This window comes from Streptomyces hygroscopicus subsp. hygroscopicus (genome assembly GCF_001553455.1).
In the GTDB taxonomy this organism is placed as follows: Bacteria; Actinomycetota; Actinomycetes; order Streptomycetales; family Streptomycetaceae; genus Streptomyces; species Streptomyces hygroscopicus.
In genome coordinates, this window is the sequence record NZ_BBOX01000125.1 from 1 (window position 1) to 44,942 (window position 44,942).

35 protein-coding genes and 1 pseudogene are annotated in these 44,942 nt (G+C 71.9%); 18 read left to right on the plus strand and 18 right to left on the minus strand.

Annotated elements, in window-relative coordinates:
- Positions 1–91: 91 nt before the first annotated feature.
- Positions 92–1,576 (minus strand): MFS transporter, encoded by a 1,485-nt coding sequence (locus AXW62_RS14385; RefSeq protein ID WP_060944880.1) that lies wholly within the window; start codon positions 1,574–1,576, stop codon positions 92–94.
- 269 nt (positions 1,577–1,845) lie between these two features.
- On the opposite strand from AXW62_RS14385, the gene AXW62_RS14390 reads away from it, so the two are divergent.
- Positions 1,846–2,511: a TetR/AcrR family transcriptional regulator gene (locus tag AXW62_RS14390; RefSeq protein WP_060944881.1), complete on the plus strand. Its 666-nt coding sequence runs from the start codon at positions 1,846–1,848 to the stop codon at positions 2,509–2,511.
- 226 nt (positions 2,512–2,737) lie between these two features.
- Here the strand turns inward: AXW62_RS14390 and AXW62_RS14395 are convergent, their stop codons facing one another.
- Positions 2,738–5,311 carry a glycoside hydrolase family 2 gene (locus AXW62_RS14395; protein WP_060944882.1) on the minus strand — a complete coding sequence of 858 codons (2,574 nt, stop codon included), beginning with the start codon at positions 5,309–5,311 and terminating at the stop codon, positions 2,738–2,740.
- A 487-nt stretch (positions 5,312–5,798) separates the two neighbouring features.
- Here AXW62_RS14395 and AXW62_RS14400 point away from each other — a divergent pair, with 487 nt between their 5' ends.
- From AXW62_RS14400 to AXW62_RS14410, 3 genes are all read left to right on the plus strand, one after another.
- Positions 5,799–6,263, plus strand: coding sequence for a lamin tail domain-containing protein (locus AXW62_RS14400; RefSeq protein ID WP_060944883.1), 465 nt, complete (start codon positions 5,799–5,801; stop codon positions 6,261–6,263).
- Positions 6,264–6,356: 93 nt separating this feature from the next.
- Entirely contained in the window at positions 6,357–8,771 is a 2,415-nt protein-coding gene (locus tag AXW62_RS14405; protein ID WP_060944884.1) for a glycoside hydrolase family 65 protein, read from the plus strand.
- Positions 8,772–9,013: 242 nt separating this feature from the next.
- A complete protein-coding gene (locus AXW62_RS14410) occupies positions 9,014–10,207 on the plus strand; it encodes a S1 family peptidase (protein WP_060944885.1) in 1,194 nt (397 codons plus the stop codon).
- A 72-nt stretch (positions 10,208–10,279) separates the two neighbouring features.
- On the opposite strand, the gene AXW62_RS14415 is transcribed toward AXW62_RS14410, so the two are convergent.
- On the minus strand, positions 10,280–11,293 hold the full coding sequence (locus AXW62_RS14415; RefSeq protein ID WP_060944886.1) for a multicopper oxidase domain-containing protein: 1,014 nt from the start codon (positions 11,291–11,293) through the stop codon (positions 10,280–10,282).
- A 224-nt stretch (positions 11,294–11,517) separates the two neighbouring features.
- Between AXW62_RS14415 and AXW62_RS14420 the strand changes: the two genes are divergently transcribed.
- Together AXW62_RS14420 and AXW62_RS14425 are read left to right on the plus strand one after the other, a co-directional pair.
- Complete coding sequence (locus tag AXW62_RS14420) at positions 11,518–13,995, plus strand: ThuA domain-containing protein (RefSeq protein ID WP_169808134.1); 2,478 nt, start codon at positions 11,518–11,520, stop codon at positions 13,993–13,995.
- Positions 13,996–14,057: 62 nt separating this feature from the next.
- On the plus strand, positions 14,058–16,211 hold the full coding sequence (locus AXW62_RS14425; protein ID WP_252368609.1) for an OmpL47-type beta-barrel domain-containing protein: 2,154 nt from the start codon (positions 14,058–14,060) through the stop codon (positions 16,209–16,211).
- Positions 16,212–16,270: 59 nt separating this feature from the next.
- On the opposite strand, the gene recQ is transcribed toward AXW62_RS14425, so the two are convergent.
- Entirely contained in the window at positions 16,271–18,307 is a 2,037-nt protein-coding gene (gene recQ, locus AXW62_RS14430) for a DNA helicase RecQ (RefSeq protein ID WP_252368606.1), read from the minus strand.
- A gap of 158 nt (positions 18,308–18,465) precedes the next feature.
- Here recQ and AXW62_RS14435 point away from each other — a divergent pair, with 158 nt between their 5' ends.
- Positions 18,466–19,023 (plus strand): snapalysin family zinc-dependent metalloprotease, encoded by a 558-nt coding sequence (locus AXW62_RS14435; RefSeq protein ID WP_060944889.1) that lies wholly within the window; start codon positions 18,466–18,468, stop codon positions 19,021–19,023.
- A gap of 206 nt (positions 19,024–19,229) precedes the next feature.
- Here AXW62_RS14435 and AXW62_RS14440 read toward each other — a convergent pair whose 3' ends face one another.
- The gene (locus tag AXW62_RS14440) at positions 19,230–20,027 is read right to left on the minus strand and encodes a DeoR/GlpR family DNA-binding transcription regulator (RefSeq protein ID WP_051886071.1); all 798 of its coding nucleotides are present in this window, start codon (positions 20,025–20,027) and stop codon (positions 19,230–19,232) included.
- A gap of 181 nt (positions 20,028–20,208) precedes the next feature.
- On the opposite strand from AXW62_RS14440, the gene AXW62_RS43920 reads away from it, so the two are divergent.
- Positions 20,209–20,370 (plus strand): hypothetical protein, encoded by a 162-nt coding sequence (locus AXW62_RS43920; RefSeq protein ID WP_159060877.1) that lies wholly within the window; start codon positions 20,209–20,211, stop codon positions 20,368–20,370.
- Between the two features lie 102 nt (positions 20,371–20,472).
- Positions 20,473–21,240: an HpcH/HpaI aldolase family protein gene (locus AXW62_RS14445; RefSeq protein ID WP_060944890.1), complete on the plus strand. Its 768-nt coding sequence runs from the start codon at positions 20,473–20,475 to the stop codon at positions 21,238–21,240.
- A 677-nt stretch (positions 21,241–21,917) separates the two neighbouring features.
- Here the strand turns inward: AXW62_RS14445 and AXW62_RS14450 are convergent.
- The 8 genes from AXW62_RS14450 to AXW62_RS14485 form a co-directional block, all read right to left on the minus strand.
- Positions 21,918–23,288, minus strand: a complete 1,371-nt coding sequence (locus AXW62_RS14450) for an NAD(P)/FAD-dependent oxidoreductase (RefSeq protein WP_060944891.1) — start codon at positions 23,286–23,288, stop codon at positions 21,918–21,920.
- A gap of 81 nt (positions 23,289–23,369) precedes the next feature.
- Entirely contained in the window at positions 23,370–24,359 is a 990-nt protein-coding gene (locus AXW62_RS14455; RefSeq protein ID WP_060944892.1) for a zinc-dependent alcohol dehydrogenase family protein, read from the minus strand.
- Positions 24,356–25,234 (minus strand): carbohydrate ABC transporter permease, encoded by an 879-nt coding sequence (locus AXW62_RS14460; RefSeq protein WP_030829191.1) that lies wholly within the window; start codon positions 25,232–25,234, stop codon positions 24,356–24,358. Before AXW62_RS14460 ends, AXW62_RS14455 begins: the two co-directional genes overlap by 4 nt.
- Positions 25,231–26,196, minus strand: a complete 966-nt coding sequence (locus AXW62_RS14465; RefSeq protein ID WP_030829195.1) for a carbohydrate ABC transporter permease — start codon at positions 26,194–26,196, stop codon at positions 25,231–25,233. Before AXW62_RS14465 ends, AXW62_RS14460 begins: the two co-directional genes overlap by 4 nt.
- Positions 26,193–27,542 carry an ABC transporter substrate-binding protein gene (locus AXW62_RS14470; protein ID WP_060944893.1) on the minus strand — a complete coding sequence of 450 codons (1,350 nt, stop codon included), beginning with the start codon at positions 27,540–27,542 and terminating at the stop codon, positions 26,193–26,195. The genes AXW62_RS14465 and AXW62_RS14470 overlap by 4 nt, the downstream gene beginning before the upstream one ends.
- A gap of 51 nt (positions 27,543–27,593) precedes the next feature.
- A complete protein-coding gene (locus tag AXW62_RS14475) occupies positions 27,594–28,355 on the minus strand; it encodes a DeoR/GlpR family DNA-binding transcription regulator (protein WP_060944894.1) in 762 nt (253 codons plus the stop codon).
- Between the two features lie 279 nt (positions 28,356–28,634).
- On the minus strand, positions 28,635–29,984 hold the full coding sequence (locus AXW62_RS14480; protein ID WP_060944895.1) for a 6-phospho-beta-glucosidase: 1,350 nt from the start codon (positions 29,982–29,984) through the stop codon (positions 28,635–28,637).
- Positions 29,981–30,742 (minus strand): DeoR/GlpR family DNA-binding transcription regulator, encoded by a 762-nt coding sequence (locus AXW62_RS14485; RefSeq protein WP_060944896.1) that lies wholly within the window; start codon positions 30,740–30,742, stop codon positions 29,981–29,983. The genes AXW62_RS14480 and AXW62_RS14485 overlap by 4 nt, the downstream gene beginning before the upstream one ends.
- A gap of 151 nt (positions 30,743–30,893) precedes the next feature.
- Here AXW62_RS14485 and AXW62_RS14490 point away from each other — a divergent pair, with 151 nt between their 5' ends.
- The 4 genes from AXW62_RS14490 to AXW62_RS14505 are packed head-to-tail and all read left to right on the plus strand — an operon-like array spanning position 30,894 to position 35,197.
- On the plus strand, positions 30,894–32,021 hold the full coding sequence (locus AXW62_RS14490) for a carbohydrate kinase family protein (RefSeq protein ID WP_060944897.1): 1,128 nt from the start codon (positions 30,894–30,896) through the stop codon (positions 32,019–32,021).
- A 31-nt stretch (positions 32,022–32,052) separates the two neighbouring features.
- A complete protein-coding gene (locus AXW62_RS14495) occupies positions 32,053–33,471 on the plus strand; it encodes an extracellular solute-binding protein (RefSeq protein WP_060944898.1) in 1,419 nt (472 codons plus the stop codon).
- Positions 33,468–34,376: a carbohydrate ABC transporter permease gene (locus AXW62_RS14500; RefSeq protein WP_174556390.1), complete on the plus strand. Its 909-nt coding sequence runs from the start codon at positions 33,468–33,470 to the stop codon at positions 34,374–34,376. Before AXW62_RS14495 ends, AXW62_RS14500 begins: the two co-directional genes overlap by 4 nt.
- On the plus strand, positions 34,373–35,197 hold the full coding sequence (locus tag AXW62_RS14505) for a carbohydrate ABC transporter permease (protein WP_060944899.1): 825 nt from the start codon (positions 34,373–34,375) through the stop codon (positions 35,195–35,197). The genes AXW62_RS14500 and AXW62_RS14505 overlap by 4 nt, the downstream gene beginning before the upstream one ends.
- Before the next feature lie 43 nt (positions 35,198–35,240).
- On the opposite strand, the gene AXW62_RS14510 is transcribed toward AXW62_RS14505, so the two are convergent.
- Entirely contained in the window at positions 35,241–35,999 is a 759-nt protein-coding gene (locus tag AXW62_RS14510; protein WP_060944906.1) for a DUF72 domain-containing protein, read from the minus strand.
- Entirely contained in the window at positions 35,996–36,235 is a 240-nt protein-coding gene (locus AXW62_RS14515) for a hypothetical protein (RefSeq protein ID WP_030825256.1), read from the minus strand. Before AXW62_RS14515 ends, AXW62_RS14510 begins: the two co-directional genes overlap by 4 nt.
- A 124-nt stretch (positions 36,236–36,359) precedes the next feature.
- Here AXW62_RS14515 and AXW62_RS14520 point away from each other — a divergent pair.
- A pseudogene (locus tag AXW62_RS14520) lies at positions 36,360–37,001 on the plus strand (phosphoribosyltransferase); the annotation flags it as partial.
- A gap of 38 nt (positions 37,002–37,039) precedes the next feature.
- Complete coding sequence (locus tag AXW62_RS14525) at positions 37,040–37,309, plus strand: DUF1876 domain-containing protein (RefSeq protein ID WP_030825263.1); 270 nt, start codon at positions 37,040–37,042, stop codon at positions 37,307–37,309.
- Positions 37,310–37,537: 228 nt separating this feature from the next.
- On the opposite strand, the gene AXW62_RS43925 is transcribed toward AXW62_RS14525, so the two are convergent.
- Together AXW62_RS43925 and AXW62_RS45775 are read right to left on the minus strand one after the other, a co-directional pair.
- Complete coding sequence (locus AXW62_RS43925; RefSeq protein ID WP_159060878.1) at positions 37,538–37,690, minus strand: hypothetical protein; 153 nt, start codon at positions 37,688–37,690, stop codon at positions 37,538–37,540.
- 119 nt (positions 37,691–37,809) lie between these two features.
- Positions 37,810–38,205, minus strand: a complete 396-nt coding sequence (locus tag AXW62_RS45775) for a hypothetical protein (protein WP_252368607.1) — start codon at positions 38,203–38,205, stop codon at positions 37,810–37,812.
- On the opposite strand from AXW62_RS45775, the gene AXW62_RS45780 reads away from it, so the two are divergent.
- From AXW62_RS45780 to AXW62_RS14535, 3 genes are all read left to right on the plus strand, one after another.
- Positions 38,198–38,563 (plus strand): DUF4232 domain-containing protein, encoded by a 366-nt coding sequence (locus AXW62_RS45780; protein WP_244502783.1) that lies wholly within the window; start codon positions 38,198–38,200, stop codon positions 38,561–38,563. The genes AXW62_RS45775 and AXW62_RS45780 overlap by 8 nt on opposite strands.
- Positions 38,564–38,725: 162 nt before the next feature.
- Positions 38,726–38,902: a hypothetical protein gene (locus AXW62_RS44465; RefSeq protein ID WP_164502437.1), complete on the plus strand. Its 177-nt coding sequence runs from the start codon at positions 38,726–38,728 to the stop codon at positions 38,900–38,902.
- 66 nt (positions 38,903–38,968) lie between these two features.
- Positions 38,969–40,819: an HEXXH motif domain-containing protein gene (locus AXW62_RS14535; protein ID WP_252368608.1), complete on the plus strand. Its 1,851-nt coding sequence runs from the start codon at positions 38,969–38,971 to the stop codon at positions 40,817–40,819.
- Between the two features lie 151 nt (positions 40,820–40,970).
- Here AXW62_RS14535 and fxsT read toward each other — a convergent pair.
- On the minus strand, positions 40,971–44,942 hold a 3,972-nt coding region (fxsT, locus tag AXW62_RS14540), incomplete at its 5' end, for an FxSxx-COOH system tetratricopeptide repeat protein (RefSeq protein ID WP_060944903.1).

The following is a 44,942-nucleotide window of genomic DNA, read 5'->3' on the forward strand; positions in this document are numbered from 1 at the left end:
GCCACGACAAAGCCGCCCGTGTCCTCCCGTTCGCCGAGGCGGCGGGGGGACACGGACGGCTGGGCGGTCGCTCCGGCCGCCGGCGGGGCGGTCAGCCTCGCGCCACCGCCCGCGGTGTGCCGGGCCGCTGGGGCGCGGCGGTGAGCCGGGCGGGCCCGCGGCCCGGCAGCAGCGCGGCGACCGCGAGCGCCACCAGCGCGGCGCCGCCGCCGATCACGAAGGCGGTGCGGAAGCCGTTCAGGGACGGCACCTGGTACGGGCCGAACGCGGTGGTCATATGGGCCAGGACGACCCCCACCACCGCGCTGGCGGTCGAGGTGCCGATGGACCGCATCAGGGTGTTGAGGCCGTTGGCCGCGCCCGTCTCGGACACCGGCACCGCCGACATGATCAGCGCGGGCATGGCGGAGTACGCGAGGCCGATCCCGGCGCCGATCACACACGAGATGATCACGATCTGCCACACGGCGTCCATCAGGAAGACCCCCATGCCGTAGCCGACGGCGATCACCCCCGCGCCGAGCATCAGCGACACCTTGGGGCCCCAGGTGCCGGTGATCCGCGCCGACAGCGGCGAGATGGCCATCATCACCAGCCCGGAGGGGCCCAGACACAGACCGGCGGTCATCATCGACCGGCCCAGCCCGTACCCCGTCGCCTCGGGCATCTGCAGCAGCTGAGGCAGCACCAGCGACATGCCGAACATCGCGAAGCCGATGACGATGGACGCCAGGTTGGTCAGCAGCACCTGACGGCGGGCGGTGGTGCGCAGATCCACCAGCGGTCCGCTCACCCGCAGCTCCCACCGGCCCCACAGCAGCAGGACGACCACGGCCGCGCCGAAGAGCCCCAGGGTGACACCGTCGGTCCAGCCCCAGTCGGCGCCCTTGGAGACGGCCAGCAGCAGACAGAGCAGTCCGATCGACAGCCCGACGGCGCCCACCAGGTCGAACTGCCCGCCACCGCGCACCGACGACTCCGGGACGAGCGCCAGCACCAGCGCGATCACCACCGCGCCCAGGCCCGCCGACACCCAGAACAGCACATGCCAGTCGGCGTGTTCGGCCAGCGCCGCGGCCCCGGGCAGGCCGAGCGCGCCGCCGACCCCCAGCGAGGAGCTCATCAGGGCCATCGCCGAGCCGAGCCGCTCGGCGGGCAGCTCGTCCCGCATGATGCTGATGCCCAGCGGGATCACCCCCGCCGAGAAGCCCTGGAGCGCACGGCCGACGATCATGGGTGCCAGCGCGTCGGAGAGCGCGCACACCACCGAACCGACCACCAGCATCGCCAGGCTGAGCAGCAGCGTCCGCCGTTTGCCGTACATGTCGCCGAGCCGTCCCAGTACCGGGGTGGCCACGGCGCCCGCGAGCAGGGTCGCGGTGATCGCCCAGGAGGCGTCCGAGGCCGAGGTGTGCAGTAGCGCCGGGAGATCCGGGACCAGCGGCACCACCAGGGTCTGCATCAGGGAGACGACGATCCCCCCGAAGGCCAGGACGGCGACGACCGGGCCGGAGCGCTGCGGCCGGGCGGCCACGGCCGCGTCAGGGGCGTCGGGGGTCGGAGGTGAGGAAGTCACGGTCGTCCTTCGTCGGGGCGTGGCCGAATCCACGTCAGGTGCGGCAGTAGTGTCGCATAAATTTGTGTAACCGGTACGTCAAATAGCCCCGCCCGGCGGCCCACCGCTCAACTCGCCCTGGTGCCAAGGGAGTTCGGGTACGGACGGGCCTGGCGGGCCGACCCGACGCGGGGCGGCATACCGGGCGGCGGACGGCATGAGCGGCACCCGCGCGGACATGCGTAGCCTTGGGACCCGGCACGGCGGGGGGGCGAGCGAAAGGACACCGGATGGCCAAGGCCGCGGAGGAGACCGTCCGCAGGGGGCGGGGCCGCCCGCCCCGCCTGTCGCGCGAGCAGATCGTCCGCTCCGCCGCGGAGCTGGCGGTCCGTGAGCCCCAGGTCGCGCTGACCGTCAAAAGGGTCGCCGAGGCGGTCGGATCCGCCCCCATGGCGCTCTACCGTTACTTCCCCGACCGCGACGACCTCCTCCAGGCCGTGGCCGACCGCGTCATGGTCGAGGCCCAGCACAAGGAGCCGCCGGGCGAGACCTGGCAGGAGCGGGTGCGCGCCTGGATGCACAGCAGCCGTGCATACCTGCTGCCCCACCGTCAGCTGCTTCCCTACATGGCCGCCACCCAGCAGCCCGCCCGGGTCTCCTCCCTGGTGACCCTGACCCGGCTGCTGCGCCCCCTGCGGCTGACCGAGGACGATCTCGCGCTGGCCGTGACCCTCATCGGCTCCACCGTCATCGGCCACGCGGTCTACGAGACCCACCGCGGCTCGGTCTCCGCCCGCACACTGGACGACCTGAGCGAGGCGCTGGCCCTCCACCCCCAGGAGGACCGGGACGTGGTGGCCCCGCTGCTGCCGAGGCTGTCGGGGGCGCAGAACAGGCTGTACGACGTGGTGGTGGACCGCACGATCGCCGCGATCGAGGCGCTGGCCGCGGGGTGACCTCCGGCGCCAACCGTTGCCCGGGCCCGTAGGGACACCGCCGCCCAGGACCCGTACGGCTACCGCCGTCCTGGGCCCGTACGAATACCCCGGCCGGGTATGCCGTCCGGCCGGGGCGTCCGTACGGGCCCGGACGTCGCCGAGGCCGCTGCCCCGATGGGCGGGGCGCCGTGCCGACGGCGCCCCGCCCGGGGACCCGCTCCCCGCCCGGGAGCGGTAGTACGGCCTACCCGGTGCACTCCATGGACGCCGGGTGCTCCGCGTCGCGGATCAGCGCCTGGTGCGCCTGGCGCAGCCGCTTCACATCGGGCTTGATCTCCTTGCGGTCATAGGTGAGAAGCCCGTTGAGCTCGCCCTCCACATCCGTGATCTGGGTGTAGACGGCCCCGCTGCTGCCGTTGCACGCGACCAGCCCGCGCACCTTGTCCAGCAGCTTCAGATACTCGTCGGTGTACTCGTCCTTGTCCACGCCGACGTAGGTGTGCTGCACGGGCCAGGCGTGGCCCGGTACGGCGAGGCCCAGGCCGCCGTACTCGCCGGTGACGCCCGCCCGTGACGCGTCGGGGCGCGGATCGCCCGGTCCGGGGTAGGCATGGACGTCGGCGAGGTCGCCGTTGCCGGTGTCGTTCCACCCGCTGGCGCCGTTGATGAGCCGGCTGGGGTCCCAGCCCTTGGCGAGCGCCGGCACCTTGGAGCCGCCGTACTGGCCCCAGCCCTCGTTGAAGGTCACCCAGATGACGATCGACGGACTGCTGATGTGCTGGTCGATCATCCGCTTCAGCTCGTGTTCGTACTGCGCCTGCGCCTTCTCCGACGGGGCGACCGTGTTCATGGAGGGCATGTCCTGCCACACCAGCAGCCCCAGCCGGTCGGCCCAGTAGTACCAGCGGTCGGGCTCGACCTTGATGTGCTTGCGCACGGAGTTGAAGCCCAGCCGCTTGTGCATCTTCAGGTCGTACGCCAGGGCCTCGTCGGTCGGCGCGGTGTGCAGTCCGTCGGGCCAGAACCCCTGGTCGAGCGTGGCCATGGAGAAGACGGGCTTCCCGTTGAGCACGGTGCGCCGCTTGCCGTCCACCTCCTTGACGGCGATGCTCCGCATGCCGAAGTAGCTCTCCACCCGGTCCGCCGAGGCGCCTCGCCCGACCGTGACCTTCAGCCGGTACAGATGCGGGTCGTCGGGGGACCACAGGTGCGGGGAGGGCACGGGGACGGTCAGCGCCGCCCCGGTGCGTCCGCTGGCGGTGCCGACCACGCGCTTGCCGTCATAGGCGGTCGCGGTGACCGGGACGCCGTCCCGTACCCCGCGGACCTCGGCGGTGAGGGACGTGCCGGGGACGTCCGGGGTCAGCTTGAGGGTGTCCACGTGGTCGGTGGCGACCGGCTCCATCCAGACGGTCTGCCAGATCCCGGAGGAGGGGGTGTACCAGATGCCGCTGGGGTCCAGGCGCTGCTTGCCCAGCGGCTGGTCCTCGCCGTCCGCCGCGTCGGTCGGGTCGTAGACGCCGACGATCAGCTCCTGGGTGCGGCCCGGCCGCAGGGCGTCGGTGACGTCGGCGCTGAACCGGTCGTAGCCGCCGCGGTGGTCGGCCACCTGCTTGCCGTTGACGTACACCTGGGCCTGCCAGTCCACGGCGTCGAAGTTCAGCCGCAGCCGCTTGTCCTGGCCGATCTTCCAGCCGGCCGGAACGGTGAAGGTCCGCCGGTACCACATGCGGTCCTCGTGGCGCTCCACACCGGAGAGCTTGGACTCCACCGGGTACGGGACCAGGATCCGCTCCTTGAGCTTCTGCCCGACGGGCGGCTTCTGCCCCTTCGCGGCGGCGGCGAACTGCCAGCTGCCGTTGAGGTTGCGCCACTGATCGCGGGTCAGCTGCGGCCGCGGGTACTCGGGGTGGGCGTTGTCGGGGCCGACGTCCTTGGCCCAGGGGGTGCTCAGCTGGTACGTCGACGCGTTGCCGCCGAAGGAGACGTACGGCTCGATGGCGCCGTCGCCGTCCTCCAGACCGCCCTTGCCGTCGTAGCGCACGACGGCCTCGCCACCGCGGCCGACCACCGGCTCCTTCAGGGCGAGCAGCAGCCGGGACGGGTCGGCCGGGTCCAGCCGGGCGCGTCCGAGCGGCCAGGCCGCGCCGCCGATGACGGCGGTGAGGTGCGACGACAGATCGGCCGGGGGAGTGGTGAGGGGCTGGGCGAAGTCCAGCAGCAGCGTACGGCCGTCGGGCTGGACGGCGCTGGTCACCGGGCCGTCGTAGGTGAAGTCCGCGGGCAGCCGGAAGGCCGACGCGGGGACGGGGGCCTTGGCCGCGCCGGGCGGGGTCCAGGACAGATGGAGGTTGGAGCCCCCGTAGTGCTCGAAGTACTCGACCTTGATGTCGTACGCCTTGCCCGCGGTGAGCTCGACGGGCTGGGAGGTCTGCTCCTTGTCCCAGTCGTCCACCCAGTGGTCGATGACCGGTTCGCCGTCGATCCACAGCCGGAAGCCGTTGTCGCCGATGATCGAGAAGGTGTGGGCACCGGAGCGCTCCGGCGTGATCTGACCGGTCCAGCGGACGCTGACGTCGTCCGACCGTCCCGTGGTGGCCTGCAGCCGCGGCTCCAGATTGTCGAAGTCGAGGGCGGGGTCGAGGCTGGTGGCCTTCAGCTCGTGGAAGTCGAAGGCCCCCGGGGCGGACTGGAGGTAGTAGTCACCGCGGAGGCCGTGGACGACGGGGGAGTCGTCGGAGGGGGAGTCGGCCGCGGCCGGACCGGGACCGGTCAGCAGACCGAGCGCACCAAGCGCCAAGGCCACGGTCGCGACCATGGATCTGGTGAAAGAAGAACGAAAACGCACATGTCCTCCGTGCTTGAGCAGCTGTAGGGACAAGTGGGGCGCCGCCATTGCGCCATCTCCAACAGAACCTGTCAATAGTGAACGCAAGGCAACAGGGCGGCCGGCTTCCCCGGAGGCCGCGTACATCACCGGCCGGATCCCGTGCGTCAACGGCGGCGCGCGGCTCGGCCGCTGACCCCGCCTCACCCTCCCGGGGCCCGGCGGGAGGAGTGTCGCACCGGGCCCGCGCTAGGGCCGTACGGCCCTGGAGCGAGGGCCGCGCAGCCCTGCCGCCGCGTTCGGCCGAAGGTCCACTCTGGTCCTCCACACAGGTGGGGGGAAGACGGACGGACGGCCGCGCCGAAGGAGTCAGCTCGCTGACTCCAGCCATCTTCGGGCGCGGCCGTCCGTCCGTCCTGCGTGCACCGCGCTTCCCGGCGGCCACCGCCTCACCACGCACGACACAAGGGGGGACCTCATGTCCAGTGCCACCGGAACCACCGCCCGCACGGCCGCGGCGCTCGCCGCCGGCTGCGCGATCGCCCTGCTGTACCCGGCGGCGCCCGCCGGCGCCGCGGGCTCCGTACACATTTCCAAGATCTACTACGACTCTCCCGGCACCGACAACCGGAGCAACGCCAGCCTCAACGGCGAGTACGCCCAGATCAAGAACTCCACCTCGCGCGGGGTCAGCCTCAAGGGCTGGGTGCTCGCCGACGCGAGCAACCACAAGTACACCTTCCCCGGCTACACCCTGGGCGCGGGCCGGACCGTGACCGTGCGGACCGGATCCGGTTCGGACACCTCCGCCACCAAATACCAGGGCCGTCGGGCGTACGTCTGGAACAACGACCGCGACAAGGCCACCCTCCGCAAGGCCGGCGGCGCCACGGTCGACACCTGCGCGTACAACAACAGCCGGGCCGACTACAAGATCTGCTGAGCGCCCGCCGCGCGGGGGCGCGGCGCAACCGGTGAAGCCCTCCGGCCCGGACGACAATGGGCCAGGCCGAGGGGAGAGAGACGGTGAGCGCCCGTGTCGGACTGGGTGTGGGAGTACGACGGCTACGAGCCCGGTGCGGAGCGGCTGCGGGAGTCGCTGTGCACCCTCGGCAACGGCTATCTGGCCACCCGGGGCGCGGCCCCCGAGGCGACCGCCGACGAGACGCACTACCCGGGCACCTATGTGGCCGGCTGCTACAACCGGCTCGGCTCGGTGGTCGGCGGACGCCAGGTCGAGAACGAGGACATGGTCAACCTGCCGAACTGGCTGCCGCTGCGGTACCGCGTCCGCGACCCGGACCGGCCCGCCGCCCCCGGCGGCTGGCTCTCCCCCGACGCGGACGAGCTGACCGGCTACCGGCAGACCCTCGACCTGCGGCACGGCACCCTCCTCCGGCGGCTGCGGTTCACCGACCGGCGGGGCCGGGTGCTCGGCGTCGAGCAGCGGCGCCTGGTCCACATGGGGGATCCGCATCTGGCGGCGATGCGGACCACCTTCCGGGCCGACGGCTGGTCCGGCACCCTCGAGCTGGAGTCCGGGATCGACGGTGCCGTGGCCAACACGGGCGTGGCCCGCTACGACGCGCTGGCCGGCTGCCATCTGACCGACCGGCGCACCGCCGCGGCCGGCCCCGACACCGTATGGCTGAGCTGCCGCACCACCACCTCCGAGGTGCGCGTGGCCATGGCCGCCCGCACCCGGGCCGTCCAGGGCCTGCCCACCGGCACCGGGCAGCGGCTCACCCCGAGCGCGGCCGTGCGCACCCTGGCCGTGCCGATCGCGCCGGACGCTCCCGTCACCGTCGAGAAGACCGTGGCGGTGCACACCTCCAAGGACCCCGCGATCGGCGATCCGGTCCGGGCCGTCCTCGACGAGGTGGCCCGGGCCCCGGGGTTCGGCACGCTGCTCGCCTCCCACCGCACCGCATGGAACCACCTGTGGCGGGAGGCCGCGCTGGAGGTGCCCGGCGAGGCGGGCCACATCCTGCGGCTGCACCTGTTCCACGTCCTCCAGACGCTCTCGCCGCACACCGCGGAACTGGACGTGGGCGTCCCGGCCCGCGGTCTGCACGGCGAGGCGTACCGCGGACACGTCTTCTGGGACGAGCTGTTCGTGCTGCCGTACCTGAACCTCCACTTCCCCGAGGTCTCCCGGGCCCTGCTGCACTACCGCCACCGGCGGCTGCCCCAGGCGTGCCGCGCCGCCGCGGACGCCGGGCGGGCCGGGGCGATGTACCCGTGGCAGAGCGGCAGCGACGGGCGCGAGGAGACCCAGACCTTCCACCTGAACCCGCGCTCCGGCCGCTGGCTGCCGGACCACTCCCGGCTCCAGCACCACGTGGGCTCGGCGGTGGCGTACAACGTGTGGCAGTACTGCCAGGCCAGTGGCGACACCGACTTCCTGCACACCAAGGGCGCGGAGATGCTGCTCCAGATCGCCCGCTTCTGGGCGGACACCGCCGTGCTGGACCCGGACCACGGGCGGTACCGCATCCGCGGGGTGGTCGGGCCCGACGAGTACCACGACGGCTACCCCGGCGCCGACCGCCCCGGGATCGACGACAACGCGTACACCAACGTCACCGCCGCCTGGGTGCTCGACCGGGCCCTGGAGCTGGCCCGCACCCTGCCCGAGCCGCGCCGCCGCGAGCTGTTCGAGCGGGTGGGCCTGGACCGCGCCGAACCGGAGCTCTGGGAGGACGTCTCACGGCGGCTGCTGGTCCCTTTCCACCGGGGCGTCATCAGCCAGTTCGGCGGCTACCAGGAGCTGACCGAACTCGACTGGGACGGCTACCGCGCCCGCTACGGCGACATCCGCCGGCTGGACCGGATCCTGGAGTCCGAGGGCGACTCGGTGAACCGCTACCAGGCATCCAAGCAGGCCGACGCGCTGATGCTCGGCTATCTCTTCGCCCCCGCCGAACTGGCGGGCCTCTTCCGGCGGCTCGGCTACGCCATGGACGACGACATCTGGCGCGCCACTGTGGAGTACTACCTGCCCCGGACCAGCCACGGCTCGACCCTCAGCGAGCTGGTGCACGGCTGGGTGCTGGTGCGGGCCCGCCGAGCGGAGGCGTGGCGGTACTGCCAGGAGGCGCTGCTCGGCGATGTGGCGGACGTCCAGGGCGGCACCACCGGCGAGGGCATCCACCTCGGTGCCATGGGCGGCACCCTCGATCTGGTGCAGCGCGGTCTGACCGGGCTGGAGACCCGGGAGGAGGCCCTGTGGCTGGACCCGGTGCCGCTGCCCGAGCCGTCCGGACTTTCGGAGTACCGGTTCGCGATCCGCTACCGCGGTCACTGGGGCGTCGCCCTGCGGGTGCGGGCCGGGAGGCTGTGGATCAGTGTGCCGGACTCGGAGGAGCGCCCGATCGAGGTGCGGCTGGCCGACCGCTCCCTGACCGTCGCCCCGGGCGAGTCCCACTGGCTTCCGCTGCCGTCCGGCTGAACGCGGCGCGCGGCGGAGGAGGGCGCGCGAGGGGGGACCGTGACCGCCGCGGGCGCACCGCCGTCGCCCCGGCGCGGCTGTTCAACCGGAATCCGGACGAAGCACCCTGATCCCCCGTCGGCCGCCGTGTCCGATCGTGACCGATCACGGTCTTGGTCTGGACTTTTTTCCACGGCTCGCTAGGCTCTGCGCGATCGAATCGTGAAAGCGCTCTCACCCTGCCCAGCAGAAGGGGAACTTCCATGAGACGGAAGCCCGTTGTCCGTGCCGGACTGTCCGCACTCCTCGTCCTCGGCGCCCTCTCGGGCGCCGGCGGGGCCTTCTCGACCGCCGCCGCGGCAACCGGCGGTGACACCTCCGCGGCCGAGCCCGCCGCCGCCTCCGCGCCGTCCGCCACGCTGGTCCGCGCGCTCGGCAAGGACCTCGGCCTCACCACGGACCAGGCGCGCCGGCGGCTGAGCCAGGAGGCCGTCGCCATGAAGCTGGAGCCCAAGGCCAAGCGCGCCGCGGGCACGTCCTACGGCGGCTCCTGGTTCGACGCGGACAGCGGAAAGCTGGTCGTCGGCGTCACCAGCGCCGAGCGGGCCGAATCGGTACGGGCCACGGGCGCCACCACCCGGATCGTGCGGCACAGCGCCAAGGCACTCGACGCGGCCAAGGCGCGCCTGGACAAGAAGGCCGGGAAGAAGGCCGCCCCGGCCGGGGTGAGCAGCTGGAGCGTCGACCCCCGGGCGGGCAGTGTCGTGGTCCGGGTCCGCGCGGGACACGAGGGCGACGCCGCCGTCCGCGCGTTCCTCCGCGACGCCGAGCGCGCCTCCTCCGTCCCGGTCACCACCGAGAAGGCCCCCGCCCAGGCGCCGACGACCTTCGCCGCCGGCACCGTCGGCGGCGACCCGTACTACACCGGCAACGTCCGCTGCTCCATAGGCTTCTCGGTGCAGGGCGGCTTCGTCACGGCCGGACACTGCGGCCAGAAGGGGGCCTCGGTCAGCGGCTGGGACCGCTCGTACATCGGCACCTTCCAGGGTTCCTCCTTCCCCGGCAACGACTACGCCTACGTCAGCGTCGGCAGCGGCTGGTGGACCGTGCCGGTGGTGCTCGGCTGGGGCACCGTTCCGGACGCGCTGGTCCGCGGCTCCGCCGAGGCCCCGGTCGGCGCCTCCATCTGCCGCTCCGGCTCCACCACCCACTGGCACTGCGGCACGGTCCTGGCCAAGAACGAGACCGTGAACTACAGCCAGGGTGCCGTGTACCAGATGACCAAGACCAGTGTGTGCGCCGAGGGCGGTGACTCCGGGGGCTCGTTCATCAGCGGCGACCAGGCCCAGGGCGTGACCTCGGGCGGCTGGGGCAACTGCTCCAGCGGTGGCGAGACCTGGTACCAGCCGGTCAACGAGATCCTGTCGGTGTACGGCCTGCGGCTGCACACCGCCTGAACCGGGTGACCGGACCCGGCGGTACGGGGACGGGGCGGGCCCGCCGGGCCCGCCCCGTCGTCCGTGCGGAGGCTATCCGGCGCGGTGCGCGCTCAGCCGGTGCGGCTCGTAGCCGGGGATGGTGCCGTCGGGCTTGGCGACCAGGAAGAGCCCGGCCATGCCCATGTCGGAGTGGCTCTGGACGTGGCAGTGGTACATCCAGGCGCCCGCGCCGACGTTCTCCCCGGCGATCACCTGGAAGCCGAAGGAGTCGGCGGGCCCGGTGATCTTGTTGTCGATGATCCGGCTCACATCGTCCGGGCCTGCCAGCAGTCCGGTGCGATTGTCCGCCCAGCGGTGCCCGTGCATATGGAAGGTGTGGTAGTACTCGCCGTGCGTGATCATGATGATCTCGACGCGGTCGCCCACCGTGGCCCGGAACTCGGGGGCGTCATGCCCCGACTTGTTGTTGATCGTCATGTCGTTGAAGACGATGGTGAATTGTTTCTCCGGCAGGATGTCGCCCGCCCGCCGCACCACCACGGGGCCGTAGAGCCCCTTGCGCAGGCCGCCGGTGCCGTGCGGGGTGCCCACCGCGTGGTCGTGGTAGTGCCAGTAGCCCGCGCTGCCCGGCCGCCAGGTGCCGTCGGCGCGCTTGCCCGGGGTGTGGGTGCGCCAGGTGTAGGTGCGGGTGCCGCCCGGCTCCACGGCGCTGCGGTTGAGCTGGGTGCCGTCGCTGGCGACGTCGTAGTCCAGGCCGTGCACATGGAGGCTGGCCGTGACGTCCATGGTGTTCTCGAACTCGATGTGCAGGGTGTCGCCCTCGGTCAGCTCGATCAGCGGACCGGGGATGCTGGCCTTGCCCTTCTCGAGCCCGTAGCCCATCTGGCCGTCCGGCAGCTTCTCCGCGTAGAGCTTGAGGCGGCGGACCGTCCCGCCCGCGGCCGCCGTTCGGACCTCGGCGGACCGGGCCGCCGCAGCCGCCGGCGCCTTCGCGGCGGCGGGGGAGGAGAGGGCCAGCGGTCCGACGGCCGCGGCGGCCGCGCCGCCGGTGAAGAGCCGTCTGCTGAGACCGCGTCTGGAGGTGATACCGGGTGCGTCGCTCATCGTTCTCCCAAATCGCCGTGGATCCCCTGCCGTTGACGATGCGCAGCTGCCCCGGGGGTGCTTTCACGGTAGCCCGGGGATCCTCGTTCATCCACACTCAGGACAAAGTTCGTTGAGTTGCGGTCATAGCTATTGGCGGGTTGCGAAAAGCCGTCTAGCTTCCTTCAGCGGAGTTTCCGGTACGTGAGAGGGATGGGTGACCAATGCGGGACATACCGTACCAAATGCCCTCGAAAGGAAGAGGGCTGACCGTCAGTCGGTCGCGAAGGAGACGCGCGGGGGTGGCGGCACTGCTCTTCGGCGCCCTCACCGCGACCCTGCTGGGCGGGAGCCCCGCCAGCGCCCGGCCCGAGGATCGTGCGCCACTCACGCTGCCGTCCCCGCCCGGCGGGGACAACGTCCGGGTACTGGTCTTCCACGGCTCGGCGGGGGACGAGCCGGCCACGGTGAACGCGGGGATCGAGGCCATCGAGAAGATCGGCAATCAGGGCCCGGCGGCCACCCGGTTCACCGTTGACGCCACCGCCGACGCCTCGGTCTTCACCCGGCCCCGGCTCGGCAGGTACAACACCGTGGTCTTCCTGACCGGCGCCGGGGACGTGCTCGACCCCGAGCAGGAAGCCGGGCTCGAGGCGTACATGGAGGCGGGCGGCGGCTTCCTCGGCATCCATGACGCGGCCCGCAACGAGCCCTACTCCGACTGGTTCACCGGGCTGATCGGAGCCCGCCCCGCCGCCACGAACCCGGGCACCGCCCAGCGGGCCGTGGTGGAGGTCGGCGACCGGGTCCACCCGGCCACCAAGGATCTGCCGCTGGAGTGGAAGCGCACGGACACCTGGCTCAACTGGCGGACCAACCCCTCCGGCACGGTGCACACCGTGGCCCGGGTGCGGGAGTCCAGCTACCAGCCGGGCGCCGGCGCGGTCGGCTGGGACCACCCGATCTCCTGGTGCCGTGACTACGACGGCGGCCGTTCCTTCTACACCGGAATGGGCGGTACGGTCTCCGGTTTCCAGGAGGCCGACTTCCGCACGCATCTGCGGGGCGCGCTGCTGTGGACCACCCGTCTCTCCCGCGCCGACTGCAAGGCCACCATCTCCGCGAACTACAAGGCCGAGCGAGTGACCAAGCCCAACCAGCCGGGCCAGTCGGACCAGATCGGCGAACCGCACGGCCTCGTCGTGGCCAAGGACGGCCGGGTGTTCTACATCGGCCGGGGCGGCGGTGACAACAGCGCTCCGGTGGTCACCGACTGGAACGACCCGGAGATCGGCAAGGGCCAGGGGCAGATCCACGTCTACGACCCGGCCACCGGGAAGGTGACGCTCGCGGGCGCCCTGACCGTCTTCGGCAACAAGGGCGGCGGCGACGAACTGGTCAAGAACGAGGAGGGGCTGCTCGGCATCGAGCTGGACCCGGACTTCCTCAGCAACGGCTGGGTCTACCTCCACTACACCCCGCACTCCCGGATCAACCGGGACACCCGGATGGCCGAGCGCCGCGTCTCCCGCTTCACCCTGGACTCGAAGACCAACAAGCTGGACCTGGGCTCGGAGAAGGTCCTGCTCTCCTGGCCGGTCCAGATCCACAGCTGCTGCCACGCGGGCGGCGGGATGTCCTGGGACTCCAGGGGCAACCTCTACATCGCCACCGGGGACAACAACTCCTCCCAGTTCAGCGACGGCTACTCGGGCAACAACCCGCAGCCGAACTACAAGGGCGTCTCCTTCGCCGACGCCCGCCGCACCGCGGGCAACACCCACAACCTCAACGGCAAGATCCTGCGGATCCACCCCGAGGACGACGGCACTTACACCCTCCCCGAGGGCAATCTCTTCACCGGAAACGAGCCCGACGAGGGCAGTGGCAAGACCCGTGGCGAGATCTACGTCATGGGGGTGCGCAACCCGGCCCGGATCTTCGTGGACCAGAAGACCGACATCCTCTACGCGGGCTGGGTCGGCCCCGACGCCGGCGAGCCCAGCACCACCTGGGGCCCGGCCAAGTACGACACCTTCGCCGCCATCACCAAGGCGGGGAACCACGGCTGGCCGTTCTGCATGGGCAACAAGCAGCCGTACCGGGACCGCGCTCTGCCCGATCCCAGTAAGCCCCAGGGCTGGTACGACTGCGATCACCCCAAGAACGAGTCGCCCAACAACGACGGACTGGTGAACCTGCCGCCCGTCACCGCGAACACCATCTGGTACTCGCCCCAGGGCGGCGGCCCCGACTACCCGCGGGACGCCAACGGCGTCCCCAGCTACCGGGAGTCGGAGGCGAAGTTCCTGCTGCCGTGGCTCAAGGGCGGCGGGCAGGCCACCATGAACGGCCCGGTCTACCGCTACGACGCCGACAGCGACTCGACCACCCGATGGCCCGCCTACTGGGACGGCAAGTGGTTCGTCGGCGACTTCTACGACGGCGACCAGCCGCGCCACGCGGTGGTGACCGACCCGAAGACCGTCGGCAAGGGCGGGCTGCCGGTGCACGCCGAATCCCTGCGGAAGATCGTCCCGGTGGGCGCCGACGGCATCCGCAACCTCATGGACTGGAAGTTCGCCCCGGACGGCTCGCTCTACGTCCTCGACTACGGGCGCGGCTTCTTCACCTCCGACGCCAAGTCGGCGCTGTGGCACATCACCTACACCGGTGGCGAGCCCACTCCGCTCGCCCGGGACCTGGCCAGGAAGGCGGAGTGACCGTGAAACGCAGGCGCCCCAAACCCATCAGACCCTGGACGGCGCTCCTCGCCGCCCTGCTCATGGTCCTCGGACTGAGCTCGGCGGCGGCGACGGCGGCCTACGGCAGGGACCACGGCCGACAGGCCGCGCAGCAGGTCCTCACCTGGACCGCGGGTGACGACATCACCACGTACACCTCGGCGCCCACCACCGCGGTCGCCGGCAAGGCCACCATCGTCTTCGAGAACAGCGCGGCCACCGGCAACACCATGGGGATGCCGCACACCCTGACCTTCGACGTCTCCGACCCGGAGTACAACAACGACGTCCCGCTGAACATCCTCGCCAACCCCTCTGACGACAGCGGCGGCAAGCACACCGCCGAGGTCACCCTCAGCCCCGGCCGCTACCGCTACCACTGCACCATCCCCGGCCACGGCCAGATGCAGGGCATCCTGGTGGTCACCGACGGCGGCGGGGGCGAGGACACCACCGCGCCCGAGGTCTCGGCGAAGGTCGAGGGCGAACGGGACGCGGACGGCGCGTACATCGGCATGGCCACCGTCGCCGTGTCCGCCACCGACGAGGGCTCGGGTGTGGACCGGATCGAGTTCGCGGAAGGGGACGGGGCGTTCCAGACGTACACCGCCCCGGTGATGGTCCACCAGGTCGGCAGCCACACCGTGCGCTACCGGGCCGTGGACAAGGCGGGGAACGTGTCCGAGGTGAAGTCGGTGGACTTCCGGGTGGTGGCGCCGCCGACGGATGACACCACACCGCCGGAGACCTCCGCCACCGTCTCCGGTGAGCGGGACCCGTCCGGCGCGTACATCGGCATGGCCACCGTGACCATCACCGCCTCCGACACCGGATCCGGCGTCAACCGGATCGACTACGCCCTGGGCCAGGGGGAGTTCCAGCCGTACACCGGGCCGGTGATGGTCCATGACACCGGCGCCCACACGGTGCGCTACCGCGCGGCGGACAGGGCGGGGAACGTGTCGGGGGTGAAGTCGGTGGACTTCCGCGTGGTGGCGCCGCCCGCCGAGGACACCCTGCCCCCGGTGACCTCCGCCAAGGTCGACGGCACGAAGAACTCCGACGGCGCCTATGTGGGCAGCGCCAAGGTCACCCTCACCGCCGCGGACGACGACTCCGGGGTGGCGCGGACCGAGTACTCCCTGGACAGCGGGCCGTATCTGACCTACACCAGCCCCGTGGTGGTGGACCGGGTGGGCCGCCACACCGTGGCGTACCGCGCCACCGACAAGGCCGGCAACACCTCGCAGGCCCAGCAGATCGCGTTCACCGTGGCCGAGGGCGGCGGAGTGCCCGCACCCGCGTGCCCGGAGTGGGACGAGCGGCTCACCGTGATCGTCGGCACGGTGGACACCGGTGTCCCCAACCGCATCACCCGTAGCCGCTGCACCATCAACGAGCTGATCGAGGACGAGAAGGACTGGTCCTCCCACGCCCTCTTCCGCAAGCACGTCACCGCCGTCACCGACAAGCTGCTCGCCGACGGCGTCATCGACCAGCGCGAATACCGGCTGATCAACAAGGCGGCCGAGCAGTCCGGCATCGGCAAGCCCGGTCAGGACGAGGGATACCGCCCGCTGTTCGACGGCACCGAGAAGTCGTTCAACCGATGGCAGCACGTGGGCGGCGGGGCCTTCGGCCTCAACGACGACGGGACCATCACCAGCAGCTCCACGGTCGAGGGCATGGGCATGCTGTGGTTCCCGCAGCGGACGTACGACGACTTCTCGCTGAAGCTCCAGTTCCGCGATGACGCACCCGGTACGGGCAACGCCAACAGCGGTGTCTTCGTGCGCTTCCCCTACGTCCACGACCACCCCGAGGAGCCCCGTCCGGAGTGGGTGGCCATCACCTACGGGCACGAGGTGCAGATCCTCGACCGTCCCGATGGCGACATGTACAAGACCGGCTCGATCTACGGTTTCGACCGGGTCGGGCTCGGCGGCGCCGGGGTCACCCCCAAGGGCAGCTGGAACGACTACGAGATCCGGGTGGTCGGTCAGCACTACTCGATCTACCGCAACGGTGTGCTGATCAACGAGTTCGAGAACACCGGCGGCCAGGAGTTCACCCCGCCGCGCGCCGGCGACCCCGGCACGGACGGCCGCCGGTACGCCTCCGGATACATCGGTCTGCAGACCCACAGCACCGGTGATGTGGTCTCCTTCCGCGACATCCGCATCAAGGAGCTGTAGCCGCACACGTCCGACGGTTCCGCTCCCGGCACACCGGGAGCGGAACCCTGGGCCGCCCGTCAGGAGGCCAGGGTGTCCAGAATGCCCTGGCCGTACTTCGCCAGCTTGTTCTCGCCCACCCCGCTCACCGTGCCGAGCTCCTCGAGCGTGGCCGGGGCGCGGGTCGCGATCTCGCGCAGGGTGGCGTCATGGAAGACCACATAGGCGGGGACCCCCTGCTCCTTCGCGGTCGCCGCCCGCCAGGCGCGCAGCCGCTCGAAGACCGGGACGGCCTCCTCCGGCAGATCCACCGGAGCCTTCCGGGCCTTGCCCGAAGCCTCCGGCTTCCCCTTCCCGGCACGCGACGGCTTCTCCGGCTCGCGCCGCAGCCTGACCTCGCGCCGCCGGTTCAGCACCTCGGCGCTCGCCTCGGTGAGCACCAGCGTGCCGTAGTCGCCCTCGACGCCGATCAGCCCCTGCGCCAGCAACTGCCGCACCACACCGCGCCATTCGGCCTCGCGCAGCTCGGTGCCGATGCCGAACACCGAGAGCGCGTCATGGTCGAACTGGATGACCTTGGCCGTCTTCTTGCCGAGCAGGATGTCGATGATCTGCCCCGCGCCGAACTTCTGGTTGCGCTCCCGTTTGAGCCGCACCACCGTGGACAGCAGCTTCTGCGCGGCGATGGTGCCGTCCCAGGACTCCGGGGGCGTGAGGCAGGTGTCGCAGTTGCCGCACGGGGTGGACTCCTGGCCGAAGTAGGCCAGCAGCCGCACCCGGCGGCACTCGACCGTCTCGCACAGCGCCAGCATCGCGTCCAGCTGGGCGCCGAGGCGGCGCCGGTGGGCGTCGTCGCCCTCGGAGGTGTCGATCATCTTCCGCTGCTGGACGACGTCCTGGAGCCCGTACGCCAGCCATGCGGTGGAGGGCAGACCGTCACGCCCGGCCCGGCCCGTCTCCTGGTAATAGCCCTCCACGGACTTGGGCAGGTCCAGATGGGCCACGAACCGCACATCGGGCTTGTCGATGCCCATGCCGAACGCGATCGTGGCCACCACGACCAGACCCTCCTCCCGCAGGAAGCGCGCCTGGTGCTCGGCGCGGGTCCGCGCGTCCAGCCCGGCGTGGTACGGCAGCGCGTCGATGCCCTGGGAGACCAGGAACTCGGCCGTCTTCTCCACCGACGAGCGGGACAGGCAGTAGACGATGCCCGCCTCGCCCGGGTGCTCGGTGCGCACCAGCTCCAGCAGCTGCTTCTTCGGCTCGTTCTTGGGCACGATCCGGTACTGGATGTTCGGGCGATCGAAGCTGGCCACGAAGTGCAGGGCGTCCTGGAGCTTCAGCCGGGAGGCGATCTCGGCGTGGGTGGCCTCGGTGGCGGTCGCGGTCAGGGCGATCCGCGGCACCGTGGGCCAGCGCTCGTGCAGCTCGGACACGGCCAGGTAGTCGGGCCGGAAGTCATGCCCCCACTGCGCCACGCAGTGCGCCTCGTCGATGGCGAACAGCGAGACGGTGCCCCGCTCCAGCAGCCGCAGCGTGGACTCCACCCGCAGCCGCTCCGGCGCCAGATAGAGCAGGTCGAGCTCGCCCGCGAGGAACTCGGCCTCCACCAGCCGCCGCTCGTCCAGGTCCTGGGTGGAGTTCAGGAACCCGGCCCGGACCCCGAGGTTCCGCAGGGCGTCGACCTGGTCCTGCATCAGCGCGATCAGGGGCGAGATGACGACGCCGACACCCTTCCGCACCAGCGCCGGGATCTGGTAGCACAGCGATTTGCCGCCGCCGGTCGGCATGAGGACGAGCGCGTCGCCACCGGCCACGACATGGTCGATGATCTCCTGCTGACCTCCCCGGAACGAGTCGTAGCCGAAGACGCGGTGGAGCACGCCGAGCGCGTCGCTCGCGTCACCACTGAGCGCGTCGCTCCTGTCGGGGCCGGTGTCGGTCGCGTCACCACTGAGCGTGTCGCTCGCATCGAGGCTGCGCGTGCCGGTCGCGTCACCACTGAGCGCGTCGCTCGCATCGGCACTGAGCGTGTCGCTCGTGTCAACGCCGAGCGTGTCGCTCGTATCCACACTGAGCGCGTCGCTCCTGTCGGGGCCGGTGTCGGGGAGAGCCATCCGGCGATTCTAGGGGGCCGGGCGGTGCGCGTGCCGCCCGGCTGTGGACAACCGGCCGGATGCGGCAAGGTGTGCGGACACAGTGGCCGATGCGCCGGGCGCGTGCCATGCTCATGCCCGCTCGCACTGTCCATCCTTCCCCCACGAGGAGGCTGATCGTGAGATCCAGCAAGATCGTCCGCGCCTTACCCGCCGCGGTGACGGCGGTGCTCGCCCTGACGGCCGGACAGGCCGTGGCCGCTCCCGCCTCCGCCGCCCCGGCGGAGCGCACCGCTGCTGCGCGGGTCGTGACGTACGACGCCGGCGGGGCCGCCGAGTTCAAGGACGCCGTGGCCAAGGGCGCGGCGATCTGGAACGAGAGCGTGGTCAACGTCAAGCTCCAGCCCGCCGCGTCCGGGCAGCGGGCCAACGTCCGCATCATCGCGGACAACGGCTGGCCCCGGACCCTGTCCACCGGGCTGGGCAGCGGCACGATCTACTTCGGCCGCCAGGCCGTCGACGAGGGCCACAACACCGTGCGGATCTCCTCGCACGAGCTGGGCCACATCCTCGGTCTGCCGGACAGGAAGCCGGGGCCGTGTTCGAGCCTGATGTCCGGCGCCAGCGCCGGGACCTCCTGCACCAACCCCTACCCGAACGCCGCCGAGAAGGCCGAGGCCGAGGGCAGCTTCGGCCTCGTGGGCGCGACGGCCGCACCGCGCACGTACCAGGACTGACCCGGGCGGGCCGGGAGCCAGGTTCCCGGCCCGCACCGGCGGCCGTGGTCTCGACCGGTGGCCGCGGCCTCGACCGGCGGCAGGAACCTCGACCGGCGGCAGGATCGCTCACCGGGCCCGCTGGCCCGCCCCGAGTCCGCCTCGAACGGCGCGTCCGCCCCCGGCGGTGAGGGCTCCGCGGCCTCTACAGGGGGCTCCGCGCCTCTTCAGACGGTGATGACCTCGGTGTCGGGCAGCGCGCGGAACGGGGCGAGCTGGCCATCGGTGGCGCCGCTGTCGGTGACCAGCGTCCACGCCCGGTCCAGCGGGGCCCAGGCGGTGAACGGGGACTGGCCCAGCTTGCTGCTGTCGGCGAGGACGTACAGCTCCTTGCCGCGTTCGGCCATCATCTCCTTGAGCGAGGTCTGCTGCAGGCTCGCCTCGCAGATGCCCAGCTGCGCGTCCAGCCCGTCGGCACCCAGGAAGACCTTGTCGGCGGTCAGCCGGGACAGGGTCAGCTCGGCGAGCGGCCCGACGAAGCCCTGGCTGACATGGCGCAGTGTCCCGGCGAGGGTGATCAGCTCGACGCCGTCCGCCTCGGCCAGTTCACGCAGCGCGGTGAGCCCGCTGGTGATCACGGTCAGGTCGGTGCGGGCGCGCAGATGGTGGGCGAGCCGTCCGGTGGTGGTACCGGCGTCCAGGATGACGGTGTCGCCCGGCCCGATCCGCGCGGCCGCCCAGCGCCCGATGCGGTCCTTCTCCGCGACCGCGAGCCCGCTGCGCTGCCCGAGGGTGGGCTCGGCGGTGTGACCGGCGCTCATCGCGCCGCCGTAGGTGCGGGCGATGGTGCCCTGTTCGGTGAGGAGCGCGAGATCCCGGCGGATGGTGGAGGGGGTCACCTCCAGCGAGCGCGCCAGCTCCTCGACGACGACCGTGCCGTCGGTCTGGATCATCCGGGCGATCAGCTCCCGGCGGTCCCCGGCGCGCAGCCGCCTGCGCTCCTCCGCCCCGGCCTCCTGAGTCATGGCGGCCCCCATCCTTCCGTAACCCTGCGCGACTCTGCGCAGCCCTGAGCAACACTATCAGTCTGCGCATTCCGCGCTGTTTCATCGTGGACACTGCGCGACTCTTGCGCGTTACGCGCAATCGTGCGAGCGTTCCGCTCACAACGCGCATGGAGCGGGGAGGGTCGTATGACGGCAGAGAGTGTGCCGACGCAGGTCGGAACGGGGGGGCGAGGCTCCTTCCGACGATCCGTACGCGCTGCGGACGAGCGACATCAAGGAGCCGCCGCGCGATCTACGCGGCACGGTGCGCCGGCTGGGCCCCGGAATGATCCTCTCCGCCGCCGTGAACGCGGTGGTGTGAACGCCGTGGTGTCAACGCCGCGGTGTCAACGCCGGGCGTGCCACAGCCCACCCAGCCCACCCCCGCACGAACTCCCGGAACAGAAGGAGAGAAGCTGACAGCATGAACACTTCCCCCGCCGACTTCGCGGCCCGGCTGCGCGCACGCCAGCGGATCATCGGCTACTGGGTCGTCCTGGACAACCCCGTCGGCACCGAGCGCCTGGCCGGGCTCGGCTACGACTACGTCTGCGTCGACGCCCAGCACGGTCTCCTCGACTACAAGGGCACCCTCGGCGCGATGACCGCCATCGACGCCCGTGGCACCGCCGCCGGTATGGTGCGCGTTCCGGCCAACGACGGCTTCTGGATCGGCCAGGCCCTCGACGCGGGCGCCCGCGGGGTCATCGTTCCGCTGGTCAACTCCGCCGCGGAGGCGGCAGCGGCGGTCGGCTACTGCCGCTACCCCCCGGCCGGGGTGCGCTCCTACGGCCCGATGCGCTCGGGGCTGCGGGTCGGCCCCACCCCGGCCGACGCCAACGAGCAGGTTGCCTGCATCGTGATGATCGAGACCGCCCAGGCGCTGGCCAACACGGCGGAGATCTGTGCCACGGACGGGCTCGACGGCGTCTACATCGGCCCTTCCGATCTCATCATCGCGCTCGGCGGCCGTACCTCGACCGATACCTCGGTCGCGGAGAAGTTCGACGCGGCGCTGGCGAAGGTCGCCGAGGAGGCGCGGACCGCGGGCATCGCCGCCGGTATCCACTGCCCCGACGGGGCGACGGCCGCCAGGCGCCTGGCCCAGGGCTTCACCTTCGCCACGGTCAGCAGCGACCTGGTCCACCTGGAGCAGGCGGCCGCGGCGCACCTGCGCGACGCGACCGCCTGAGCGCCCCTCCGCCCCGGCCCCGGCTCTGGCCCCGGCCCGGGGGCGCGGCTTCCGTGGCCAGGCGGGACCGGCCGAGGCTGGTCCACGGTCGGACCGAGCTGACCGTGGCGGCCTCGCCCCACTCCCCTAGCACCCGTCCGGGTGCTCGACGGGTGTGGCTGAGTGGGGGTGTTGGGCTTCCGGGCTCTGCGGGCCTGTCCGAAGCCGCCCCGTGCGGGTCTGGGGCGGGACGCGGCTTCCCTTGCCAGGCGCGGTCGGCCATGGCCGGACCGAGGAAGGGCGGCCGACCGCGGCCGGACCGAGGGCCGGGCCGGGCTGGGCGTGCCCGGCCGTCGATGGGGCAGCTTCCCACTCCGGGAGTCCGCAGGTCCGGTGCCGGGGGATGCCCGTGGGCCCCGGACGCGGCGTCCTGGGGCCGGGGCTCCCCTGGCGGGGGCCGGGCGGAGCCCTTGGGACAGCGGTGCGGGGGCTCGCCCGCCCATGGGGTGCCGATGGATCCCGGGCCAGCACGGTGGGGTCCCCGGGTCAGCCCTTTGGCACCCCGGGCCAGCCCGGTGGGGTCCCGGCGGGGACCCGGTTCGGCCCGGAGGAGCCCCCGGGGGAGCCCCGGCGGGGACCCGGTTCTGCCCGGGGGAGCCCCGGGGGAGCCCCCCGGGCAGAACCGGTGGAGCGCCCGGTCAGCTCTCCCCGCGCAGGGGCGGGGCCGTCAGGCCCCGGGCCTTCGGCAGCAGCACCGTCCGCAGGGCGACGGCGGGGGACAGCAGGCGGGACGGGGGCGCGGCCAGATACGTGACGTCCCGGAACGCCGCGCCGACCACCGGGTCGATCGCCGCCCGGGCCGCCAGCCGCCCGACGTACCAGCTCCGCAGCCGCTCGGCCGCCCCGGGGGGTGTGGCGTCCTCGGCCGTGGCGTACGGACGGTCCGCGCCCACGGCGGTCAGCCAGGCGGTGTCGCCCGCCCGGGCCACGGCGCGCTGCGCGGCGGCCGCGAAACCGGGCCGCAGACCTCCGTCGTCCAGGCAGCGGCGCAGGGCCAGCCCGCTGAGGGCGGCCACCGACATGCCCTGACCGTAGACCGGGTTGAACGTGCAGGCGGCGTCCGAGACGGCGAGGAACCCCTCGGGCACCCCGCCCGGGGCGTCGTAGTGGCGGCGGCGGTTGGAGGTGTCCCGGAACCCGTACGCGGGGGAGACCGGCTCACAGCTCCGCAGGTGTTCGTACAGCGCCGGCTCGCCCAGGGACTTGACGAAGCCGAGCACCTCCGTGCTCTCGGTCGGCGGATGCTGACCGCGCACCCCCGACAGCGTCAGCAGCCAGTTGCCGCCCTCGACGGGGGACCACGCCGCCCCGCGCGGACAGTCCGGGCGCGGCTGGATGACCATCACCACGTCCAGCGGCTCGGCGGGCCGGAACATCTGGGTGCAGTAGCCGATCCCGGCGTCGACGACCTCCTCGCGCGGTGCCGGGGCGCCCAGTTCCGCCAGCCACCGGGGAGCGCGCGAGCCGCGCCCCGAGGCGTCGACGACCAGATCGGCGGGCAGCTCCCGCTCGGCGCGCCCGGCGTCCCGCGCCCGCACCCGTACGCCGGTCACCCGGTCCGCGCCGCCGAGCAGCCCGATGGCCTCGGTGGCCTGGAGCACCTCCACCCGGGTCCCGGATCTCTCGGCCTCGGCCAGCACCCGTGCCCGTACGGTGGCGTCGAACAGCGCCCGGGTGCAGCTGGTCGTGGTGTGTCTGCCCTCGTGGAAGCGGCGCTGCCAGCCGTTGGCGGACTTGGTGAGCACATCGCGCGGCGGTTCCAGGCGGTGTGCGCCCGCCGCCTCCAGTTCGCCGCCCAGCCCGGGGAACAGCTCCTCCAGGGCGCGCCGCCCGCCGCTGAGGAAGACGTGCAGATGACGGCCCTGGGGCACGCCCTTGCGGAAGGCGGGCCGCTCCGGGTAGCGGTCGCGCTCCACGAGGGTGACCGTCTCGACGTGGCCGAGGAGCGCGCCCGCCGCCAGCGTGCCCGCCAAACCCCCGCCCACCACCACCGCGTGGCCCGTGCCCATGTCCCGCCCGCCCTCTCGCCGACCGTGATCGTTGACGGCCCAAGCCTGGTGTCCCGGGCTTGGGCCGTCAACCACGCACGGTTACGGGACGACCACGATCTTGCGGCCCACTCCCGCCTTGAACTGGTCGAGCGCCGCGGGGTACTCCTCCAGCGGCAGCCGGTGGCTGATGAAGATCTTCGGGTCCAGCACCCCGGTCGCGAACAGCCCGGCGGCACGCTCGTAGCTGTGCAGCACGGCCATCGAGCCGGTGATGGTGATCTCCTGGTTGTAGATCTTGTACGGCTCGATGACGGCCCGTGTGGCGTAGTCCGAGACACCGAACTGCAGGAACGTTCCGGCCTTGGCCACCCGGCTCAGCCCGTCCTGGATGGCGGCCTGGTTGCCGGTGGCGTCGATGACCACGTCCCAGCCGCGCGGCTGGTCCAGCTCGTCCGCCGAGGCGGCGGCCCGGCTGCAGCCGAGGGTTGTGGCGGTGGCCAGCCGCTCGGCGTTGACATCGAGCACGTCCACGCTGGTGGCGCCGGTCCGCTTGGCCAGCTCCAGCATCATCAGCCCCATCGTGCCGGAGCCGTAGATGAGCACCTCGGCGCCCAGGTTGCCGTGGAGCACGTCATAGCCGCGCACCGCGCAGGACAGCGGCTCGATCAGGGGCGCGTCGGCCACGTCCACATGCTCGGGCAGCTTGACGCAGTTGGCCACCGGGGCCACCGCGAACTCGGCGGCCCCGCCGGGGACGCTGACCCCGATCGCGTTCCAGTTGTCGCACAGGTTGCCCCGGCCGATCCGGCAGTAACGGCACTCGTGACAGTGCAGGGAGGGGTCCACGGCGACCCGGTCGCCCACGGCCACCTCGGTGACCCCGCTGCCGATGCCCACGACCACACCGGCGAACTCGTGTCCGGGGACGATCGGCAGTGTGGGCGCGAACTCCCCCTGCAGGATGTGCAGGTCGGTGCCGCACAGCCCGCAGGCCGCCACGTCCACCACGACCTCGCGGGGCCCCGGGGTGGGGTCCGCGACGGTGGCGACGGTGACCTTGCCGGGCGCTTCGATGACGGCGGCCCTCATTTGACTGCTCCTAGCGACAGGCCCTGGACCAGCTTGTCCTGGGCGGCGAAACCGGCGGCGAGCACCGGCAGGGAAATGACGATCGACGCGGCGCACACCTTGGCCAGGAACAGCCCCTGGCTGGTGACGAAGGTGGTCAGGAACGCCGGGGCGGTCTGGGCGACGACACCGGTGAGCACCTGGGCGAAGAGCATCTCGTTCCAGCTGAAGATGAAACAGATCAGCGAGGTGGCGGCGATGCCCGGACCCGCGATCGGCGCCACGACCCGCCACAGGATGGTCGGCAGCCGGGCCCCGTCCATCTGGGCCGCCTCGATGATCGACACCGGGACGTCGGCGAGGAAGGACTGCATCATCCACACCGCGATCGGCAGGTTCATCGAGGTGTAGAGGATGACCAGCAGCCAGACGTTGTCCAGGAAGTCGATGTCCTTGGCGAACAGGAAGATCGGCAGCAGCCCGGCCACCACCGGCAGCATCTTGGTGGACAGGAAGAAGAACATCACATCGGTCCACTTGCGCACCGGCCGGATCGACAGCGCGTACGCCGCCGGAAGCGCCAGCAGCAGCACGAAGCAGGTGGAGAAGACCGATGTGCCCAGCGAGTTGAGCAGCGAGGGCCACGGGCTGGCCCCGCCGCCCGAGCCGAAGAACTCCTTGTACCCGTCGAGGGTCAGCGAAGCGGTCAGCGACGGCGGGTTGGTGGCGGCGTCGGCCTCGGAGTGGAACGAGGTCAGCAGCATCCACAGCACCGGCAGCACGAACAGGATGCCGACGAACCAGGCCAGCAGGCCGAGTGCGGCACCGCGCCGCTTGGCCCGGCGGGCGGAATCCGTCTCGGTGGTGATGGCCACCGGTGAGCTCACGGCGGTCATGCGTGGGACACCTCCTCACGGAAGAGGGACGACACCACGCGCAGCGCGAAGGTGGCGATGATGATCGTGCCGATCACCACCACGACACCCGCGGCCGATGCCAGCCCGTACTCGTGGGCGTTGTAGAAGGTTTCGTAGATGGTGTAGGGGAGGTTGGCGGTGTCCAGCCCACCCCGGGTCATGGTGAAGACGGCGTCGAAGTTCTGCACGATGTAGATGGACCCCAGCAGGGTGCCCAGCTCCAGATAGCGGCGCAGATGCGGCAGCGTCAGATAGCGGAAGATCTGCCAGTTGCCCGCCCCGTCCAGCCGGGCCGCCTCCATCGTCTCCAGCGGGCGGCTCTGCAGCCCGGCCAGCAGGATGAGCATCATGAACGGCGTCCACTGCCAGATCAGCGATGCCTCCACCGCGATCAGCGGCATATCGGTGAGCCACTCCGGCTGGGGCCCGCCCAGCCAGTTGAGCACGCCGTTGAACAGGCCGTACTCGGGGTTGTACAGCGCGTGCTTCCACAGCAGCGCCGAGGCCACCGGCACCAGCAGGAACGGCGCGATGAGCATGGTGCGCACCAGACCCCGGCCGCGGAACTTGCGGTCCAGCAGCAGCGCGAGCAGCAGCCCCAGCACCACGCTGACGATCACCACGGAGGCGGTCAGCAGCACGGTGGTGACGATGGAGTCGCGCAGCGCCTGGTCGCTCAGCACCGTCTTGTAGTTCTCCAGCCCCGCGAACTCACGGCGGTCGGGCCGGAACGAGTTCCAGTCGAAGAGCGAGATCACCAGCGTCGCCACGAACGGAAGCTGGGTGACCACGATCAGGAAGACCAGGGCGGGCAGCAGCGGTGCCCGGGTGGCCCACTCCCGGGCCCGGTTCCTCGGCGCCTTGGGGCGGGCGGGGGCGGCGGGAGTCGCGGCCGGCGGCCGCTCGCCGCGTACGGGTACTGCCGTCGTCGGATGGCTCATCGGTACTCCTCGCCGACCTTCTCGGCCAGCTGCTGCGACTTCTTCAATGCCGCGTCGACGGACTGCTTTCCGGCGATGGCGGCGCTGATCTCCTGGGCGACCTTGGTTCCCAGATCGGCGAATTCGGGGATGTCGACGAACTGGATGCCGATCGTCGGCCGCGGCTGCACGCCCGGATCACGCGGCTTCGCGCTGAGGATCGCCTTGCGGGTCTCCTCGGAGAAGCTGCCGGCGGTGTTCCGGTACTCCGCGGTGGAGTAGGTGGACGACCGCTTGCCCGCGGGCACGTTGGACCAGCCGAAGGTCTTGCCGACCAGGGACTCGTACTCCTTGCTGGAGGCCCAGGAGATGAACTTCCACGCGTTGTCGGGGTGGCGCGACGCCTTCTGGACGCCCCAGGCCCAGGTGTAGAGCCAGCCGGAGCTCTCGGTCTTCTCCACCGGCGCCTGGACGTAGCCGATCTTGCCCTTGACCGGGGACTTGGGCGACTCCAGCGACCCGGCGGCCGAGGTGGCGTCGTACCACATGGCGCTCTTGCCCTGGGTGAGGTTGTTCAGGCACTCGGCGAAGCCCGACTGGGCCGCGCCCGCCTCACCGTGCTTGCGCACCAGATCGACGTAGAACTTGGTCGCCTTGGTGAACTCGGGCGAGTCCAGCCGCGCCTTCCAGTCCTTGGTGAACCACGTCCCGCCGAAGGTGTTGACCACCGTGGTCAGCGGGGCCATCAACTCGCCCCAGCCGGGCAGACCGCGCAGACAGATGCCGTTCATCCCCTTGCGGGCGCCGTCGACCTTGGCCGCGATGTCCGCGACCTGCTGCCAGGTGGGCCGCTCGGGCATCTTCAGGTGCTTCTCGGCGAGGATGTCCTTGCGGTACATCAGGAACGACGACTCGCCGTAGAAGGGCTCGGCGTAGAGCTTGCCGTCCTCCGCGGTCAGCGACTGCCGCATCGAGGGCAGGACGTCCTTCTGGTCGAATGCCTTGTCCTTGGCCGCGTAGCCGTCCAGCGGCAGCAGCCAGCCGTTCTTCGCGTAGAAGGGCACCTCGAAGTTGCTGATGGTGGCCACGTCGTACTGGCGGGCCTGGTTGGCGAAGTCCTGGCTGATCTTGTCGCGGACCTCGTTCTCCGGCATCATCGTGAATCTGACCGTGATGCCCGTTTCCTTGGTGAAGTACTTCTTGGTGAGCTTCTGCAGGTCCACCATCTGAGGGTTGTTCACCATCAGCACATTGATGGTCTTGTCGCCTGAGCTGCCGCCGCCCATACCGGCGCAACCGGTCAGGAGCGCGCCCGCGGTCAGGGCCACTACCGGTATCCGGGCAGCACGAAGAGTCAGGACTGGCATAACGGGTCCAATCGAAGGGACGTGGGGAAAGTAAAAAACAGGGGGAAGGCGTCAGACCCTGACGATCTGCGGGCCCAGCAGCGAATAGCGATGGGCCTCGGTCAGCGGTAGACCGGTGTCGGTCACGATCATCTCGAAGTCCGACACATCCGCGAACCGGCAGAAGCTGACGGCCCCGAACTTGGTGTGCACCCCGGAGAAGATCTTCCGCCGGGACACCCGCAGCACCTGGGCCTTGACCTCGCTGACCGCCGGATCCGGGGTGGTCAGGCCGTACTGGCGGGAGATGCCGTTGGCACCGATGAACGCGAGGTCGATGACGAAGCCCGAAAGCATATGCGTCGCCCAGTGGTCGACGGTGGCCATCGTGCCCCCGCGTACCCGGCCGCCGAGGAGCAGCACGGTGGTGTTGTCACGGGTGGCGAGGCCGGTGGCGGTCGTGAGGGAAGCGGTGATCACGGTGAGCGGCCGGTCCCGGGGCAGGGCCTCCGCGATCAGTTGGGGGGTGAATCCCTCGTCGATGAAGACCGTCTCGGCATCGCCCAGCAGATCGGCCGCCGCGGTCGCGATCCGCGACTTCTCCGGAACGTGCATGGTGGTGCGGAAGGCGAGGGTGGTCTCGAAACCGGCGCTTTCCACCGGGTAGGCGCCGCCGTGGGTGCGCCGCACCAGTCCGTGCTGCTCCAGCACCCGCAGGTCGCGGCGCACCGTCTCCTTGGACACCCCGAGGTCGGCGGCGAGTTTGCCGACGTCCACGACGCCGCCACGGCGAGCCGTGTCGAGGATCTCCCGACGGCGTTCCTCCGCGTCCACGCCGCACCTCCTGCCTTGGTCTTTCGAGCTTGCGTGGCAGTTTTACAAGCACGCAACACGAGTGGCCAGCCTTGACGCTGAGGAGATCGTGACCGTATGCGCCCGTTTCACAACCGTTATCTCAGCAGCTCGGAAGGGGTGGGGCGACGGACGGTGAGGAACCCGGATGCCTGGTTCTCCGCCCGGCGGGCCCGTTTCTCGCCCGATTACCGAAAGAGGGCGTGAACGGAGCCCGACCGGGCGTGTTCAGATACTGGGGAATGCCCGAACGGACATGTGCTAACGGGCGAGTACTCCGGCGGCATCCAGAATCCTGCCCGCGACCTTCACCGAATCAACCAGCGGATGGAGAGCGAGGGCGCGCAGGGCCGCGCCGCGGGCGATGCCCGAATCGGTGCCCGGTTCGGTCGTGGCCGCCTCGATGGCCGAACGCTCCACGGCCTTGAGCGACAACATCAGGCCAAGCTGGTCCGGCGCCACCGCACCGGTCGCCAGCGGTCGCGCCCCGCCCGCGTCCACCAGGCAGGGCACCTCCACCACGGCGTCCTCGTCCAGACCGGGGACGGAGGTACGGTTGCGCACGTTGAGGATCAGCGTGGCGCGCTCGTCGCGGGCGATGGCCCGCATGATGGCCAGCGCGATCCGGTCGTAGCCGCCGCCGTCCAGATCGCAGGAGTCGCGCTCCCAGCCGCCGGTGGCCTCGCGGCTCTCGGCCATGTACGTGGCCTCCCGCTCCAGCCGGGTGCGCTCCCACGCGCCGAGCGCTCCCGGGGTGCCGGAGCCCGCCGTCCGGTAGAACCGGGCCTGCTGGTCGCGGAGGAACTCCCCGCGGGTGGCCGGGGCCTGGCGGATCGCGGCCACCGCCTCCCGGTTGAAGTAGTAGTAGTGCAGGTACTCGTTGGGCAGCGCGCCCAGCGCCCGCAGCCACTCGGCGCCGAAGAGCTTGCCCTCCTCGAACGACTCCAGGGCGGCGGTGTCGCCGAGCAGTTCCGGCAGCCGGTCCCGGCCGTCCACCACCACCCGGCGCAGCCAGCCCAGATGGTTGAGCCCCACATAGTCGTAGCCGGCCCGGTCCGGGTCGGCGCCGAGCGCCCGCGCGGCGCGGCGGCACAGTCCGACCGGGGAGTCGCAGATGCCGATCACACGGTCGCCCAGCACCCGCTGCATCGCCTCGGTGACCATGCCCGCCGGGTTGGTGAAGTTGATGACCCAGGCGTCCGGGGCCACGGCGGCGATCCGCTCGGCGATCTGCAGCGCCACCGGCAGGGTGCGCAGCCCGTAGAGCACCCCGCCCGCGCCGACGGTCTCCTGTCCCAGCACCCCCTCGCCGAGGGGGATCCGCTCGTCCCTCGCCCGGCCCTCCAGACCGCCGACGCGGATGGCCGAGAAGACGAAGTCGGCGCCGCGCAGCGCCTCGTCGAGATCGGTGGTGGCCCGGACCGCGGGGGCGGTGGGACGGCCCTCGGCCTGTTCGGCGAGGACCGCGCGGATCGCGTCCAGCCGGCCGCGGTCGGTGTCGTACAGCACCAGATCGGTGCAGCGTCCGGCCGCGTCCCCGGTGTCGTCGAGCAGGGCCCGGTACACCAGGGGCATACGGAAACCGCCGCCACCCAGCACAGTCAGCCTCATACGGTCACTACCTCCACATCGGCCTCGCGGAAAACGGCGAGCGTCGCCGGGTCGGATGTCTTGTTGGTGATCAGGGTGTCGATCCGCTCCGGTCCGCAGATCCGGGCCAGGCCGGTGTCACCCGGGAACTTCCCCGCCGTGACCAGCAGCACCACCTCCCGGGCCGCGCCGAGCATGGCCCGTTTGACGGGCACCTCCACATGGGTGCTGTCCAGCACGCTGCCGTCCGGGAGCACCCCGCTGGCGCCGAGGAAGAGCCGGCCCACCCGCAGCTGGCGGATGTTGGACTCGGTGAGGAAGCCGACCACGGAGCGGTAGTTGGCGCGCACCTGCCCGCCCAGCAGGATCAGGGTCACCGCCGGATCGTCGCGCAGCTCCTCGTAGACCGCGAGATTGCTGGTCACCACGGTGACCGGACGGCCGCGCAGCAGCTTGGCGAGCTGGAGGGTGGTGGTGCCGATGTCCAGCAGCAGCACATCGCCGTCCGCGACCAGCTCCGCGGCGGCACGGGCGACGGCCTCCTTGTCGGCCAGATCGTCGATCTCCACCTCGCCGAACGGACGCTCCTCGTCCTGGGTGGGCGCGGCCACCGCGCCGCCGTAGACCCGGGTGAGCCGGCCCGCCCGGCCCAGCTCGGTGAGGTCCCGGCGGGCGGTGGCCTCACTGACGCCCAGACGGGTGGCGATCTCCCCGACGGGCAGCACGCCCTCCTCGCCGAGGATGCTCAGCAGTTTCTCGTGCCGGGTCTCTCGCAGCATGGTGGCAACCTACTCCAGATGAGCGAGTTTGCGCGAGTGTGATCGACCTCTTGCATTCATCGCAGGTGAGGTGCAAGGTGTCGCTCACGCCACCCCGTCAGAAGGGTTCTGGGCTACGAACAGGCCATGCCGCACAAGGAAAGGCACGTCGGTGAGCACCACGGCCGGAACACCCGATCCGATCCAACCGATCGACCCGCTCGCGGCGCAGCGCGCCCCCGCGGACCCCGAGCACGACGTCTACCTCACCGGCACCGTGTTCCTGGACATCATCTTCACCGGGCTCGACCACGCGCCCGTCCGCGGCACCGAGTCCTGGGCGCGCGGCATGGGATCGAGCCCCGGCGGCATCGCCAACATGGCCACCGCCCTCGCCCGGCTGGGGCTGCACACCACGCTCGCCGCCGCCTTCGGCACCGATGTCTACGGCGACTACTGCTGGGAGAGCCTCGCCCTCGGCGAGGGCGTGGACCTCACCCACTCCCGGCGCGTCGCCGGCTGGCACTCCCCGGTCACCGTCTCCATGGCGTACGAGGGCGAGCGCACCATGGTCACCCATGAACACCCGGCCCCGCCGCCCGCCGTCCAGGGCGCGCCGCCCCGCTCCCGCGCCTGTGTGACCGCCTTCGAACCCGGACGCCAGGAGGACTGGGTGCGCCGGGCGCACGCCCAGGGAGCCAAGATCTTCGCCGATGTCGGCTGGGACGAATCCGGCCGCTGGGACCCCGCCGCGCTCCCCGATCTGCCCTACGCCCACGCCTTCCTGCCTAACGCGGCCGAGGCCCAGCGCTACACCCGCACCGACAGCCCCGAGCGAGCGGTGCGCGCCCTGGCCGACCTGGTGCCCATCGCCGTCGTCACCAAGGGAGCAGAGGGCGCGGTGGCCATCGACTCGCTCACCGGGGAGCGCGCCGAGGTGCCCGGACTGCCCGTGGACGCGCTGGATCCGACCGGGGCGGGCGATGTCTTCGTCGCCGGTTTCATGACCGGAACGCTCGCGGGCTGGCCGCTCGCCGACCGGCTCGCCTTCGCCAACCTCACCGCCGCCCTCTCCGTCCAGCACTTCGGCGGCTCGCTGGCCGCGCCCGGCTGGTCGGAGGTGGCCGCCTGGTGGAACCGTGCGCGGCGGTCGGCCGACGGCGGAGCGGACGCGGCCGGACTCGCCCGCCGCTACGCCTTCCTGGGCGATCTGATCCCGGACCGGGTGCGCGACCACCCACGGCTGCGGGCGCTGCCCACCATCGGCTTCCGGGTGCACGACAGCGCCCAACGGTCCTGACGGCCCTGATCACCGCATCGAGGAGAACCCCATGGAATTCGCCCGTACCGGGGCGCGCCCGCCACGCGGCAGAGCCGTCCCGGCCGCGCTCGCCCTCGGTGCCGTCCTGTTCGCCGCGGGCTGTGTCCCCGGCACCGACGGCTCGGGGGCCGCCGGTGCCCGGACCGGCGTGGCCACCGCCGTACCCGATCCCGCCACGGCCGGAAAGGTCACGCTGACCGTATGGGACCAGGAGATACGCGGCGGGACCAACGGTGAGATACAGCAGCTGAACCGGGAGTTCGAGAAGAAGTACCCCAATGTGCGGATCAAGCGGGTGGCCCGGAGCTTCACCGATCTGAAGACCACCCTGAAGCTGGCCGTCTCCGGCAACAACCCGCCCGATGTCATCCAGGCCAACCAGGGCTACCCGGACATGGTGGCCTTCGTCCGGGCCGGGCTGCTCACCCCGCTGGACGACTACGCCGGGATCTACGACTGGAACACCCGCTACCCCGCGACCCTGCTGGGCCTCAACCGGGTCTCCGCCGACGGCCGCGACTTCGGCCGCGGGCGGCTCTACGGCATCTCCCAGACCGGCGAGTACATCGGCCTCTACTACAACAAGGACGTGCTGCGGAAGGCCGGGCTGAAACCCCCGCGGACCTGGGGCGAGTTCACCGACGGCCTGGCCCGGCTGAAGGACCGCGGCGAGCTGCCGATCCAGTTCGGCAACCTCGACAAGTACCCGGCCATCCACACCTTCGGGGTGCTCCAGGACCAGCTCGGCGCCGCCGGTGCCCGCGACACCGTCCTCGGCCGCGGCGACGGCTTCGACAACGCCGCCACCAAGAACGCCGCGGCGACCCTCGCCGACTGGGCGAAGCGCGGCTATCTGCCCGGGGGCGCCAACGGCCTCGGCTACGACGACGCGGCCAAGCAGTTCGCCTCCGGCGACGGCGCGTACCTGCTGACCGGCACCTGGCAGCTGACCGACCTCAAGAAGCCGATGGGAGACAAGCTCGGCATCATGCCGCCCCCGCCCGCCAAGGCCGGCGCGGCCCCCGTCACCACCGGAGGCCAGGGGCTGGCCTGGTCCATCACCTCCCGCTCCCGCCACCCGGAGGTGGCCGCCGCCTATCTGGACTTCCTCACCGACGCGCACGCCGCGGACGTGATGACCCGGCACGGAGTGCTGCCCGCCGTACCGGCGCGGGCCGCGGACCGGGTGAGCCCGGACACCGCCGACGGCCAGATGGTCGCCGGCTGGAAGCGGCTGAGCGCCGCCGACGGACTCGTCCCGTACCTGGACTACTCCACCCCCAGCTTCTACGACACGCTCTCGGCCGCCCTCCAGGGCGTGATCAGCGGCAAGACCTCCCCGGACGCCTTCGCCGCGACCTTGCAGAAGGACTACGGGGCCTTCATGAAGAAGCGGCGCGAGCAGCACACGTCGGCGGGGACGGAATGAAGATCACCGCCCTGACCAGGGCCTACCGCCGCCGGGCGCCCGGTGAGCCGCGCGCCATCGGCTATCTCTACATCGCGCCCGCCCTCGCCGTGTACGCCGTCTTCCTGCTCTACCCGTTCGGGCAGTCGGTGTGGCTGTCCTTCGTGCACTGGGACGGGCTGTCGGTCGCCACCCCCGCCGGGCTCGACAACTACCGCGCGCTGTTCGCCGATCCGGCCCTGCGCGCCCCCTTCCGCCACGCGCTGCTGCTGCTCGTCTTCTACTCGGCGCTGCCGGTGGCCATCGGGCTGCTGCTGGCCGCCGTGATGTCCCGGGTCCGGGTCCGGGGGATGACCTTCTTCCGCACGGTCCTGTTCCTGCCGCAGGTCCTGGCGCTGATCGTGGTCGGTGTGGCCTGGCGCTCGATCCTGGCCCCCGACGGGCTGCTCAACGACGCGCTCCGCGCGGTCGGCCTCGGCGGCCTCGCCCGCCCCTGGCTCGGCGACTACACCTGGGCGCTGCCCGCCGTCGGCGTCGTCGGCACCTGGGTCGGCACCGGGCTGTGCATGGTCCTCTTCCTCGCCGGGGCCCAGCGCATCCCGCGTGAGCTGTACGAGGCGGCGCGGATGGACGGCGCCGGGCCGCTGCGCGAGTTCCTCGCCGTCACCCTGCCGGGCCTGCGGCCGCAGATCGCGGTGGCGCTGACGCTGACCATCGTGGCGGGGCTGCGCAACTTCGACCTGATCTACATCACCACCAGCGGCGGTCCCGGCAACGCCACCTCCGTACCCGCCTACGAGGTCTACCACCGGGCCTTCGAGACCAACCAGGTCGGCTCGGCCGCCGCCGTCGGCGTGGCCCTCACCGCCCTGATCTTCGTCCTGACCGTCACGGTCTCCCGGCTCGTGGAAGGGCGGCGGGCATGACGACACGGCTGGAACGCAACGTCACCTACGGCATCCTCGCCGTCTTCACCGTCATCGCGCTCACGCCCGTGATCGGCGTCCTCTCCACGGCCTTCGGCTCGCAGAGCTCCCTGGACACCGGCTTCTCGCTGCCGAGCGGCGGTCTGCACTGGAACAACTTCACCGATGCCTGGAGCCGTGGCCACTTCGGCACCTATCTGGGGAACTCGGTCCTGGTCACGGCGGTCGTGGTGGCCGCCACCACGGTGCTGGCCGTCCTCGCCGCCTATGCCTTCGGGGTGATGCGGTTCCCCGGCTCCACGGTGCTGTTCTACCTGTTCGTGATCGGGCTGACGCTGCCCCAGGAGGCGCTGGTCGTCCCGCTCTACTTCGATCTGCGCCACGCCGAACTCACCGACACCTCCTGGGCGTTGATCCTGCCGCAGACCGCGCAGTCCCTGGCCTTCGGGGTCTTCTGGATGCGCACGTACTTCCGCGGCAGCGCACGGGCGGTGATCGAGGCGGCCCGGCTCGACGGGGCGAACACCTGGACCACGCTGTGGCGGGTCCTGGTCCCGATGGGCCGTCCGGCGATCTCCACCATGGTCGTGATCACCTTCATGTGGACCTGGAACGAGTTCCTGATGGCCCTGGTGATGGTCAGCGACGAGGCCCACCGCACGGTCCCGCTCGGCCTCGCCTTCTTCCAGGGCCAGCACAGCTCCGACGCGGTGCTGCTCGCGGCGGCCTCGGTGCTCATCGCGCTGCCGGTGGTCGTGGTCTACGTGGCGCTGCAGCGCCGGTTCATCGAGGGCATGCTGGGCGGGGCGGTGAAGGAATGAGCCCGGCGCCCGCCGCCCCGCGACGGGCCGGCGGGCACCGCGGCTACGGCGAGGGGGTGCGGCTGACCGGGCGGCCGAGCCGGGCGAGGGCGGCGGCGAAGACGGCCGCGTCCCGCACCGCCGCCCCGCCCGTGTCGTTGTTGAAGTAGGCGTAGACCTCCGCGTCGGCCGGCCAGGTGATCTCGACCCGGTCCGCCCAGGTGGCCAGCGCCCGCCGCCCGTAGCGCGGGGCCGGCTCGGCGCGGCCGCCGTGGAAGCGCAGATACCCCCACCCGGTGGTCCGCCACAGCGGGGTGACCGGGCGGGAACCGGCGTCGGCCCAGCACAGCGCGGCCGCGTGGCGCTCCAGCACCGCGCGGATCTCCCCGGTCCACCAGGAGGTGTGCCGCGGTTCGACCGCCACCCGCGTCCCGGCGGGGAAGCAGCCCAGACAGCGGTCCAGCAGTCCGCCGTCGGCCCGCAGGGTGGGCGGCAGCTGGAGCAGCACCGGGCCCAGCCGGTCGCCGAGCCCGGCCGCGTGGGACAGCAGCCGCTCCACCGGCTCGTCCGGATCGCGCAGCCGCTTGATGTGGGTGAGGTAACGGCTCGCCTTGAGCGCCATCACGAAGCCCTCGGGGACCCGCGCCCGCCAGGTGGCGAACTGGTCGTAGGAGGGCAGCCGGTAGAAGGCGTTGTTGCTCTCCACCGTGGCGAAGGCGCGGCTGTACTCCTCCAGCCACAGCCGCTGCGGACAGCCCTCGGGATAGAGTCCGCCGCGCCAGTCCCGGTACTGCCACCCCGAGGTGCCGACCAGGACGGTCATGCCTCGCCCGGATGCCAGGGCGGCCACTGTCCGGGCCGGTCCTCCCAGTGGACCTGGTCCGGGTCGTCGAGATCGATGTCGGGGAAGACCTGCCGGACGCGCGGTTCGAACTCCTCCCGTTCGAGCGGTTCGCAGCCCAGGCCGCGCAGCCGCACCCGCCGATAGCGGCTGTCGGCGTCGAATGACTCGACGAAGACGGGGTATCCGGACTCGCCCGGGCCGGTGGTGTTCTCCATACCTCCAGGGTGCCGGAGCCCGTGCGGTTCGCGCGTCCCGGCGGCCGGCCGGGGCCGCCGGTTTGCGGACGCGGGGATCGTCGGGTTGATTCGTAGAGGAGTCCCAAGGAGCCGGGGGTGAGACATGATCTTCACCGACCGGGTGGACGCCGGGCGGCGCCTCGGCGAGGCGCTGCGGCCCCTGGGCGATGAGAAACCGGTCGTGCTCGGACTGCCGCGGGGCGGGGTGCCGGTGGCCTTCGAGGTGGCCCGGGTGCTCCGGGCCCCGCTGGATGTGATCATCGTCCGTAAGCTCGGCGTCCCCTACCACCGCGAGCTGGGGTTCGGCGCGATCGGCGAGGGCGGGGTGCGGGTCGTCCACCAGGCGATCGTCCGGATGAGCCGGGCCGACCAGGAGGACCTCGCGGAGGTGGAGCGGACCGAGCAGGAGGAGCTGGCCCGCAAGGCGCGCCGGTTCCGCCAGGGCCGCTCGCGGGTCCCGGTCGAGGGCCGGACGGTGATCATCGTGGACGACGGCATCGCGACCGGCGCCACGGCCCAGGCCGCCTGCCGGGTCGCCCGCGCCCAGGGAGCCGCGCGGGTGGTCCTGGCCGTCCCGGTGGCGCCGCCGGACGCGGTCGCGGCGCTGAGAGCGGACGCGGACGAGGTGGTGGCCCTCTCCACGCCCTCGGACTTCGCGGCGGTGGGGGAGTGGTACCGGGACTTCTCCCAGACGACCGACGCCGAGGTCGTGGAGTTGCTGTCCCGGTCGACCGGAGAGACGGGTGAGGCGCATCCTGGAAGGTAACGCAGGAGGTGATCGCGATGGAGACGATCGTGGGATGCGACATTCAGATGGAGTTCCGTGAGATCGGCCCGCTGACCGAAGCGGTCGTCCGGCTGAGGATGCACGACGGTACGGAGATGCTGGCTCAGGGCCGCGCCAACCGGAACCCCGATGACCCGGCACAGCCGAGGGTCGGCGAGGAGATCGCGGCGGCGCGGGCGCTGACCAACCTGGCCCACCGGCTGATCGGCAAGGCCGGTGGCGACATCGAGGAAGTCACCCACTCCAAGGCACATTTGGTGATCTGAGATCCGTTGCGGCGAAGGAACGTCCGCCGCGGCGGCCCACCGCGGCCGGACGTCCTGTCGATCGCGCCCGGGCGCCCGCCGGCGCTCGCCTTCAGCGGACGCGCTCGTGTTGAGCGGACGTGCTCGTGTTGAGCGGACGCGCTCGTACTGAGGGGACACGCGCTCGTGTTGAGGGGACGCGCTCGTGTTGAGGGGACACGCGCTCGTGTTGAGGGGACGCGCTCGTGTTCAGCGGACGCCGACGGTGAGCCGCCGGCCGGGGCGGACCGGATCCGGTTCGGCGCCGACGACCCGGTGGTTGCGCTCGTGCAGCCGCTCCCGGCCGCCCTGCCGCGTCGCGGGGACCGGCGATCCGATGGCCCGATCCCTGTGCCCTGGCACATAAGGGCGTTCGCGCGGGGAAGGCAGACCGAGGGGGCATGCACGGGAGGCGCCGGGGCACTCGGCCCCGCGGCCGGTAGACCCCGGCAGACGGCTGACCTCGGGAGGTCGCTCATGACTCAACGGAACGGTCCGGCTCCGCGGCACACGACGGCCTCGCGGCCCCGCTCGCTCCGGCCACCGCTGTTATCCGCGCTGCTGATGGGCGTGCTGGCCACGGCCACCGCGTGCGGCGGCGACACCGGGGACGGGGACTCCGCGCGGCACGCCTCGTCCGTCCCCTCCATCTCCTCCGCCGCGCCACCCTCCTCCGCCTCGGCCGCCCCCTCCGGGAGCCGGACCCCGCGGAGCGAGCGCCCCGCCTCGGGCACCGCACAGTCCGCTCCGCCCTCGGCGCGTTCCTCGTCCTCGCCCGCGCCCTCGCACGCGCCCTCCTCGCGGCCCGCCGCGGCGGCCGGGGTGCGCCGCATCTGCTCCGCAGCGCGGTTGACGCTCTCGGCCGGCCGGATGGACATAGGCGCCGGGAATGTGTACCTGCCCCTGGTGTTCACCAACAAGGGCACCACGACCTGCACCCTCACCGGATACCCCGGTGTCTCGCTGGTCGATTCCGCGGGCTCGCCGATCGGTGCCCCCGCCACCCGGCGCGGCACCACGCGCCCCACGGTCTCGCTGCCGCCCGGCGGCAGCGCCTCCACCAGCCTGCACACGCTCAACGAGGGCACGACCGACACCCCGTGCCGGCGCACCGCGCGGTGGATCCGGGTTTATCCGCCGGATTCCTTTGACGCGATGAAGGTCTCGGCGCGCTCGTTCCGGGTGTGCGGAGGTGTCTTCGAGGTCGAGGCGATGCGGTCCGGAACGGACGGATGACACCGGCATATCAGGGCGGGTCCGGGCGCGCGGACGTGTCCGAAAACCTTGACAGAGCGTGCGCCGACTGGCCGTGTTCGCCCTTTCGCAATCAAGAGGGGTGGGCCACCATGGGGATGCCTCGTACGAGCCGGTAGGGAGCGTCCGGAGGGGGACGGTGTCATGGAGCGAGTCGCGACCGAGGTCGAGACGGAGCTGCTGGACCTTTCGGGGGCGACACTCGAGGACCTCGAGCGGCACGAGGGGCTTTCTCCGGTGACGGAGCGGCTGCTCGACGTCGTCCAGTCCCCTCCGACGATCAGTAACTCGTCGGCGACGAACGTCGGCTGTGCGAGTTAGGCGGCCATGGCGTCCTCCGCCACACGGGGCCGCAACCATCGTTTACCGGCAAGGGTTTTCGCCGAGTTGGCGCGGAGTTCCGGCGGCCCGGCGGCCGTGGCCGAGCTGAGGTCGGGGCAGCGCAGCCGGGCCATGCTGCTGCTGCGCGCCCTGGTGGACATCGCCTCCGCGCACCCCGCGCTGCCCGGCCCGCTCCCGCCGCCCCGGGACGCCTGGCACCTGCTGGTCCGGGCCGAGCGCCGCTCCCCGGCCGCCGTGGACAGGCTGCTGCTGCACCCTCCCGTGGGCGTGTGGCTCAACCGCTGTCTGCGCAGGCTGCGGGGCCTGGAATCGGGGGACGGACCGCTGTGGAGCGCGGTGGGTCATCTGCATGCCGTGGCCGCCTCCGCCGCACTTCTCGCCGGAATCGACTTCTGCGGCGCGGTTCCGGTGCGCGATGGCGGGGTGATACTGCCGGCCCTGGGATTCGCCCGCATTCCGGACCGGGCCGATGTCGCGGAGGTGGTCATGACCGACCGGAAGGCGGCGGTTGTGTCCGGCCCGTATGCGGTGACGCTGCCCGCCGACTTCGCCGAGGAGGCCCCGGGCTGGCACGGTCTGCGGCGACTGCGCGGAGAACACCGGGGAATTGTCTGCTCGCCCTATGTCGATGACATCGATCCCTATCGCGACTTTCTCCGGATCCGAGGTCCGCAGCGGCTCACCGACAAGGAGCGACAGGGCTGGCAGGAACGATTCGACAGCGCCTGGCGGCTGGTCGCCCAACAGCGCGAGGTGGACCCACGGGGCATCGGCGCCTGCCTCTCCTCCGTCGTGCCCGTGCCCTATGTCGCCTGGCCCGAGCCGTTCAGCGCATCCTCGCCCGAGGCGTACGGATGTGTGCTGCTGGGCGGGGCCACGGACCCGCTGACCCTGGCCGCCGCGCTGGTGCACGAGGCCCAGCACATCAAGCTCAGCGCCCTGATGGACCTGGTACCCCTCATCGAACAGGGGCTGGAGGAGATCCACTACGCGCCCTGGCGGCTGGACCCGCGACCGCTGCGCGGGCTCTTCCAGGGGGTGTACGCCTTCGCGGGCGTCACCGGATTCTGGCAGGACCGGCTGCGGCGCGCCGGCTCCGGCCCCGCCAGGGACACCGCCGCCTTCGAGTTCGCCCTGCGCCGGGCGCAGACGTCCTCGGGGCTGCGCACACTCCTGGACCACGCCGAACTCACGCCCATGGGCGAGGAGTTCCTGCACCGGCTGGAGGAGCGGCTGGCCCAGTGGCTCGCACCGCCCGTACCGTCCGTGCCGGGACGCCTGGCGGCGGATCTGATCGAGGACCACCGGATGGTGCACCGCATGCGCCATCTGCGCCCGGACCCCGGGCGGCTCGCCCAGTGGGCGCGGGCCTGGCGGGAGCGGTCCGAACCGCCCCGGGAGCTGCCGGGGACATCGGTCCGGCCGACCCGCACCGAGGCGCTCACGCGCCCCGCGCTCGCCCGCCTCCGGTTCCGGGACCCGGAGGGGTTCGCCCGGCTGCGCGAGGGCGGGGGAGCGGGCTCGCCGGACGGCGGCGACGCCCTCGACCGGGCCGCTCTTGACCGGGCCGCTCTTGACCGGGCTGACCTCGACCGGGCCGCTCTCGACCGGGCCGCCCCTGACCGGGCCGCCCCTGACCGGGCCGACCTCGACTGGGCCGCCGGTGACACCACCGCCGCGCTGCGCCGCTACCGCGGCCGGGTGGCAGCGGACCCCGACGACATCGCGGCATGGGCCGGGCTCGCGCTCAGCCTGCCCGGCGGCCCGGCACGGACGGCGCTGCTGAGCCATCCGGAGCTGGTCCTGGCCGTCCACCGGGAAGTGCGCACCGCACCGGACACGGGTCCCGATCCGGTGGCGCTGGCGCGGTGGATCGGGGCGCGTACGGGCCGGTGAGCGCCCCGTGGCGCGGGCCGCCCGACCGGTGACCGGCACCGGGACGGGACGGGCACCGGCACCGGGACGGGCACCGGAACGGGAACGGGCACCGGAACGGGAACGGGCACCGGGACGGCACCGGAACGGGCACCGGGACGGGGACGGCGGGTCAGACGGCGATCGCCTCCACGTCGCAGTCGGCCCGGATGCCCCGGGCCGCCGCGACCGTCGCCGGATGGCCGGCGGTCAGCACCCGGCGCATCCGGCCGAGCGCGTCCTGGTGCAGCTCCTCCGCCCGCCTGCCCTCACCCAGCGCGCGCAGGTCCCCCGACAGGTTGACCGCGCACGCCAGCGTGGTGGGGTGGTCCTCGCCCAGCCGGGACCGGCAGGCCGCCAGGGCCTCGGTGTCCAGGTCGTGGGCCTCCTGGTAGTCCGCCAGCGTGTAGTGGTCGCTGGCCATGTTGATGGCACAGGCCAGCGCCACCGGATGGGCGGCCCCCACCCGCTCCACCAGCAACGGCAGCGTCTCCTTGTTCAGCGCGAGCGCCTGGTCCGTCTCGCCCAGCAGCCGCAGCGTCACCGCCAGGTCGATCGCCGCGCTCAGGGTCACCGGATGCCGTTCCCCCAGGGAGACGCGCATCTCCTCCAGGCACTTCCGGCCCAGTTCCCGCGCCCCCTCCAGATCGGCGGTCTGACGCAGGTCCATCGACAGGTTCAGGGCGGTCGTGGTGATGTGGAGGTTGGGCTCGGTGTAGCGCAGCTGGTAGCGCTCCAGCACCTCCCGGCTGAGCTTCAGCGCGCCCTCGTGGTCGCCCGCCTTGCGGCGCGCCACGGCGAGGTTCCGCAGGGCGTAGACCCCGATGGGCGCGTTCTGCGGGAGCAGCTGGCGGACGCGGGCACAGGTCTGCTCCAGCATGTCGCGGGCGGCCATGTAGTCCCCGCTCTCGCGGACGTCGATGGTGAGGTTGGCCTCCACCAGGATGGTGAGCAGGGCCTCCTCGCCGAGCACCAGACCGGCGGTGCGCCGGGCCTCCTCGTCCACCTGCCGGGCGTGTGCGTAGTCCCCGGCCGCGCGCAGCGCCACGCCGTAGTCGTTCGCCGCGGCGATCGTGTACGGGTCCTCGTCCCCGAACAGCCGCAGGGTCCGGGCCCAGCGGTCCTTCTCCAGTTCCACCGATCGTGCGAAGTCGCCCTGGTAGCGGGCGTCGACGGCGACCGCGCCCAGCGTCACCAGGGTGTTCTCGTGGTCCTCGCCCTCGCGGGCGCGCTGCAGCTCCAGCGTCCGGCTGTTGAGCGCCCGGGCCTCCTCGAAGTGGCCGAGCACGGTCAGGACATGGCCCAGGGTCCGGGAGACGGCCAGCGTCTCCGGACTGTCCTCACCGAGCGTCTCCACCCATTTCCGGCGCACCTGGTTGCCGAGTTCCAGCGCGCCGTCGTGGTCGCCCCAGACGTAGAGGAAGCGGACCAGGTTCCGCACCATCTGCCGCACCCACTTGTCGTCGCACTCCATCGCCCGCGACGCCCGGACATGGGAGAGGAGGTCGGCGTACCGCCCCCAGTTCGGCGGAGCGACGTCATTGGGGTCGCCGAAGGCGAGCAGCACATGGGCGCTGTGCCGCATGTCCGCCTGCTGCTGCGGGGACATCTGGCCGATCAGCACGGCCTGCACCAGCCGGTGCATCTCGATCGTGTTGCTGCGGTGATTGATTTTGATCAGGGCGTAGCGGTTGATCTCACGGATCGCGTGGCCGAGCTTGATGGGGTCCTGCAGCACCTCCGACAGCTCGGGCGAGAGGGAGACTCCCCGCACCCCCGAGAACAGCCGGCGGGAGATCGGCTCGGGCGCGAAGAACGAACACATCTGGAGCAGTTGGAGGGCGCCGGGATGGGTTTCGGCCAGCCGGCGCAGCGACATGTTCCAGGCGGCCGCGACCGGTTCGGGGTAGTCCACCGGAACGCCCGCCGCCAGCAGCTCGCTGCGGCGGGTGGAGACATCGGCCCGCTCGTCCTCGAAGACCTGCAGATACTCGTCGACCGGCATACCCGTCTCGGTGAGCCACGCCGCCGCCTGCTCGATCGCCAGCGGCAGGTCTCCCAGGGCGTCGGCGACCCGGTCCGCCTGGTCGCGGGGCAGCTCCGGCCCCCGGCGGCGCAGCAGTTCGATGCTCTCCTCCCGCTCGAAGACGTCCACCTCGACGGTGCGGGCGGCGCGCGACCACTGCGCGTTCCTGGAGGTGACCAGGATCCGGCCGGGCCCGCCCGAGGGGAAGAACGGCCGCACCGTCTCCAGCTCCTCGGCGTTGTCGAAGACCAGCAGCCAGTCCCGGCACGGGCGTCCGGTGCGCAGCGCGTCGAGCACGCTGGGCACCGCCGTGTTGGCCTCCATGCCCGCGTGCAGCCCGAGCCGGTCGGCGAGCTGGACCAGCGCCTGCCGGATCTGCTCGGGGCGCTCGGCCGGGATCCACCACACCGCGTCGTAGTCGGCGGCGTGCTGGTGGACGTACTCCAGGGCGATCTGTGACTTGCCCACCCCGCCGAGCCCGTGCAGGGCCTCGGGCAGCACGGCGGCCGTGCCCTCGCTCCTCAGCCGCTCGTGCAGGGTGTCGAGCAACGACTGCCGTCCGGTGAAGTTGTTGTTCCGGGGCGGCACATTTCCCCAGATGGCCGGGGGTTCCCCGGCACGGCGCTCCGCCACGGCGGGCAGCGACCGGGCAGCGGTCACGGACACGAATGTTCCTCTCGGATGCTCCCTCGCCGCACCCGGCGTGCCGTGCGCCGGCGGGGATGGTGAATCGTCGGCCTGGGACAGCGGGTCGGTTCGGGGAGTCGTGGCGTCAGTCACGGCAACCGCCTCGGAGACCACATGTTTTCCCCTGTGTGATGCGTCTTCAACGGGATCGGGTCGGCTTTCCCCCGGGCGGGCGAGCGCCTGATGAGCCAGGACAAGGGCGCGAAAGGAGCGCGCACCTTCCAGATACGGTCCGGACAGCGCCTGGTAGACCTGCTCCTGGAGGCGGATGTACGGCAGCAGGCGCTCCGTCTGGGGAAGGTCCCGCACCGGCCCCGAGGGATGGTTGAGCAGATCGCGCAGCATCAGCAGCGGTTTCCAGCGGCGGCCCAGCCGGTCCAGGACGCTGCCGAGGATGTACAGCGACTCGTCCCGCATCCCGGCCGACAGCAGCAGTTCCCGCACCCCGTCGTGGAACTCGTAGCCGATGCCCGTCTCGTCCAGCGGGTCGGCGGTCCCCACCTTGCGCAGCAGTCCGCCCAGCAGGACCTCGGCCAGATCCCCGGGGCTGCCCTCCGGCTGGTGGATCCCCTGCACGAACTCCATCACGGGGATGTTCAACGGGGCGGCGGCCAGCCGGGACGCCAGCCGGAAGGCGCTCGGCGAGGCGGTGGCGCGGAACCGGAAGACGCGGTCCCAGGCGGTCGGTTCCGGTTCGGGCTCCCAGCGCTCGGCCGGCACCCCGGGCAGCAGCGCCATGGTGTCCTCGCCGCGCGGCGACGGCCGGGCCACCAGCCGTGCCCAGTTGCCCATCCACCGCGCGTCCAGCTCCAGCACCGGGACCGGCGGCTCGCCACCCGGCCAGGCCCCGCCGTCCGCCCGCCGCCAGGTGCCGTTGGGGGCGCCCGGTTCGGGCACCCGCACCCGCACCCGCTCCGGCGCCACCCCGGTGTGGTGCCAGCGGCCCTGGCGCAGGACGTGCAGCACCGCGACCGACGCGCGCCGCGCCCAGCGGGCCAGCGCGCGCTGGGCGCTGTCATCGGCCCAGGCCGCGCCGATGCCGTCGGTCAGCACCAGCACCACCCGCTTGCCGCGCGGCGCCATCCCGGCGACCGGCGACCGGTCCTCGGGCAGCGGGTGGTCGGTGTTCAGCCGGAGCACCCGGACGTCCCGGAAGGCGCCGGTGCGCTCCAACACGGTGACCAGGTGCGCGGCCGTCCGCCGCCACACCACCATCGAACTGCCGCCGTCCACCACCAGGACGGCGTCCATCCAGCGCTCGCGCACCGGCACGCGGTCGGGCACCCACAGCCCCTCGCGCGCCGCGCGCTCGGCCGTGGCCTCCTCGTCGACCTCCGTCTCGACCGGCGAGGGCGAGGTGCGCTTGAGCGGCCGCAGCGCCCGGGACAGCGC

What these genes read in the sequence shown, in the direction of transcription:
- AXW62_RS14395 (WP_060944882.1), bottom strand. Translation starts at nt 5,311, where the DNA reads ATGGTCGCGACCGTGGCCTTGGCGCTTGGTGCGCTCGGTCTGCTGACC.
- AXW62_RS14525 (WP_030825263.1), top strand. Translation starts at nt 37,040, where the DNA reads ATGGAGACGATCGTGGGATGCGACATTCAGATGGAGTTCCGTGAGATC.
- AXW62_RS14500 (WP_174556390.1), top strand. Translation starts at nt 33,468, where the DNA reads ATGAAGATCACCGCCCTGACCAGGGCCTACCGCCGCCGGGCGCCCGGT.
- AXW62_RS14420 (WP_169808134.1), top strand. Translation starts at nt 11,518, where the DNA reads ATGCCCTCGAAAGGAAGAGGGCTGACCGTCAGTCGGTCGCGAAGGAGA.
- AXW62_RS14480 (WP_060944895.1), bottom strand. Translation starts at nt 29,984, where the DNA reads ATGAGGCTGACTGTGCTGGGTGGCGGCGGTTTCCGTATGCCCCTGGTG.
- AXW62_RS14400 (WP_060944883.1), top strand. Translation starts at nt 5,799, where the DNA reads ATGTCCAGTGCCACCGGAACCACCGCCCGCACGGCCGCGGCGCTCGCC.
- AXW62_RS14415 (WP_060944886.1), bottom strand. Translation starts at nt 11,293, where the DNA reads ATGAGCGACGCACCCGGTATCACCTCCAGACGCGGTCTCAGCAGACGG.
- AXW62_RS14425 (WP_252368609.1), top strand. Translation starts at nt 14,058, where the DNA reads ATGGTCCTCGGACTGAGCTCGGCGGCGGCGACGGCGGCCTACGGCAGG.
- AXW62_RS14510 (WP_060944906.1), bottom strand. Translation starts at nt 35,999, where the DNA reads ATGACCGTCCTGGTCGGCACCTCGGGGTGGCAGTACCGGGACTGGCGC.
- AXW62_RS14515 (WP_030825256.1), bottom strand. Translation starts at nt 36,235, where the DNA reads ATGGAGAACACCACCGGCCCGGGCGAGTCCGGATACCCCGTCTTCGTC.
- AXW62_RS14505 (WP_060944899.1), top strand. Translation starts at nt 34,373, where the DNA reads ATGACGACACGGCTGGAACGCAACGTCACCTACGGCATCCTCGCCGTC.
- AXW62_RS14440 (WP_051886071.1), bottom strand. Translation starts at nt 20,027, where the DNA reads ATGACTCAGGAGGCCGGGGCGGAGGAGCGCAGGCGGCTGCGCGCCGGG.
- AXW62_RS14455 (WP_060944892.1), bottom strand. Translation starts at nt 24,359, where the DNA reads ATGAGGGCCGCCGTCATCGAAGCGCCCGGCAAGGTCACCGTCGCCACC.
- AXW62_RS44465 (WP_164502437.1), top strand. Translation starts at nt 38,726, where the DNA reads ATGGAGCGAGTCGCGACCGAGGTCGAGACGGAGCTGCTGGACCTTTCG.
- AXW62_RS14445 (WP_060944890.1), top strand. Translation starts at nt 20,473, where the DNA reads ATGAACACTTCCCCCGCCGACTTCGCGGCCCGGCTGCGCGCACGCCAG.
- AXW62_RS14390 (WP_060944881.1), top strand. Translation starts at nt 1,846, where the DNA reads ATGGCCAAGGCCGCGGAGGAGACCGTCCGCAGGGGGCGGGGCCGCCCG.
- AXW62_RS45775 (WP_252368607.1), bottom strand. Translation starts at nt 38,205, where the DNA reads ATGTCCATCCGGCCGGCCGAGAGCGTCAACCGCGCTGCGGAGCAGATG.
- AXW62_RS14485 (WP_060944896.1), bottom strand. Translation starts at nt 30,742, where the DNA reads ATGCTGCGAGAGACCCGGCACGAGAAACTGCTGAGCATCCTCGGCGAG.
- AXW62_RS14470 (WP_060944893.1), bottom strand. Translation starts at nt 27,542, where the DNA reads ATGCCAGTCCTGACTCTTCGTGCTGCCCGGATACCGGTAGTGGCCCTG.
- AXW62_RS14465 (WP_030829195.1), bottom strand. Translation starts at nt 26,196, where the DNA reads ATGAGCCATCCGACGACGGCAGTACCCGTACGCGGCGAGCGGCCGCCG.
- AXW62_RS14410 (WP_060944885.1), top strand. Translation starts at nt 9,014, where the DNA reads ATGAGACGGAAGCCCGTTGTCCGTGCCGGACTGTCCGCACTCCTCGTC.
- recQ (WP_252368606.1), bottom strand. Translation starts at nt 18,307, where the DNA reads ATGGCTCTCCCCGACACCGGCCCCGACAGGAGCGACGCGCTCAGTGTG.
- AXW62_RS14495 (WP_060944898.1), top strand. Translation starts at nt 32,053, where the DNA reads ATGGAATTCGCCCGTACCGGGGCGCGCCCGCCACGCGGCAGAGCCGTC.
- AXW62_RS14450 (WP_060944891.1), bottom strand. Translation starts at nt 23,288, where the DNA reads ATGGGCACGGGCCACGCGGTGGTGGTGGGCGGGGGTTTGGCGGGCACG.
- AXW62_RS45780 (WP_244502783.1), top strand. Translation starts at nt 38,198, where the DNA reads ATGGACATAGGCGCCGGGAATGTGTACCTGCCCCTGGTGTTCACCAAC.
- AXW62_RS14460 (WP_030829191.1), bottom strand. Translation starts at nt 25,234, where the DNA reads ATGACCGCCGTGAGCTCACCGGTGGCCATCACCACCGAGACGGATTCC.